The following is a 57,365-nucleotide window of genomic DNA, read 5'->3' as shown; positions in this document are numbered from 1 at the left end:
GCAAGCGTGCAGGCTGCTTGCCAATTCATCGCGCAGGGCTTGCCAATCTAGCCGCTCCATGAGTTGTGCCGATAGCAATTCGTCCAACAAAATCGGGTGTCGCTGCAAATATGCCGCAAGCCACGCGCTTTGCGACATCAAGTCGGCAAGTTGCGCCAATGCCTGCGGATATTGTTGCAAAAACGCCAAATAGGCAGAACGTCTGCTAATCGTTTCCAAAAAATCCAGTAAACGAAACAATGTGTTATCGCTATTTTGCACACGCGCAGCCGCTTCTAGTAGACGCGGTACAATCGCGTCAAAACGCAAAGCAGCCTGCACCGAAAGTTGGCGATATTTGGTGCTTTGACGCAGTTGTGCCAAACGCTGCACCACGCGCTCGGCATCGGCATAACCCAAACGCGCTAATTGGGTGTAGGCTGCTTTTTCACCGTCCGAATCGTTCCATTTCCAGCAATCGTGCAAATCGTGTTGCGCGACTTCAGCTTCATCGGGTGCGTCCAACACATTGCTAAATTGTTGATTGACCAAAGCGCGATGTTCGTTCAAGCAGCCTGCAAATTCCGCCCAAGTGGCAAAACCCATGCTTTGCGCCAGCAAATGTTGTTGCGATTCCGATTCGGGCAAAGTTTGCGTTTGCTGGTCGTCCCAATATTGCAAGCGGTGTTCTACATCGCGCAAAAAGCGGTAGGCAAGCAATAATTTTTGGGCGACTTCGTTGTCCAAAATGCCCAATTCTGCCAGTTTGAGCAGTGTTTCCTGCGTGCCTTTGAGCTGCAAAGCGCGATTTTGTCCGCCACGAATCATCTGAAAAATCTGCGCGATAAATTCCACTTCGCGAATGCCGCCTGCACCCAGCTTCACATTATCGGTCATGCCCCGTTTTTGCACTTCTTGGCGGATTTGGCGATGCAGGTCGCGCATTGCGTCATAAGCGTTGTAATCCAAATACTTACGGAACACAAACGGGCGAATCATGCTGTTGATGTCGTTGGCAAACGGCGTAACCACGCGCCCTTTGCACCACGCATAACGCTCCCATTCGCGCCCTTGCGTAACCAAATATTGCTCCAACGCCGCTTCGCTGCATACCAGCGCGCCACTGTCGCCATCGGGTCGCAAACGCATATCTACGCGGAAAACTTGACCGTCTGCCGTGATTTCGTCTAGCAGCGCAATCAATTTTTGCCCAACTTTGGTAAAAAATTCCTGATTGGTGCGCTCGCGTTTGCCGTTGGTGTCGCCGTTTTCGGGGTAGATAAAAATCAAATCAATGTCGGACGATACATTCAGCTCAAAGCCACCCGCCTTGCCCATTGCCACCACGCTCAACTGTTGCGGCTCTTGTGTGTAATGCCCAATGGGCGTGCCATACATATCGACATAATAGGCATAGGCAAACGATAGCGCGGTGTTGATAGCAAAATCCGCCAGCTCGGTAATCGTGCGCGTTACTTCTGCCAAATCGGATTGGCGACACAAATCGCGCGTCATGATGTGCGCCATCACATTGCGGCGCAGCAAGCGCAGTTGCTTGGCGAGTTCTTCTTCGTTTTCGCTGGATTGAATGTGCTGCCAGTCGGCAAAATCGGCAAAATCGGTTGGCATAATCGGGCGCGATAGCCAATTAGACAAAATGTCCAAATTTAAGCGTTGATTGTCTAGCTGGAGTGTGAGCCATTGAGAGTAGGGCGTGGCGGTGTAGAGAGTGGAAAGGGGCATGGTGTGGGTCTCGTATGGTGGAAAGGGTGCATCTTATCATTAAAATATTGAAAAGCAGCCTGCACTTTACATCAACAAAAAAGTGCAGGCTGCTTTGCTTAATCAAAACCGCTTTTCCACGCTCAAATACACACGTTGGCTTTTGCGTGAATAAAACGCAGGCATATTGCTAACGATTTGATAACGCGAAAAATTCAACTTCGGCATCAAGCCCCAATAATGCCATTTTGGATTCCAAATCGCCACATCGGTTTGAATGATTTTGTCATCTCGGCGAAACGGATAGGGCGTAACCCGCAATTCGGGTGCTTGGTTGTAGCGTTCCTTGCCGTACGACAGCGAAGCCGATGCGCCAAAATAATTAAACTGTTTGCTCACGCCACCAAACACCTGCCAGCTTTTAGACGACAGCGACTCTTTTCGCGCCTGATTCTTGCCCACCGTCACGCCAAAATGCACGCCAAACGTAGGACGCGAATACACCAGCACAGGCGTAAGCGACACATAACGGCTGTCAAAATCACGCAAATCCGCATCGTGATAGCGCGTTTTGCGCCCCGACACGCTCAACTGCACACGCCACGCAGGCAAAAATTGATACGCCGCACTTTGGCTCGCGCCCCAACTTTGCGTATAACGTGCGCCGCCCAACCACGATTGCAGCGCAAAAGGCGTGGTGCGGAACGTCCAGTTTTTGTTTTGGTAGATATAACTGCCTGATATGTAAACATTATGCTGACTGTATTCGTGGTTGTCCCAATAATGTCGCCCGTTTACGCTACCCGAAAACGACAGCGCATGGTTGCCAGCAAGCGGTACAAAACGCGACACCGACACGCCATAGCGCAAACCTTCGGCAGATTTGGGTAACGACTGCTCACTTTTTTGCAGCCGCGCACCATTGATGACGATTTCACGTTCTGCCGATGCGTTGTTTACATTATTGTTGCGGTCATATTCCAACTGTCCGTCAAACTGCCATTGCTGCATATGTGCCAACGATTTTAAGTGCGCGTTGGCAATGGCGCGAAGTGCAGGCTGCTCTGTTTGCTGCGCCAAGTGTTCAAACTGCTGCTCGGCATCGGCAAAGCGTTTGTCTTCCAGTTGCATGGTTGCCAAGTTCATTCGCATATAAGGCAAATCGGGGTGTTGCTCAACCAAATTTTGTTGTAAATCAATAGCTTGACTGAGCTTGCCGTGTAGATAAAGCAAGGCACTTTGCGCGTAGTCTTGCAAGATTAGGTCGCGCTCTGGATGTTTTTGATACAGCGACAACAAATCTTGCAAAAACGCCGCGTCTTTGGTTTTGATGGCTTGACCAATCAGCTCTTCCAACAAAGGACGATTGCGGAGTAAATCTTGTTCGTTGAGCGTGATGTTTTTGACAGGTGCAGAAGTCGGCAAAGCAGCCTGCGCGTCGGGCGATTCGGTTGGCGAAATGAGAGTTGAGCGCGTGATGGGTGCGCTTGTTTCTATGGGGACTGGCGGTGCATCAAATGTGTTGGCAAGCAAATAAGTGGGCGCGAGTAATGTCAAAATAGCCAAGTGGCGCATAAAAAATCCTTGTGGAAATGTAAAACTGCCTGTTTATTGTACGACAAACAGGCAGTTATTGAGACTGAATCACATTGCATTAAGGCTGCTTCGCACCTGCAAAACCGATTTTTTCATTTTCGTAAATTGGGTTGTCGTATTCATCTTCTGAATTCAAAACTTGATATTGACGATTGGTCGTTACTGTACCTGCAATTTCTGTTGCATTAGGACCTTTGCAACATTGAATATTGATTTTTGAAAATAAAAAGCAGCCTGCATTTTTGTGTACGCAAAGTGCAGGCTGCTTTTCAAACCCGATTACGGATTAGGCGCAGATTGTTTTTTGCCAATAAACATCACATTATCTAGATCATGTTTGCTCTTAATCCTGCCTGCGATTTCGCTGGCATCTGTGCCATAAATACCCAATTCGTAGGGCCCTATTTCGTCGCCTGTTTTCTTGCGTACAGCCAGTCCTGCAATACCAAAACTAGGTAATATTCCTGAATTGCCTGTTTTTAAATCAGGATGCTGATGCCCATTAGTAGTATGAATATCGCTCCATCTCAGCTCAATATCGCCCACTTGGTTTAGCCCTGTGATGTCGCCTTCGCCCCTGCCGTTGTTGTTGGCGGTATAGGTAATATTATAATTCAATTTGCCTGTTTCGCCTTTGTTGTAGGCAACACCTGAATAGTGGAACGTGTTGTTTTCAGGCAAAACCTTGGGCGAAATTCCACCATATACAATGCGGTATTTGTCGTTATTGTTTTCCGTTGGGCTTTGAATTTTGGCATGGTTATCGTAGATGCCTGCCACAAACGAAAACGGCTGGTTATACACTTTATAAGTGCTATCGGTTTGGACAGTAGAGCCATCTGCATATTTAAATGTGCTGCTTAAATTGCCTTCGCTCATACCCTGTTTAAAATCGTTGATGTTTAACGGAACATAATACGTTTTGCTGGCATCGTCAGCTTTGCCTTTGTAAACATGATTGCCGATTTTAACTTCGGCGGTTTGAATGGTGTTAGCTACATTGTTTCGTACTACACCAAAACCAGATTTTTCTGCAATGGCTTTTTTGTCAGTCAATTGCTGCTTGGTTAATGGTGGCTGCACTGGGTTATTAGGCTGCACTGGTTTATTAGGCTGCACTGGTTTATTAGGCTGCACTGGTTTATTAGGCTGCACTGGTTTATTAGGCTGCACTGGTTTATTAGGCTGCACTGGTTTATTAGGTTGTGCTGGTTTAGTTGGAACAGTATTGGTGCCATTTGTATTTACATTTGAACCGCCTCCACCGCCACCGCAAGCCGATAAAACCGAAGCACATAAAGTTGCTAAAATCAAGGGTTTAAAAGTAATAGGTTGTTTCATAGTTTATCCTAAATTTAATTAATAATGAACACAATGAATTGTTAGATTCATCGACTGATTTTTGTGAAAGGAGACAAATTATACGACTATATGCAATTTTTTTGAACCCTTTTTACAGTAATGACTCAAAAAAGCAGAGAAAGAAATGGCTAGAATGCGTTTTTTACTATTGATAATCCCCTTGAATTTTCTTAAAAATTCAAGGGGATTGGAAATGTTTTACAGAATTTCAAACTATTTAAATCAATGACGGAAATGGCGCACCCCCGTTACCACCATCGCAATACCATGTTCATCAGCCGCCGCGAACACTTCTTCATCGCGCATAGAACCTGCTGGGTGAATAATCGCCTTAATCCCCTGTTCCGCAATCACATCAACGCCATCGCGGAATGGGAAAAATGCGTCCGAAGCCGCACACGCACCATTCAAATCAAAACCGCCGTCTTGTGCCTTACGCGCCGCAATTAGCGTACTGTCCACGCGGCTCATTTGCCCTGCGCCAATGCCAAACGTCTGACCGTCTTTGCCGAACACAATCGCATTAGATTTCACAAATTTCGCTACATTCCACACAAACAGTAAATCATTCCATTCTTGTTCCGTTGGTTGGCGTTTGGAAACGACTTTCAAATCCGCACGATTTAATTGATGAATATCAGGCGTTTGTACCAACAAGCCGCCGCCCACACGTTTCAATTCAAAACGATTTGCGCCCGCCACCAAAGGCACAGTCAAAACGCGCACATTTTTCTTCGCCGCCAAAATTTCCAACGCTTCTGCCGTAAACGCAGGCGACATAATCACTTCCATAAATTGATTGTCCGTGATTTGTTTTGCCGTTGCGCCATCTACTTCGCGGTTGAACGCGATAATGCCGCCAAACGCGCTGGTCGTATCAGTCGCGTACGCCAAACGGTAAGCGTCCAACGTATTCGTCGCCACCGCCACACCGCATGGATTGGCGTGTTTCACAATCACACAAGCAGGTTGTTCAAGCGATTTCACCGCTTCCCAAGCCGCGTCCGAATCCGCAATATTGTTATAAGACAATTCCTTACCTTGTAATTGCGTGTACGCGCTCAGGCTGCCTGAAGCTGGGTAAATATCACGATAAAACGCCGCTTGTTGATGCGGATTTTCTCCGTAACGTATTTCCTGAACCTTAATCCAACTTTGGTTAAATTGTTGTGGAAACGCAGAAATTTGCGGCTCGCCCGACAATTTTTCATCAGACACGCTGGTCAAATAATTGGAAATCATGCCGTCATATTGCGCCGTGTGGTTGAATGCTTTGCGCGACAAATTAAAGCGCGTTTTGTCGCACAGGCTGCCTGAATTTTGTTGCAATTCATTGATAATATTTTCAAAATCCGAATTATCGGTAACAATCGCCACGTGTTTCCAGTTTTTCGCGGCAGAACGCACCATAGTCGGGCCGCCAATATCAATATTTTCAATTGCGTCTTCCAACGTGCAACTTGGTTTCGCAATCGTGACGGCGAATGGATACAAATTCACGCACACCAAATCAATGTTGCCGATGTCATGTTCTGCCATTTTCGCAACGTGTTCGTCCAAATCGCGGCGACCCAAAATGCCGCCGTGAATTTTCGGGTGCAGCGTTTTTACGCGCCCGTCCAACATTTCAGGAAAACCCGTGTAATCAGCCACTTCAATCACGGGGATTTCTGCGTCCGCCAGTAATTTCGCCGTGCCGCCTGTGGATAAAATTTCCACGCCCAATTCGTGCAAAGCGCGTGCAAATTCTACTGCACCTGTTTTGTCGGATAAGCTGATTAAGGCGCGTTTGATTTGTGCCATGTTTTTGATTCCTTGTTGTAAATAAAAGGGTTAGGGGAAAAGGATATGGTTATTTCTTTAAGGATTGAATGTGTTGCTGGGTTTTCTCTTCTGTGCCAATAAATTCTGGGTTAGACAACAGTTGCACAGCAGCCTGCATTTGTTCTCCATTTAACATTTTAGTATTATATTGTTGAATATAAGGAATAAAATCATTCAATAAACAAACATTGCTAGGCAATTGGGTACGAATTTGACAATTTCTATGTGCAAATACTACAACAGAATGAAAAGCTGTTTCGGGCAAGGTAAGTAAATTTTGCAAGGCTTTAATATGCCCATAATTTTGGTGCAATGGATTGGGGAAAGGATATTTTTGTTGTTTGTGTCTAGATAAAGTATGCGTCCATTGTCTATCTTTGGATTGACCAAAAATCCAGCCTGCAAAATATTTTACTTCTACAACAAAAATACCAAACGGCGACACAATAATATGGTCAATCTGTGTTGTTTTTTGCTGATTCGGCAAAATTAAGTTATGAAAATGACGATAGGTTGATGGATTCAAATTTTCTAAAATTTTAATTTTAATGAGTTGTTCGCCAATATTTCCTTTAATTTGAATATGTTTGCCTGTGTTATTTTTACTTGGTTGTGTAGGCTGCTTGGTTAATGAATGATTAGGTTGGGGCGATGGAATATCTCGCGGTTTATCTTTTGGTTTGCTTTGTTGTTTCATACTCCAAGCAGCCATACCAATCATGCCGACTATGAACCAAAATAAAAATTCCATGAGCATCAATCCTTTTAAAAAAATAAAAATCAAAAAGCAGCCTGCACATTTTGAATATTCCAAATAATGTGCAGGCTGCTTTGTCTTTACGACAGTAAGCCGTGTTGTACTAATTTTTTACGCAAGGTGTTGCGGTTTAAGCCCAGCATATCGGCGGCTTTGCATTGATTGCCACCGCATTCTTGCATCACGCGCTGCAACAGCGGTTTTTCTACTTGAAACAGCACCATGTCGTAAATCCCCGATGGTGTTTCGCCGTCAAGGTCGTGGAAATACTGGTTTAAATTCTGCGTGATGCAATCGGAAATATCAGGAACGTGGTGCATAACAAATCGTGAAAAAATGATTAGGCGCGGATTGTAACGGTTTTTACACTTTTTTGCACAAGTTTAAGCGGATTGCATCGTACGTTGGCGGCGCGTTTCTGCCAACACCATGCCAGCCGATACGGAAATATTCATGCTTTCCACTGTACCAAACATGGGGATAGACACCAGCGCATCGCAATGTTCGCGCGTTAAACGGCGCATGCCGTCGCCTTCGTTGCCCATGACCCACGCCACCGATTGCGGAATGTCGTAATGGAACAAATCGGCATCGCCGCCCATGTCTGTGCCGACTACCCAAATGCCGCATTCTTTGAGTTCGCGCAGAGTTCTCGCCAAATTGGTTACGGTAATATACGGCACAGTTTCGGCTGCGCCACACGCGACTTTGCTCACGGTGGCGTTTAAACCTGCGCTTTTGTCTTTGGGCGCAATCACGGCATGCACGCCCATGGCATCGGCAGTACGCAAACACGCGCCCAAATTGTGTGGGTCGGTAATGCCGTCCAGCACCAGCAAAAAGGCAGGTTCGCGCAAGTTGTCCAACACGTCTTCCAAATGAACGTGGTTTTTAGACGCGTCAATAAAGCCAACCACGCCTTGATGTCGTGCGCCTTTTGCCATTGTATTCAAGCGGTCTTGGTCGGCAAAATGCAGTTTGACGTTTTCTGCTGCGGCTTTTTCCAATACTTCGCGTGTGCGTGCGTCGGCTTTGTTTTCCAATACATACAATTCGGTAATGGATTTGGGGTTTTGCCACAAACGGGCGTTGATGGCGTGAAAGCCGTAAATCAATCTTTGGTTGGACATAAATTCTTTCTATTTGTGTAACAAAAGTGCAGGCTGCTTTTTAAATTTTGCTCAATTCATCACGCATTTGTTGAATCACTTGCGCGTAGTCTGCGGCACCAAAAATTGCCGAACCTGCCACAAACGTATCCGCACCAGCTTGGGCGGCTTGGGCGATGTTGTCGGTTTTGATGCCACCATCTACTTCTAGCGCGATGCGTCGTCCTGTTTGCGCCTGATACGCATCGAGCAGCTGGCGCGTTTGGCGCAATTTGTCCAGCGTGTGCGGAATAAACGCTTGTCCGCCAAAACCAGGGTTCACCGACATCAACAAAACCATGTCTAGCTTATCCAAAACGTGTTCCAAAATGTGAATAGGCGTGGCAGGATTGAGCACCAAACCTGCTTGTTTGCCTGCGTTTTTAATCAGTTGCAGGCTGCGGTCAATGTGTTTGCTGGCTTCTGGGTGGAATGTGATGATGTCTGCGCCTGCGTGTAAAAACGCGTTAATCATGTCATCAACAGGTTCTACCATTAAATGTACGTCAATCGGCATGGTGGCGTGTGGACGCAATGCCGCGCAAATCATCGGGCCAAAGGTTAGGTTGGGGACATAATGGTTGTCCATCACATCAAAATGGATTAAGTCTGCGCCTGCGGCAATAACATTGCGGACTTCTTCGCCCAAACGAGCGAAATCGGCAGAAAGAATGCTGGGAGCGATACGATATTGCATAGTAGCCTTTGATATTTGAAAATAATTCGCATTAAAATGCGGCAACAAAACTATTCAACCAAGGAATCACACACTATGATTTTGTCCACTTTTCGTTTGTGTACAGTGGCTTGCGCCGCGGGAATGTTGGTTGCTCATGTGCCAGCCGAAGCGTTTTCTATTCGCCCAAATTGCGATTTACGAACTTTAAAATTGAGCGTGCCACAGCGTGTGCAGTTGCAATTATTGCGCCAACATTATAAAGCAGAAAGTGACCGCATTGTGCGCGAAATTCGCAATAATCGTGGCGGAATCGAATTGAGCGGTTTGTTCGAAAAAGGCATGTTTGACCCAACGTACGCGCGTCGTGTGGCGTATGAACGCTATGCTGATGAAATGGCGCAAACGGTGGAAGAACTGCGCTTTTATCACGATATGTATCAAATCCTAACGCCAGAACAGCAAAAAATGTGGCTGAATTTGTGTATTAAGCATTAAATTAACCACAAAAGCAGCCTGCACTTTTCTTAAATTGTGCAGGCTGCTTTTTGTTATAGTGAAATGAAATAAAAATGGGACAAGGCGATAACGCTCGCCGTGTGCAAATAGCACATAAGAGCGTTATCAACGCCGTACCATTGCGATTTCATTTTACTATATAATCCGCGCTTTATTTTTGATTGCTGACCACTATGTCTAAAAAAACCAAAAACGAATTAGAAAACAATAAATTAAACAAACGCCTACGTCATGCAGTGGGCGACGCGATTAACGATTTCAACATGATTGAAAATGGCGACAAAATCATGGTTTGCTTGTCGGGTGGCAAGGATAGCTATGCGCTGTTGGATATTTTGCGCCAACTTCAAGCGTCCGCGCCGATTGAATTTGAACTGATTGCCGTCAATCTTGACCAAAAACAACCGGGGTTTCCCGAACACGTTTTGCCCGAATATTTGACCAGCATTGGCGTGCCGTTCAAAATTGTGGAAGAAGACACTTATTCCACCGTTAAACGTGTGTTAGAAGAAGGCAAAACCACTTGTTCGCTGTGTAGCCGTTTGCGCCGTGGGATTTTGTATCGCACCGCCAAAGAATTGGGTTGCACCAAAATCGCGCTCGGACATCACCGCGATGACATTATTGCTACCCTATTTTTGAATATGTTTTATGGCGGTAAACTCAAAGCCATGCCACCTAAATTGGTGTCGGATAATGGCGAACACATCGTTATTCGTCCGCTCGCGTATGTTAAGGAAAAAGATTTGATTAAGTATGCGGAATTAAAGGAATTTCCGATTATTCCGTGCAATTTGTGTGGTTCGCAACCGAATTTGCAACGTCAAGTCATCGGCGATATGTTGAAAGATTGGGATAGGCGTTTCCCTGGTCGTATTGAGAGTATGTTTTCGGCATTGCAAAATGTTGTGCCATCTCATTTGGCGGATACGGAGCTGTTTGATTTTGCGGGATTGCAACGCGGTCAAAATCTCAAACATGGCGGCGATTTGGCGTTTGATAGCGAAACCGTTTCGTTTACGCCTACGCGCGATGATGACGATGACGCGCCAGCCGAAAAGCAGCCTGCACGCAAAGTCATCAATATTTTGGGTAACAAACCAAAAAGTGGTTGTGGGCAATAATTTTAGCGACTAAAAAATGCAGGCTGCTTTTTCTATCACGCCAAACAAAAAAGGCTAAAACATCATGCAAACTTTGCTTTCTTCTTTGCGACATCGTTTCATTCAAGCGCCAATGGCAGGCGCACAAGACGCGCAACTGGCGATTGCGGTTTGTCAAGCAGGTGGGCTGGGTTCGCTACCAGCCGCCATGTATTCGCCCGAACAGCTAGACGCGCAATTAAGCACGTTTCGGCAAGCGGTGGGCAATGCGCCTGTTAATGTCAATTTTTTTGCACACGAAACACCCAATCCATCTGCCGAACAAGTGGTGCGTTGGCAAAGCGCGTTGCAGCCCTATTGCGCGGAATTAGGCGTGGATTTAAGCCAAGTGGCGTTGCAAGACACGCGCCGTCCGTTTGACGAAACCATGTTGCCTGTGTTGGCAAAACATCGTCCAGCGGTGGTCAGTTTTCATTTTGGTTTACCCAGTTCGCCTTTGTTGGACGCGGTTCGGGTGACTGGCGCAAAAATCTTATCCAGCGCGACTACGGTTCGTGAAGCGCGTTATTTGGCAGCGCAAAGCATAGACGGCATTATCGCGCAAGGCTGGGAAGCAGGCGGACATCGTGGTTGGTTCTTGGATAAGGACGATGTTGCCACGCAAAGCGGCACGTTTGCCTTGTTGCCGAATATCGTTCGCGCCGTAGATTTACCTGTGATTGCGGCAGGTGGTATTGCTGATTGCGCTACGGTGCAGGCTGCTTTTGCTTTGGGCGCAGCAGCAGTGCAAAGTGGCACGGCATTTTTGTTGGCGGACGAAGCCTTAACCGCGCCGATTCATCGCGCCTATTTGCAAAGCGAACAAGCAGCCTGCACCGCAGTCAGCAATATTTTTACAGGCGGTGGTGCACGTGGCATTGTAACCCGATGGATGCGCGAACTGGGCTATATGCACCCCAACGCCTTACCTTTTCCGCTCGCTGGCGTGTATTTTGCGGCATTGCGTCAAGCCGCGCAAAATGCAGGCTGCCACGAATTTAACAGCTTTTGGGCAGGACAAAACGCGCCACTTTGCCAAACAGGCAGCGCAGCGCAAATCATACAAAACCTAATGGGAGAAACAGCATGAAACACATTCAAGCAGTCGCATTTGATTTAGACGGCACTTTGGTGGATTCCGTGCCCGATTTAGCGGCATCGGCAAACGCCATGCGCCAAGCCATGCAGTTGCCCGAATTACCACGCGATGTGGTGCAAAGCTATGTGGGCGATGGCATTAGCGTGTTGGTACATCGTGCGCTGACTGCCAATCATCATGGCAAGGCAGATTTAGCGACTTGGGAGCAGGGCTATTCGCTGTTTGTGCGCCATTACGCGCTCAACATTGCCAACGCCACGCGCCCGTATCCCGAAACCGAAGCCGCTTTGGGTTTGCTGCGTTCGTTGGAATTACCGCTTGCCGTTGTCACCAACAAAAGCGAAATGCTAGCCGTTAAGCTGTTGAAAGATTTGCAGCTTAACGATTATTTTAGCATTGTGGTGGGCGGCGACACCTTGCCCGAACGCAAACCCAGCTCCGAGCCATTGTTGTATGTGGCAGATGTATTGGGCGTTGCACCCGAAAATATGCTTATGGTAGGCGATTCGCACAACGATATGCTGGCGGCAAAAAGTGCAGGCTGCCCGAGCGTAGGCGTAGATTTTGGTTATGGCGATATGGCAGAACTGTCGCGCCATGCCGATACCAAGCCCGATTATGTGGTGCAGTCGTTGGTGCAAATTTACGAGCAAATCAAAGCTGCACGTCAAATCGCGTAAACCTGAAAAAGCAGCCTGCATTTTTTTGGTTGATTAAATGCAGGCTGCTTTTGTCCCTATTCAATTTCTTAAAAATTGGCGTAAGGTGGGATTTATCCCACCAAAACTGTTGAGTAAATTGGTGGAATAAATCCCACCTTACGACTGATGAAACACTTGTTTCGCAGAAAATCTAATGGAAGTTTGCAGTTAAAAAAGCAGCCTGCACTTTGTGCTACAATCGCGCCCATTATTTTGCACACAAACCACATCATGACACCCCTAGAATATTGCCACGACAAAGCTCAAAAAAGCGGTTCTAGCTTTTTGGCAGGCTTTAAATTTTTATCAACCGAACGGCGCAACGCCATGACCGTGTTGTACGCCTTTTGCCGCGAATTGGACGACGTGGTGGACGATTGCAGCGATGCCAACGTCGCGCGACAAACCTTGCTTTGGTGGCGACAAGATTTAGCCAAAGCTTATCAAGCCAACGCCACGCCCGAACACCCCGTAAACCAAGCACTCCAAAGCGTTGCACCTGCGTTTGCCTTGCCACAAGACGAACTGGAAGACATCATCAACGGCATGGAAATGGATTTGCACCACGTTCGCTATCAATCGTTTGACGATTTGCAATATTATTGCTATCGCGTGGCAGGCGTAGTTGGGCGATTGATTGCGCGAATTTTGGGTTACGCCAATCCGCAAACCTTGCAATATGCTGAAAAATTGGGGCTTGCCTTGCAGCTTACCAACATTATCCGCGATGTGGGCGAAGACGCACGCATGGGGCGGATTTATTTGCCAATGGACGATTTACAGCAATTTAATTGCCCAGCCAACAGCATTTTGTCCGCCCAAATCACGCCCGAATTTGAACGCTTAATGCAGTTTCAATACGAACGCGCCGTGCAAACTTATCGCCAAGCCGTTGCCCTGTTGCCCAGCGAAGACCAAAAAGCGCAAAAAGCAGGCTTAATCATGGGCAGTATTTATTACGCGCTGCTATTGGAAATTGAACGCGATGGCTTGCAAAACGTGTTGCGCTACAAAATCCGTTTGCCCAATCCGCGCAAAATGCGAATCGCGCTCAAAACGTGGTTGCTGGGGTTTAAACCGTGAAGCGCAAAGTAGCGATTATCGGCGCAGGTTGGGCAGGACTTTCCGCCGTCGCTCATCTTGCGCCCCATTGCCAAGTAACGCTGTTTGAAGCCAGTCGCGTGGCAGGTGGGCGAGCGCGTGGCGTGAATGCCACGCCTTTTTCATTTGCCGACAACGGACAACATTTGCTGATTGGTGCGTATCGTGGCGTGTGGGATTTGTTGCAACAAGTGGGCGTGGATATTGACCAAGCATTTGTGCGCCAACCCTTGCAATGGTATTTGGCAGATGGCGCACAGTTTGCCATGCCGCTTAACTTGCCTATGCGATTGGCATTGTTTTGGACGATCTGGAGCGCGAAATCGTGCAGGCTGCTTGAAAAAGTTGCGTTGCTGCAACCCATGTTGGCATTGCAAAAATGGTACACGCAAGCGCAACCCGACCAATCGGTGCAATCGTGGTTCGCCGCACACAAAGTATCGCCCAAATGGATAGCTGAATTTTGGCAACCGCTGGTGTGGAGCACCATGAACACGCCTTTGGAAACCGCCAGTTTGCGCGTGTTGTGTCATGTGCTGGAAGACAGCGTTTGGTGTCATCAAACGACAGCCTGCGATTATTTAATTCCGCGCGATGATTTGGGCAAAGTGTTTGCCGAACCCGTGTTGCAGTGGGCAATCGGGCAGGGCGCAACATGGCAGCCTGCAACGCGAGTCGGCAAAATCGGTTTGGACAATACGAAAATCGTGGTAGAAAACGAAACATTTGACGCAGCGATTTTGGCGACCGCGCCGTATCACTTGCCAGCCCTGTTGCCTGATGATTTGGGTGATTCAGTCCGCGCGGCGATAGACAAATTACAGTATCACGCGATTACCACCGTGTATTTACAATACGCAAAACCGTGCGCTCTGCCTGCGTTGATGACAGGTTTTGCATACGGCACAGCACATTGGTTGATTGACCGAACGCAAATCAACGGCGCAAACGAAATTGCCGCCGTGATTAGCGTGTCCGACCAAAGCAGCCTGCACCACACAGCAAACGATTGGGCAAGATTGGTACATCAAGACGTGTTGCGTGTTTGCCCGAATGTAGGCGAGCCGATTGCCCAGCAAGTGATTACCGAAAAACGCGCCACCATTGCCAGCAGCGTAAACCGAAGTCTGCCCGATATGCACGATTTGAATGCGCGTGGAATTTGGCTGGCTGGCGATTGGCTGCATTCGCGCTATCCAGCGACTTTGGAAGCGGCGGTGTTGAGTGGACAAGCAGCAGCACAATCTGTGTTAAGATAATGTCATTTTATGTGATTTAGGTAAACAAAATGAGCGAAAAAACATTGCAAAACAAAGTGATTTTGGTAACAGGCGCATCGCAAGGTTTGGGCGAGCAAGTGGCAAAAGCCACCGCTCAAGCAGGCGCAACCGTGATTTTGGTGGCGCGTAGCCAAAAGAAATTGGAAAAAGTGTACGACGATATTGTGAATGCAGGCTGCCCCGAGCCATTTGCCTTGGTGTTTGACATGATGCCCGCCCAAGACAAAGATTTCACCCAGCTTGCCGACACGATTGCCCAAGCCACAGGTGGCAAATTGGACGGCATTGTGCATTGCGCTAGCTATTTTTATGCCTTGTCGCCGTTGGATTTTCAAACGGTGGACGAATGGGTCAATCAATATCGCATCAACACAGTTGCGCCCATGGCATTGAGCCGCGCCTTGTTGCCGATGTTGAAAGCGTCTGACGATGCTTCGGTGATTTTTGTTGGCGAAAGTCATGGCGAAAAACCGCAGGCATATTGGGGCGGATTTGGCGCGTCCAAAGCGGCGTTGAACTATTTGTGTCAAGTGGCTGCCGATGAATGGGAGCGTTTTGAGCATTTACGCGCCAATGTGCTTGTGCCAGGGCGTATCAATTCGCCACAACGCATTAAAACGCACCCAGGCGAAACCGCTGCCGAGCGCAAAAATATGACCGACATCACGCCCGATTTTGTGTGGTGGTTGAGCAAAGAAAGCCGTGGACGGTCTGGCGAGATTGTGTATTTGTAAACGTGAAAATTAAAACAAAGCAGCCTGCACTTTTTGTTTATTGAACAAAATTGCAGGCTGCTTTTTTATAACAAATCGTATCTAGCATAAATTTGCTGATATTTTTTCGGTTTAAAGGTTTTGTAAAACCAGCGGCGCAATGGGTTGGCATAGTGGCTGCGCTTTTTCTCATAGCACGAATAGGCATCGTGAAAAACGTAGTACAAATTAATGCCTTGTTCGCTATAAAATTGACGGTGCTTATTGTATATATAAGCGGTGGCTTCGTTTTCGTATTGCGTGGTGGTATCTGTAACCGAAGTCAAGTCTTCGCGTTGGCGATAGAAAAACAGCACTTCGGGAATGTGGTGGACTTTTGCTCCGTGTTTGATTAGGTTAATCCACAGTTCCCAATCTTCAAAACAGCGCAAATTGGCGTCAAAACCGCCTGCGGCTATAAATTTGTCGCGCCGAAGCAATGCGGTCATTAAAATACAATTAACCCACAACAAGCGTTTTAAATTGAATGACATATGGATAATAGACGTACTTTTTCGCCCAAATAATTGATGATTTGAAGAGACAATATCTGCCTGATGCGTCCGAGCGGCTTGTACAAATTTTTCTAGCGCGTTGGGGCTTAATTTGTCGTCCGAATCCACGCATAGCAAATATTCGCCTGTGGCATGAGCAATCGCGTTTTGTCGTGCGCCAGCTTGTCCTTGATTGCTTTGTGTGTAGATTTTTAAACGTGGCTCATGTTGGGCGTAGGCTTGCAAAATTGCCAACGTGTCATCGCTAGAACCATCGTCCATGGCGATGATTTCAAAATCAGTAAAGGTCTGTGCCGATAGGCTGGACAGGGTTTCGTGAACGTATTTCGTGCTGTTGTAGCATGGAGTAATAATAGAAACTACTGGTGAATGAGTTATCATCGTCTCTTCTCTATTGTTAAGTTGTATGTAAACAAAAAGTGCAGGCTGCTTTTTACTTATCCAAAACCGCCAAAGCAGCCTGCACACCCCAATAAGCCGCTTCTTCAAACACCGAATAGCCACTCATATCGCTGTGTGCAAACAGCAAGCGCGACCGATGTTGGCGCAAGGCGTGATACAAAGGCTGGCTCAAATAGCCCACTTGCGGCACCGCCATCGCATGCGCTCGCGCCGTGATGTGAACGTGTGAAACGTGTTGCCAAAAGCGTTTGCCGCCATACACCGTCAGCAAATCTTGCGCGGCAATGTCCAACAAATCACGCGGTTCGGCAGCGAGTAGGGCGTGGCGCACATTGGCTGGCGTATCGTGGTTGAGCGCGGCATAAGCCGTAAAAATCGTTTGCGTGGGCTTGGCAACGCGAATCGCTTGGTGCGTGGCAACCACATAGCCCAAACCACGCGAATGCTGCACCACATTGTCCCACGCCAACTCGGTTTTGGCAGGCTCGTTTGGAAACTGGTGCAACACAAACTGGCTAACCAACCAAGGTGCGCTTTCGAGCAAGGGATTGTGCGCGGAAAAGCCGTATCGCTCGGCATTTTGCACCACACGCTTGGCAACCATCAACGGCATGGCGCAAATCACTTTTTTGGCGCGAACCAACCGCGTGTCGCCCGATTGCGTGTGGCGCAGCGTTACTTCAACCACATCATCGCGCTCTTGAATACGCAGCGCAACGGCTGGTACACTTGCAGGCTGCTTAAACGCCCATTGCTGCGTATTGGGAAACTGCGGCAATTCTTGTAAACCAATGAATTGGCGGATTTTTTCTGACAGATGATTTAAGCCACTTGCCCAAGTCAAAACCGCCGCATTTTCGTTGCCACGCGCAGCAAAATAATGCAAACCTGCAAACGCTGACACCTGTGCGATGCCTTGTCCATAATCATCACGACAACAATAATCCAAATACCACAATAAGTTAGGCGATTGATATGCCTGCTGTTTGAGCCAATCGGCAAACGTGAGCGTGTCCAATTTGCGCCATTGTTCGTCTTGCGAACTCAACGCCACAGGCATGGCAAACGCCTTGCGCCCGTCTGTGCCAACTGCATGGCTAATCTGCTGAATAAATTGAAAAAAGCGCACCGAATCGGCATCGCGTTGGGGCAGTAAACCATCTTGCCAAGTACCGTTTACCCAAACACGCTCATCGGGCGCGTGTACCAAATCGGTTTCGTGGTAAACAGGGTTGCCAGCAGCGTCGTAGCCCTGAATCATCGCCAAATCCGCCAACATTTCGCGCACAAACGAACTTTCGGCAGAGGGCTGTGGCAAATAATGTGCGCCAGTTGGAGCGTGCAGGCTGCTTGAAAACGCATAGGCAGCGTTGTTGCCGTTGCGATCAAATCCTTCTGCAATCAAAAAGTTAGGCTGGTCATTTTTCGCCAAATACCATGCCGCCGACAACGCCGCCGCACCGCTGCCCAAAATCAATACATCGCAATCGTGTTCATGCGCAGGCGCAAGCGGCAACTGGGCATCGCGCAGCGCGTGTGCCAGCGGCAAGCCCACTTTGTCCAGCGACACAGTGGGCAGGCGATTCAAATAGCGATAGCCCAGCCACGAAGCGGAAGCCACCGTTGTCCAAAGCGCAGATTGAAGCAAAAATTCGCGGCGATTCATGTGCAGGCTGCTTTGGTTTACAAAATAATCAAAGGCTTATCGGTAGCCGTAATCACGCCACCACCCAAGCAAATTTCGCCGTCATACAACACCGCCGATTGCCCATGCGTAACCGCCCATTGCGGTTCATCAAACCACAATTCCGCCGTATGTTCATCAAGATAACGCAATTCACACGCCGCGTCTGCCATGCGGTAGCGCGTTTTGCAAGTGTAACGCTCTGCTTGCGGTTTTTCAGGCAGCGTCCAGCTTAAATCGTGCATTTGCAGCGATTTCGTGTACAACAATTCGTGGTCATGTCCTTGCACCACAATCAATTCATTTCTCGGCAAATTCTTGCCCACCACAAACCAAGGTTCGCCTGCGCCACCAATCCCCAAACCTTTGCGCTGCCCAATCGTGTAAAACGTCAAACCCAAATGTTCGCCCACGATTTTGCCTTCGGGCGTAACCATATTGCCGTTGTGCGTTGGCAAATATTTCTGCAAAAATTCACGGAATGGACGCTCGCCAATAAAGCAAATGCCCGTGCTGTCCTTTTTCGCCGCAGTCGGCAATTTAAATTCAGTCGCCAAACGGCGCACTTCTGGCTTTTCCAAATGTCCCAATGGAAACAAGGCTTTTTCCAACTGAAATGGCTGCAAACGGTATAAAAAATAACTTTGGTCTTTATTATTATCCAATCCGCGCAACAAATAATGCACGCCGTCGCGCACTTGTTTACGCGCATAATGCCCAGTCGCAATCGCTTCTGCGCCTTGCTCAATCGCGTAATCCAAAAAACATTTGAATTTGATTTCCGCATTACACAATACATCGGGATTGGGCGTTCTACCTGCCTGATATTCCTGCAAAAAATAGGCAAAAACCTTGTCTTTGTATTGCGCGGCAAAATTCACAATATCAATATCAATCCCCACAATATCTGCTACTGCCATTGCGTCTAGCGAATCTTGTTTGATGCTGCAATATTCGTCGTTGTTGTCGTCTTCCCAGTTTTGCATGAACACGCCACGCACATTTGCGCCAGCTTGTTTGAGCAGCGCAGCCGTTACCGAACTGTCTACGCCGCCTGATAATCCGACAATAATATTTTGATTTTCATGCATTTTTGTTATCCAAATAAAAGAAAAGTGGGCGTATTTTAACACAAAAGTGCAGGCTGCTTTTTCGGCATAAAAACCGTTAAAAAGCAGCCTGCACTTTGTTTACGCCAAAACCTTATTGTCCATATTTCGCCAAAATTGCTTGATATAAACCTGTTGATTTAATCGCCGCCAAACCAGCGTCCAGTTTTTTCTTCAATAAAACATTGTCTTTTTTGACTGCAAACGCAAAGGCAAGCGTTTCACCACCAGGCTGGGCTAGCAAATACCAGTCGGGATTGGCTTGCTGATAATGTTTTAGCACCACATCGCTATCCAAAATGGCATAGGCATTGTTTTTCTGTACCGCATTTATGCCTAAATACAAGCTGCTGACACGGGCTGGCTGAACATTGCTAAAAGTTTGCGCATAAGTTTCAGCCAATGCGCCATCGGTGACGGCAATGGTTTTGCCTGATAATTGCCCCCAGTTGCTTAATTTGTTTTGTGACAAAACTGCCCATTTCCCCGTCAGATAAGGACGCGTAAACAAATATTGCTGTCTGCGCTCGGGCGTGATGTTGATGCCACCAATCACAATATCGGCACTGCCTGCGTCCAAACTGCGGAGCAAACCGTTTAATTCTTGCGGGCGAATGGTGATTTCGATGCCGCTTTGTTCGGCAATCGCCTGCAACAATTCCACGTCCATGCCAATCATTTCGCCTTGTGCGCCACGCTCGGTAAAAGGCGGATAGGCAGGCCGTGCAACTGCCCAATACAAAGGCTTGTGTACTACTTCTTCTTGCGCCAAAGACACGGGTTCGTTTTCTTTGTGTTTTTCTTGCCATTGTAGCCACGCGTATGTAAGCGTTAAAAGCAGCAATAATAAAAGCAAGGCTCGCACCGTGTTGCGATTATTTTGATTATATTTTGATTTAGAGCGTTGTCTTTTTTGATATCCCATTCAAATAACCTTTTATTTACTTTGCTTTGGATAGGCATTATTCAATTAAGCCGCTATCATCGGATTGTGTAACTGTTTCGTCCATAACCAATTTAATTTCTTGATACAGCGCACGAAAATTTTTGGGCGGTTTGTTTTGTTCCGCTTCCTTACGCGCATTGCGGATTAAAGTTCGCAGGCTGCTGGCATCGGCGTGTGAGTAATCAGCGATAAATTGTGTGAGCGCGTCATCGTTTGCTAACAAGCGCGTTCGGGCTTGTTCCACACGTTGCAAAAACGCATTGTGCGCTTGGTTGTCGCCTTTTAGTTTGGCTAAAAATTCGCGGATTGGTGTCGGGTCAATATCGCGCATTAAGCGTCCAATGTATTGGCGTTGGCGTTTGACTGCGCTGTTGGACGTGATTTTTTTGTATTCGCGCACCGCTTCATATAAATCTTCGGGTAAAGTCAATTTTTTGAGCGTTTCAGACGATAGATTGGTCAATTCCATGCCCAAATCTTGCAGTTCGTCCATTTGCTTTTTCTTTTGGGTTTTGCTTACCCATTCTTCTTGCTGTTCCATGATGTGCTTTAAATTCGTTTGAAAAATGACGTAATAATAACAAACTTTACACAATCCTTTAAGTTTTTCATCTTGCAAACCGCCAAATTGTGATGAAAAAAGGCTACAATGAAGTCACTTTTTTTCTATCACATAAGCGATTTTATGTTTCAACATTCTGCTCACAATTTAAGTCAAACCGCCGAAACGGTGCTGCAACTTGCCAAGCTCAATGGTGCAACCGCCGCCGAAGTGGATTTAAGCGAATCACTCGGACAAAGTGTGCAAGTGCGTTTGCAAGACATCGAACAAATTGAACATCAACAAGATAAATCTTTGGATATTACGGTGTATGTGGGACAACGCAAAGGACGTGCCAGCACCGCCGATTTGTCACCCCAAGCCATTGCCGACACGGTGCAGGCTGCTTGTGCGATTGCGCGATACACCGCCGAAGACGATTGCTCGGGTCTTGCTGATGCCAATTTAATGGCGCAACACATTGGCGATTTAAACAAATACCACGAATGGCAATTAAGCAGCAAACAAGCGGTTGAACTTGCCAAGCAATGCGAGCAGGCTGCTTTGGACTTTGATGCGCGGATTCAAAATTCCGATGGCGCAAATGTCAGCACATCGCACTATCAATTTGTGTATGCCAACACGCACGGCTTTTGTCAGCATCAACGCGGCACATGCCACAGTATTTCGTGCAGTTTGGTTGCCGCCGATGCTGCGGGTATGGAGCGCGATTATTGGTACGACAGCGATTGCGATGCTGCACAAATGGACAGCGTAGAACAAATTGGACGCATTGCCGCTCAACGCACGGTTAGTCGCCTGAATGCGCGAAGCATTGCCACAGGTAGCTACTCTGTTGTGCTGGATACGACTGTGTCAGGCAGTTTAATCGGACATTTGGTTGGCGGATTAAGTGGCTCGGCGTTGTATCGTCAAACCAGTTTTTTGTGCGATAGTTTGGGCAAGACGATTTTACCCACGCACTTGCATTTGCGCGAAGAGCCACACATTCCACGCGCTTTGGGTAGCACCTATTTTGATAGCGAAGGCGTTGCCACCCAGCCGCGTTTTGTGATTGAAAATGGTGTGGTGCAGGGCTATTTCTTGGGCAGCTATTCTGCGCGTAAACTGGGCATGCAAAGCACAGGCAACGCAGGCGGCGCACACAATTTGCATTTGAGCCACACGCACGATTCGCAGGCTGCTTTGTTGCGCGACATGGGAACAGGCTTGTTGATTACCGAACTCATGGGGCAGGGTGTGAATATGCTCACAGGCGATTATTCGCGTGGCGCAGCAGGATTTTGGGTGGAAAATGGCGTGATTGCTTACCCTGTTTCGGGTATCACGATTGCAGGCAGCCTGCATGATATGTTGCGCGGCATTGCAGGCGTTGCCGATGATTCTTTGCGCCGTAGTGGTAGCAAAATCGGCTCAATTTGGTTAGACAAAATGACGGTAGCAGGAGCATAACCATGAAACGCACGATGATTTTGGGATTAAGTTTATCTGGCTTATTGATGCCATTAACCGCGCAAGCCTGTTCGCAAATGCAGCCGACCGCCGCGTTTGTGTTGATTAACGATGCCAACCGAGACGGCTTTTTGGATTTGTACGAATGGCAAAACGCCCGCAGCGACAATTTGCAAACGTCTTTTCAAGTGGGCAATTTAGCGGAATTTGCGCGATTGGACTATAACCAAGACCAAAAATTGCAGGCTGCCGAGCTGGGCTTTGACAGCGTGCGTTATATCCGTGCACCGTGTGCCGATTGGGAAGAACAAATCCGTCGCGAAAGCCGTTTTAAAAGCCGTGTGCAGTAGTTTTTAAAAGTGCAGGCTGCTTTTTTTATTTATTGAACGATTAAGCATCATGACCGAATACACCATCGCCCACAATCATCAAAACACGCCCATCAACTTAATCGCCAAAATGGCAAACCGCCACGGTTTAATCGCAGGCGCAACAGGCACAGGCAAAACCGTAACCCTACGTAAACTCGCCGAAACATTCAGCAGTCAAGGCATTCCCGTGTTTATGGCAGACGTAAAAGGCGATTTATCGGGCATTTGTTGCGCAGGACAAAACAGCGGCAAAGTCGCCGAACGCATGACACAATACGGTTTAACTGCCGACTATTTGCAAGGCTTTCCTGTGCGTTTTTGGGACGTGTATGGCGCAACAGGCATTCCCGTGCGTGTGAGCATTTCTGCCATGGGCGCGATGTTGTTGGCGCGATTGATGAATCTGAACGACACGCAAGGAGGCGTGTTGAACTTGGTTTTTCGCGTGGCAGACGACAAAGGCTGGCATTTGATTGACCTGAAAGACTTGCGCGGCTTGCTGCAATATGTGTCTGAACACGCAAAAGAATACTGCGCTACCTATGGCAACGTATCCGCCGCCAGCATTGGCGCAATCCAACGCCAACTGTTGCAACTGGAAGCCGAAGGCGCAGACCAATTTTTTGGCGAGCCCGAACTCAATTTACAAGACTGGATTCAAAGCGAAAACGGTCAAGGCATTATCAACATCTTAAATGCCGAAAAACTCATGCGCTCGCCGCGTTTGTATAGCGCGTTTATGCTGTGGTTTTTGGCAGAATTATTTGAAACTCTGCCCGAAGTGGGCGACCCCGAAAAACCCAAATTTGTGCTGTTTTTTGACGAAGCGCACTTGATTTTTGACAACGCCAACGCGGTGTTAATCGACCAAGTAGAACAAGCCGTGCGCCTGATTCGCTCCAAAGGCGTGGGCGTGTATTTTGTTACCCAAAATCCGCTGGACTTGCCCGACACCGTGTTGGGGCAACTGGGCAACCGCGTACAACACGCACTTCGCGCATTCACGCTACGCGACCAAAAAGCGGTTAAAGCGGCTGCCGACACATTCCGTAGCAATCCGCAGCTAGACGTTGCCAGCACCATTGCCGAATTGGCGGTGGGCGAAGCACTCGTCTCGTTTTTGGACGACAAAGGTATGCCACAAATCGTGGAACGCGCATGGATTATGCCGCCCCAATCGCAGCTTGCCCCGCTTGCCGATACCGAACGCAACGCCATATTTCAATCCGACAGCTTGTATCCGCGTTACAAAGATTTGGTGGACAATTTTTCTGCCTACGAAGCCTTGCAGCAGTTGGCGCAACAGCCAAGTGAAGTGCAGGCTGCTTCGGGCAAAACTGCAAGCGAAGCTGCTCAACCCAGCGTGGTAGATGGCTTTTTGGGTGGCTTGTTTGGCGGACGCAAAAAATCAGGACAAGGTTTGGGCTACAATCTTGCCGATTCGGTGGGCAACCAAATCAACAAACAAGTAACCAACGCCATTTCGCGCACGATTATGGGCGTGATTAAGAATATGTTGAAGTAATCGTAGGTCGGGGTCTTGACCCCGACAAATCGCTCACTTTTAGCGATACAACAAAAGCAGCCTGCACACAAGGACAACCCCCATGCAAAACTACATCACTCAAATCGCCAAAGAAGCCAAATCCGCCTATTACCAACTCGCGCAAGCCGACAGCGCAGCCAAAAATAACACGCTGATTCGTTTGGCAGATTTAATCGCCACACACGAAACCGAATTACTTGCCGCCAACGCGCAAGACATTGAAAACGGTAAACAAAAAGGTTTAACCGATGCGCTGCTAGACCGCTTGAAAATCACACCAAGCAGCCTGCATACCATGCGCGAAGGTTTGCTGCAAATTGTCGCGCTGCCTGACCCTGTGGGCGAAATGGACGAATTTCGTTTGCGTCCCAATGGTTTACGCATTGGCAAAATGCGCGTACCGCTTGGCGTGATTGGCATGATTTACGAAGCGCGTCCGAATGTTACAATTGACGCGGCGGCGTTGTGTTTGAAGTCGGGCAATGCGTGCGTGTTGCGTGGTGGCAGCGAAGCGTTCAACAGCAATATGGCGTTAGCGAAGCTGATTAAACAGGCGTTGCGCGAAAATGGGCTGCCTGAAAACGTGGTGTGTTTTGTGGAAAATACCGACCGCGAAAGCGTGGGCGCGATGTTGCAAGCCGTTGGTTTGATTGATGTCATTATTCCGCGTGGTGGCAAAAGTTTGGTTGAGCGCGTGAGCGAGCAAGCGCGTGTGCCTGTGATTAAGCATTTGGACGGCATTTGTCATGTGTATATTGACGAGACCGCGGATAAAAATAAGGCGATTACAGTTGCATTCAACGCGAAAACGCAGCGTTACGCGCCCTGCAATGCCATGGAAACTTTATTGATTCACGCCAAACGCGCCGCCGAAATTTTGCCCGAATTAGCCGAAAAATACGCAGAAAAAGGCGTGGAATTGCGCGGTTGCCTGAAAACACGCGAGATTCTGCCAAACGCAATCGCGGCAACCGAAGAAGATTGGACAACGGAATATTTAGCCCCAATTTTGTCAATCAAAGTCGTTGATTCATTTGAAGAAGCCGTTTTGCATATTAATACTTACGGCAGTCATCACACCGACAGCATCATCACGGAAAATTACACGTTGGCGAATTTATTTTTGCGTTTGGTGGACAGTTCTAGCGTTATGGTGAATGCATCTACGCGATTTGCGGACGGTTTTGAATACGGTTTGGGCGCGGAAATTGGCATTTCTACCGACAAAATTCATGTGCGCGGCCCTGTGGGTTTGAATGGTTTGACTTCGCAAAAATGGATTGTGTTGGGCGATGGGCAAATTCGCGTGTAAAAGTGCAGGCTGCTTTAAGGAAACAAGATGAACTGGATTTTGATTTGGTGCTATGCTTTCGTTGTTTGGACAGGGATAGCGGTTGGCAATCCAAAGCCAGACTAGCCAAAATAGCCCCCAAAAACTTTGGCGGTTTTTAAATATTACTTTGCCAAAATACAAAAGCAAAATTCCTATGAGCAAAGAGCAAATAACAGAATTTTTAACAATTTTTGAAATGTGGTTGAAAAAGCATGAGTCGATTGAATCAAACATAGCGGAGTAAATAAAAATGAAACAAACAATTTTATGGGCTGTGGTGGCATTAGGCTTAACCGCGTGTAGCGGCGTTGGCGTGAATGGCAGCGGCATTTCTTTGGGCGTGGGACTGGGTGGCTCTATTGGGCGACACGTTGGCTTGGGAACGAGCATCAACATTCCTTTATCGTTGGATAAAGATGAAGCCGAATCCAAAACGGGCGGTATCAATGTGACCGAGCAAAAAATCATCACTTATTTTGACGCGCAAGGCAAAACATCTGACAGTGCGGTTAAAGGCGGCTTTTTCCGTCAGTTGCTGGTCAAACAAAACGATAACGCCTATTTGGTGCAGGATTTTTACGACAACGGCAACAAACGAAGCGACCCGATGACGCTTGCCAAAGAGCAGTTGTTTGAATTTCGCGCCCAGCCTAAAGACGGCACTTATACCGTGTATGCGATTAACGGCAACATTATGCAACAACACAATTTCAAAAATGGCAAACTGGTTCAGCCATGAGCCAAAGCAGCCTGCACTTTACCGTTTGCACGTCTGACACCGAATTCACATTAGCCGCCGATGACAATTTGCTCGCTGCATTGGAGCGCACAGGACATCAAGTGGAATACCAATGCAGAAGCGGCTATTGCGGTTCGTGTCGGCTGGTGCTGGAATCGGGCGAAGTGTCGTATCCCAACGCACCAATGGCATTTTTGAACGCCAACGAAATTTTGCCTTGCTGTTGCCGTTTAGAAAGCGATGTGAAATTGGTGTGCAGGCTGCTTTGTCAAGCAGACAAATAAAAACAAATCTTGTTTGAGATGATGCTTTACTTTAAAATCGCGCCTTTCTTTTATACATAGTAATAGGAACAATACAACATGGCAGCATTCAACACCCAAACCGTTTTGTCGGTACACCATTGGACGGACGCTTATTTTTCGTTTACTTGCACACGCGATGAAAGTTTGCGTTTTGAAAACGGTCAATTTGTGATGATTGGCTTGATGGTGGACGGCAAACCGCTCATGCGTGCATACAGCGTGGCAAGCGCGAACTGGGAAGAACACTTGGAATTTTTCAGTATTAAAGTGCAAGATGGCCCATTGACCAGCCGTTTGCAACACTTGAAAGTGGGCGATGAAATCTTAATCAGCAAAAAACCAACAGGTACGCTGATTGCCAGCGATTTTAACGAGGGCGCGAAGCACTTGTATTTGCTGTCCACAGGCACAGGGCTTGCCCCATTTTTGAGCGTAACTCGCGACCCTGAAATTTACGAGCAATTTGAAAAAGTGATTTTGGTACACGGCGTGCGCCACAAAGCGGATTTGGCGTATTACGACCACTTTACCCAAGACTTGCCCAACCACGAATTTTTGGGCGAAATGGTACGTGAAAAATTGATTTATTACCCAGTGGTATCGCGTGAACCGTTTGAACATCAAGGTCGCTTAACCGATTTGCTCAAATCGGGCAAAATCTTTGAAGACATCGGCTTGCCGCCCATGAACCCGAAAGATGACCGCGCCATGTTGTGTGGCAGCATGCCAATGAACCGCGACACTGCCGAAATTTTAGATAGCTTTGGTTTGGTGGCATCGCCTAAAACAGGCGTTCGTGGCGATTATTTGATTGAACGCGCGTTTGTGGAACAGTAAACGGTGTGAATAAATATAAAGCAAAGCAGCCTGCACTTTTATTCAAGGTCGTCCGTAAACGCGTTGCGCCAAAAAATGGGGATAAACACGATTAAATACAGCGCAAACACGCCAGCAAGCAACAAAGCAGGTGCATTCATCAGCAGCCATTCGGGTTTGAGCGGCATGAACACGGTACGCAGCAGCGCGGTAAGCCATAGGCAGGCGAAGGCGGTTTTGCACCATTTGGGGTAGTCCAGTTTGGTAAAGCCGCTGTGCCACAAGCCTGCTGTTAGCCATACCATCAACACGCCGCCGAGCAGCGTGGCAATCGCGATGATGTGTAAGGGCGTGCCTATGGGTTGTTGCGACAGGTGGGCGTAGCCTAGCCATGTGTAGCCGATTGCGCCTAGCGTTTGCAAAATGTAATAAGTGCGGACGTAGTGTTGGCGCAGCAGTTCCCAATGGTGCAGTTCGCGCAGTTTGGCAAAGAAAATCATGCCGATGGAAATCGCGAGAAAACCAAGTGCTTCGGCGGGCAAAAACCATTCGGCGGCGGCGTAAATCAGCAAAAAGGTCATACCGATGTTTTTATAGATGACATTGGGGATAAAAATCGGGTCTTTGAGCGTGGTTTGTTTGAGTGCTTCGTTGCCGAGCAGCAGGCTAACGCGAAACGAGACGAACAGCACGGCGGCGATGTGTAAGTGAACTTGGGTTTTGAGCCAGTTTAAATCGCCCGAATAGGCATAAGCGGCTTGGCTGGCGGTAAATAAGGTCAGCAACATCAGCAGGGTGAATTGCTTGGTGTTGCGGTCTAGCCAGATGAGTCGCGTGCAAAAAATCAGCAAGCCGAGCCAATATGCCACGACAATCGCCGCACTAATAGCAGGCGAAAACCATAAGGCAAGCCACGCGCCAAACAGCAAAGCAGCCTGCACTTTTGCGGTGCGTTGCAGGCTGCCTGAAAAGTTTGTCCATTCCAACATCGCCGCCATTAAAAATCCGCCATACGCGGCTGGCAGCATGAGCGTGAGAAACAGTTGCCGATGCAGGATAACGGCGTTGGGCGTAAGCCAAAAACTTAACGCGCTTTGGATTGCCAGCAGCGCGGCGGCGACAAAAAAGCCGCGCATGGGGTGGGAATGAAAGGTTTGCCACGAGCCTGTGGGTTTATTCATAGTAGTGGATTCCTTGAAATTCACGCGACACGATTTGCTCTTCGTATGCCGAATCGCGCGATGACAGCGGCTCGGGCAGACTGATGGTTTTTTGTATGTGCATGCCTTTGGGCGCGAGTAACATGATTTCGTGGCTTAATCGGGCGGCTTCAAAGCGGTCGTGCGTTACCAGCAAACACGCCAAGCCTTCGTTTTGGATTTTTTCGGTGAGCATGGCGGTGAGAATGTCGCGCAAATCGCGGTCTAGCCCAACAAAAGGCTCGTCCAACAAGGCTAAATCGCAAGCGCACAACAGCAAGCGCAAAAACGCCACGCGCTTTGCCATGCCGCCCGATAATTCGGTGGGATATTTGTTTAAGTCGCCCGATGTTAAACCGATTTGCGCGGCAAGTTCATAAGCAGCCTGCACATTGGGTTTGTCCATAAAAATCGTGATGTTTTGCAGCGCGGTTAAATTGTTGAGCAAACGATTTTCTTGAAACAAAAAACCTGTTTTGCGAAAACTGTTGGCAATGCTGCCTGTTTTGGGCGTTTCCAAACCTGCAATCAACCGCAAAATGGTGGTTTTACCGCAACCGCTGGGCCCGAACAGGGTTTTTACTTCGCCTGCGTTCACGGTCATGTCAAACGAGCGCACAATCGTGTCGCGCAAAATATCAAAACGAACTTGATTTAAAACAAGCATTTATCTTCTCCACGGCATAAACACGATTTCCAGCGGTTTGGTAATCAAATATTCAAACAGCGACACTAGCGCGATAACCAGCACCACATATGCCATAACCGTTTCCGTGTCCAACATGGCGCGCGCATCGGCAATTCTCGCGCCTATGCCTTCGCTTGCGCCGAGCAATTCCGCCATGACCACGACTTTCACGCCCATGGCAACGGCGATATTTAAGCTGGAAATGACATAGCCCGTTAAATGCGGCAAATAAAGATAGCGGATTTTTTTCAGCCAGCCGAGTTGGTAGGCATCAAACAATTCTTCGTGTTGCGCATTGACGCTCATCATGCCCATGGCTGCGCTGGCAAAGGTAAGCGGCGACACCAAAATAATAATAGTAAACAACACACTAGCATTGCCAAAGCCAAACCAAAACAACGCCATGACCACCCAAATAATCGGCGGCATGGCAAGCAAAATCGTGATAAACGGTTTGAACAAAGCCATAGCCGTCTTAAAGCAGCCTGCAATCAGCCCCAGCACCACGCCCAACACCAGCGAAATGCCAATGCCAACGGCAGCACGCCATAGCGAAATGTCTAGCTGATTGAGTTTAAATTCGTTGAGCAACTGCCACGACAGGCGCAATACAGTGGTGGGACTGGGCAACATAAATTCGCCAAACACCACGCTGCCCCAAGCCCACAGCGCAATCAGCAGCATGGCAATGCCCAAGCTGGCAAAGCCGCTCCACAGGTAGTCCAAAATATAAAAAACCGCGTGTTGCGGTTTGCGGATTTTGTCGGTTTTAATCATAGGGTTGATTGGGGTTGTGGGTTGATGAAATGTGCAGGCTGCTTTGTAAGCGCACTAAAAAGCAGCCTGCACTTCAATCACGCCAAAAAGAACGCACTATCAGGCAGCTTGCCGCCCAATAATTTCGGATTAAAGCGCATCAATTCTTCATAAAACTGCAACAATTCGGTTTTGACGCTGCTGGCTTTGGTTACCGTCAAATTCGCATACGGCAAACTGTTTACCAAGGCTGGCACAGGCGCAGGCAGGTAGTTTTTACCGATTTGCGCCGCACTTTGCACATTGCCTTTTGCCCAGTTGAGCGCGCTGACTAAATCTTGGTGGAACAGGTCAAATTTGGCTTTGTTCGCTTGATAAAAGTCCACGTTAGCAATCAAACCAGCCTGCGGAATCATCGGTTTGGTGTTAAACGCTTGCCCCCATGTTTGGGTTACGTCAAAACCGCGCACCACGTTCACACCCACTTGTTTGCCGCGCAAAATACACGCGCTTGCCATCGGTTCAGGCAACCATGCCGCGTGAAAATCTTTCGCCAAGAACAAGCCCACTGCTTCGGCTGGTGTAGCGGTATAAGTAATGCTGACTTTGTTGATGTCAATATTCAGTTTTTTCAACATCGCCTGCAACACAATATCGGGCATATCGTTTTTAAACGGCATGATGATTTTTTTGCCGATTAAATCTTGCGGACGCGCCAACTGTTGCTTGCCAACCAATTGCACAATACCGTTGGTGAGAATATTGACCATGCCGACTTTTTGCCCTTGATTACGCAAATTCACGCCCACATTGCTCGGACTCATTATCACTTGATATTGACCGCTTGCCACGCCAGCACGAAGTTGGTCGGGCGAACGCCACACTTTGAGCGACACATTGGCTTGGCTACGCAGTTTGCCCTGCAAAGCCGCAATGCCGATAATCATGCTCGGCAAAGCTGGTGCGCCGTAAACGGTAAAATCGTCTTTGCCAGCCGCCCATACAGACGGTGCAAGCCCTGCTGCTGAAGCGGCGGCAAGCAGTTTTAAGAAATCGCGTCTTTGTAAATCCATGATGTATCCTTTATAAAATAGGTTGCAATTTAATCATCAAAACGCCGCATGCACACTCAACCAAAATGTGCGTCCTGGGGCATTCACAACCGATGTTGGCGACAAGACTAACACATGGTCGCCACTCAAAAATTCAGCATAACGCTTGTTGAACACATTGCTCACGCCCACGCGTACGCCATATTTGTCGTGGAAATTCAATCCAGCATACACATCAGTCGTTACAAAACTTTTTGCCGCAGCGCGTTTGTCTATGCCCAAACCTGTTGCCACATCAAAGTCGCCGCGTGTTTGCTTGCCCACATAACGCGCCGCCACGCCCACGTTGTAGCTGCCTGCGCTGAAATAATTGCGGTAATCGGCGTGCAAACTCAATTCAAATGGGCGCACTTGATACAGCGGACGGTTGTCGCTGTCGTTGTTGCCATAGTTGTAGAACACTTTTGCACCTACCGCCCAGTTGGCATTGAAGTTGTAGTTGGCATAAGCGTTGGCGGTAAACAAAGTCGCATCTACATTGCGTGTGATGATGCCGCCACCGCTAGACGCTACGCCGCTTTGCCCACGCGCACGGTCGTAAATAATCAAATCGCGCACTTTGTCCAGCATAATCGTACCGCCAACATCCCAGCCCAGACCCAGCAGCGAATTCATATAACCTTGATACGTTTCGTTTTTGCTATCTGCCGTGAACTTGATAAAGCGATGTTGTTCGGGTTTGAGTAGTGGATTGCCGACAATTGCAGCCGTTGGTTTTTGATTATTCAATACGCCCATCGGATTTTGCACAATCGCAGCCAACGAATTAAAGCGTTCCATATTGTCGCCAATGCGCTCAATATGCCCAGCCGAAACGCTGTATTTTTGGTATTCATTAGGCGTGAAATCGTATTTCAGCTCGCCCGAAAAGGCGTTTTGGCGCACTTTGCCGTTGAACGTGTAGCCGTAATGCTGTTGCCAAATTTGTTGTGCGCTGGCAAAACGTGCGCCAGCCATCATTGGGTTGGCAAATTGCGCGGTGTTTTTGCGAACATCAGCGCGATTGGTTTCATAGCTCAAACCCAAGCTCAATTTGTGTTGGTCGTTGAATTTATAGGATAAAGTGTCCGCTAAACGCCAGCGGTTAATGCGAACATCGGCAAAACGATAGCCATTTTTGAAATCACGCGCAGGCGTATGTACTGAACGCTCGCCATTGTGCGTATCGTGTTGATACGACAAGCTGGCGGTGTTGTGGAATTGCCCGAAATCGGCATCGTGTTTCAGCGAAAATTGCCAAATTTTGCGGTCTAAATCCACAAACACGCTTTGCGGTGCAGGCTGCCTGAGCGAGAAATTATCCGCACGGCGTTCCAGCGACACCAGCCCCACTTCGGCTTGCACGGTGTTGCTCAAATCAGCATTGCCCCAACGCGCATTCAATTTTGCAACGTTGCGGTCGGTATTAACGGCATCGTTGGCAAAATGCGGCTGTTTGTCATCGTTGATGTCGTCATGCAGATAAGTCAAGCGGTATTCTTGATTGGCAGACGGTACATAACCCAGCACCAACGCCTGATTAAAGCGCGTGTAACCCCAATCCACTTCGCGCCCATCGCCATCTTTATAGCCATTGGCTTTGGTGTGATTGATGTTTGCCATGCCATAAAAATTCGCGCCACGCGCTTGGGCGGACACGGAATTGTAGAAATTTTTGCCATACACGCCACTGTTGATTTTGACTGGGCGCATGGCTTGGTCAATATTTTCGGTAACAAAGTAATATGCGCTGCGGTCGGTGCGGTCAAATTGATTTTCAGGGAAATAGCCCTGCGCCACATTCGGCGCAATCGGTTTGGGTGGCGCAAAGGTTTTGAGCAGCGGCACACTATCGGGATTTGCCAATTTTTCGGCAAAGGAAAATGGCGTAGCAAACAAAGTCATTAAGGCTAATGCGATGGGGCGAGTTTTCATGAGACATTCCTTTTTTTGATAATTATTATTGTTCATTGTAAAGTTATCGAAAGGAAAAGTAAAGAAATCTGCAAAACAAAAAAGCAGCCTGCACTTTATAATCAATAAGTGCAGGCTGAGACCTTTGCAAAACCCCATCTTTGGCGCATTTCTTCGTGATGCGCTTCTCGAACGCTTGAAAATATTTCAATATTATCTGCGCGTTCTGCGATGCTATCACTTTGAACTGCACTCAAATCTGGAGTTTTGCAAAGGTCTCAACTGGCGAAACGCTCGCCCGCGCCGTACATTTGCAAGAATGTTTCAACTTGCTTGATGATTTGGCAGTCTTCCTGCTTGCCTGTGCCGTTAATGGCTAACCAATTATCAAAGCATTGTTTAATGCCTATCATGCTGATACCTTGGGGCAAGCCTGTTACGCTGCCTGAAAGTTCTAACGCTACCGCCACAAGCGCAAAACGCTTTGCTACACGCCGCGCCTGTCCGCTTAATGTGGGTAAGGATTGCATAAAGGCTGCTTGTGCTGCCTGAATGCGCTCGCGTGGCATATCAACAAGTTGTTAATCCATTCGCGCCCTACCGTGCCGTATTGCTCGGCTGTGGCTGCCTGTAAATGTTCTGACAAATCCGCACCATTATCAAAATCATGCAAATTTTCATAAATGTCGTATTGTGTGGCGGCTGGTATGCTCGGCAGTCGTACCGCTTGCCCTGCTTCCCACTTTTCGCCGCTCGCTTTCATGTATGAATTTAAACTGTATTCGCCTGTTGAAAACAGCAAAACGCGCCATTCAAAGCGGTATGATGTGGGGCGGTTCGGGTTTGGTTTTCTCCTGTTTCTGGCGTGCTATGGCTGCCTGTTCGCGTGCTTGGGCTAATGTAACATCAGGGTATGCCCAATAGACAAAGTTTTCTCTTTGCCGTGTATGCGGTATTTTAACCGCCATAATTTGCCCCTGTGGGCGTGATGTACAAATAAAGTCCTTGTCCGTCTGCTAATTTATACGGTTTGTCGGTGGGCTTGGCTTTTTTGATTTGTTGGTTAGTCAATTTCATTTTATTGGGGGTATTTTTCAAAATACCCCCAAAAATACCCCCACAAGTATGTTAATTTGAGTTTATGGAAGTACAGGGCAGTTTATAGCCACTTCTTCAAAAAATAGCGGAAATAAATTTTAGTTGATTGATAAATAAAAGATTTGTTTATGACAGTATAGAACAGTTTACGAAAAAAAGCAGCCATGAAAGGCTGCTTTTTTGTATTCCTGGTACCCAGAAGAAGACTCGAACTTCCACGTCCTTACGGACACTAGTACCTGAAACTAGCGCGTCTACCAATTCCGCCATCTGGGCTTTGCTTTTCTACTGTGTTTGCGTTAAAGTGTCGCAATCAAGAAAGATTGCATTATATAAATACTACAAAAGGATTGTCAAGAATGGCTAAAAAGAAAAATATCAACGAATTGAATTTACGAGAAAAAGACCCGTATTTGGCGCGTGAACGTGCGAAATACGACAATAATCCCTTACCAAGCCGAGAGTGGATTATCCAATTATTAGAAGAACTTGGCGTACCACAAAAAATGGAAGCGCTGTCTGAAAAATTATCCATTGAAGAACACGAGCAGGAATTTTTTGAACGCCGCCTAAAAGCAATGGCGCGAGACGGTCAGATTTTGATTAACCGTCGCGGTTTAGTATGCGTGGCGGAAAAATTGGACATCGTGAAATGTCGCATTGAAGCGCATAAGGACGGCTTTGGTTTTGCTGTGCCGTTGAAACCGACTGGCGACGGCGATTTGGTGTTGTATGAACGCCAAATGCGCGGCGTAATGCACGGCGATATTGTTACGGTGCGTCCATTGGGTTTGGATAGACGCGGTCGCCGCGAGGGTCAGGTTTTGGACATTGTGGAACGGGCGCAAACATCTGTCGTGGGGCGTTTTTATTTGGAACGCGGCGTGGCGGTGCTGGAACCTGAAGATAAGCGTTTGCATCAAAACATTATTTTAGAGCCTGATAGCGTGGCGCAATTTTCGCCGAAATCGGGGCAAGTGGTGGTAGCGGAAATTGAAAGTTATCCTGAAAATCATCGTCCTGCGGTGGCGAAAATCGTTGAAGTATTAGGCGATTACGCAGATAGCGGCATGGAAATTGAGATTGCGGTGCGGAAACATCGTCTGCCGCATGAATTTAGTGCAGGCTGCCTGAAAGTGGCGGCGAAAATCCCCGATAAAGTTCGTGCGGCTGACCGTAAAAATCGGGTGGATTTGCGTGATTTGCCGTTGGTTACGATTGACGGCGAAACGTCTCGCGATTTTGATGACGCGGTTTATGCGGAAAAAGTGGGGCGCAATTATCGTTTAGTCGTGGCGATTGCGGACGTGAGCCATTATGTGCAACCTGATGATTTGATTGATTTTGATGCGCGTGAACGGGCAACAAGTGTGTATTTTCCGCGCCGTGTTATTCCCATGCTGCCTGAAAGTTTATCTAACGGCATTTGTTCGCTGAACCCTGATGTTGAGCGGCTTTGCATGGTGTGCGACATGACGATTACTTACGCGGGCAATGTGAAGGAATATTCGTTTTACCCTGCGGTGATGAAATCGCATGGGCGTTTGACGTATAACCAAGTTTGGCAATGGCTTGAAAATAAAACGGAAAATGAATATTCAGGCAGCCTAAACGTGTTGTACAAATTATTCCAAGTGTTGCAGCAAAAACGCCAAAAACGTGGTGCAATGGAATTTGAAACCGTTGAAACGCAAATGATTTTTGACGATAACGGTAAAATTGAACGCATTGTGCCTGTGATGCGAAATGACGCGCATAAGTTGATTGAAGAATGTATGTTGGCGGCGAATGTGTGCGCGGCGGATTTCTTGTTGAAAAACAAGCACCATGCCTTGTATCGCAATCACTTGGGTCCAACGCCTGAAAAATTGGCAACGTTGCGCGAACAGTTGGCGTTGCTGGGTTTGAGTTTGGGCGGCGGCGATAATCCGACGCCGAAACATTATGGGGAGTTGGCGGCAAAAATCGCTGACCGTCCTGACCGTGAATTGTTGCAAACAATGTTGTTGCGCTCTATGCAGCAGGCGATGTATGAGCCTGAAAATGTGGGACATTTTGGTTTGGCATATGAGCATTACGCGCATTTTACTTCGCCGATTCGCCGTTATCCTGATTTGTTGGTTCATCGGGCGATTAAGGCGGTTTTGGCGAAGAAAACATATGCTGTCAGCAGTTGGCAGGAGTTGGGCGTGCATTGTTCGTATTGCGAACGCCGTGCCGATGACGCGAGCCGCGATGTGGAAAGCTGGCTGAAAACGTATTATATGCGTGATAAGGTTGACGAAATTTTCACGGGCAAAATCACGCACATGGCGAATTTTGGCATTTTCGTTACGCTGGACGATATTCACATTGAGGGCATGGTTCACGTTAGCGAATTGGGTGAGGATTATTTTAATTATCGTGCGGATTTGTTGGCGATGGTGGGCGAGCGTAGCGGCGTGCGTTTTGGCATGGGCGATACGGTAACGGTAAAAGTGGCGCGTGCGGATTTGGAAACCAGTAAGATTGATTTAGTGTTGGTAAGCGGTGGCGTTGTGCCGAACAAACGTGCGAAAAAAGTGCAGGCTGCTTTGACTACTGCACCGAAAACATCGCGCAAAAGCAGTAAAAAGACCAAGCAGCCTGCACCTGAATTGCTGGCAGATGCGTTGAATATGGCAGAAAAAGTATTGGCAAAACAGGCAAAAAACCGTAAAAAGCAGCCTGCAACTTCGTCAGCACAATCCAAAAAATCAGCCAAAAAATCGGTTAGCATTAAAGTCAAATCGGCGGAAAATAAAAAACCGAGCAAAGCCAAAAAATCGGCAAAATAAAAATAAAGCAGCCTGCAAAAAAATGCAGGCTGCTTTTTTATTCTTCCGCTTCGTTTTCGGTTTTTTCGCGTGGCTTAATCATGCGACAAACCAACAATCCCACTTCATACAGCAAAATCATCGGTATTGCCAACATCACTTGGCTCAACACATCGGGGGGCGTAACCACGGCGGCAATCACGAACGCGGCGACAATCAAATACGGACGTGCTGCGGTTAATTGTGCAAACGAAATCACGCCCATGCGATACAGCAAAACCACCGCCACAGGGATTTCAAACGTCATGCCAAACGCGACAAACATGCCCAGTACAAACGACAAATAATTGCCAATATCGGTTGCCATGCTCACGCCCAGCGGTGTTGCCCCTGCAAAAAATTTGAACACGATGGGGAACACAAACCAATAGCAAAACGCCATGCCCAGCGCAAACAAAGTCATGCTAGACAAAATCAACGGCACAATCAGCCGCTTTTCGTTTTGATACAAAGCAGGTGCAACAAACGCCCAAATTTGATACAGCGTGTTGGGCAACGACACCAAAAACGCCACCATCAGCGCGACTTTAAGTGGCACAAAAAACGGCGCAACCACATCGGTCGCAATCATGCTGGTGTTTTGTGGCAACACACTCATCAACGGCTGCGCGACAAAGGCATACAATTCTTGGGCAAACGGCACAGCGGCAATAAAGCACACGCCAATGCCCGAAATCGCCCAAACCAAACGCCGACGCAATTCCAGCAAATGCTCCATCAACGGTTGCGCTGCGCCGCCATCTGGCAATAATTCTTCACTCATCGGCGACTCCTTAATTTAGGGGCAGGGCGGTGGCGTGGGCGCATATCGCGTTTACGCGCCATCGCTTGTTTACGCAGTGTTTTGACCTGTACCGTTCCCATTGCAAAAGACGAAGTGTGCAGGCTGCTTTGTGTCAAAGGTTGCCCCAAATCGTCTACGCCAAAATCGGCAGGCGTTTTTTGTTCGGGCAAACGCTCCCACGCAGGCACAGAATCTTGAATTTTCTTGGCAATTTCGCTGGATTCCTGCTGCACTTGTTGCGATGCTTGCTGCAAATCTTGGCGGATTTCTTGCGCGGTTTGTTCCACTTCCTGCTTGATTTTGGACAGCTCGGCATATTCGGCGTGTGCCGATAATTCGTTTTTCATGCCCGAAGCCATGCGCTGAATTTTGCCAACCCATTCGCCTGCAAAACGCGCCACTTTGGGCAAGCGTTCGGGCCCTAACACAATCAGGGCAACCACGCCTGCCAGCAGCATTTCGGTAAAGCTAAAATCAAACATATCACGACTGTTTATCGTTTTGGTGTTCAATCACATCGTCTTTTTTCTTTGCCGATTCAGGCTCGCTGCCTTTGTCCAAGCCTTCTTTGAAATCGTGAACCGCGCTACCTAAATCTTTGCCCACATTGCGTAATTTTTTCGTACCGAATACCAATACGACAATCACCAACACAATAATCCAGTGCCAAATAGAAGTTAAACCCATGATGTTATCCTTTCAAAAATCAATAAAAAAACTTAAAAAGCAGCCTGCACATTAGGGCGTGCCTAAAATATGAATATGCAAGTGGAACACTTCCTGTCCACCGCCTTTTCCTGTGTTGATTTGCGTTTTAAAACCGTTGGTTAAGCCAGCGTTGGCGGCAATTTGCGGCACGCGCAACATCATTTTGCCCAACAAAGTTTCGTGTTCCACTTGCGCGTGTGCCAGCGAATCAAAATGCACTTTTGGAATCAACAATAAATGCACAGGTGCGGCAGGGTTGATGTCTTTGAAGCACAGCATTTGTTCGTTTTCATAAACCACGCTGGCTGGGATTTGTTTGTCGGCAATTTTGCAGAAAATGCAATCGCTCATGATGCGTTCCTTATAGAGTAGCGTAAAAATGCAGGCTGCATTTTAACCTAATTTAACGTGTTTGGTTTGATTTAGCTTAACTTATTCTTTGGGACGCGCGGCTTTTTCTGCCAAACCCGACAAACCTTGTCGGCGCGCCAATTCTTGCAACACATCGTCTGCGCTCAATTGATGGTGCGCCAACAAAATCATCGTGTGAAACCACAAATCTGCCACTTCATAGACCAAATGCTGGGCATCGCCGTCTTTGCTTGCCATTAAGACTTCGCCTGCTTCTTCAATCACTTTTTTCAGGATTTTGTCTTCGCCTTTGTGCAAGAGCTGGGCGGTGTAAGATTCATCGGGGCTGGCGGATTTGCGTTGTTCAATAATCGCTTGGATTTGGGTTAAAATGGTGGACATAACATTTCCTTTTCATCAATATTTTATTTACTCGTGCGCTTTGCCATAAATGGCGATTTCGTCTTTGATAACCGCGTCTTTAATCGCTCATTCGCCGTTTTCCCACACGCGATAAAAACAGCTTTCGCGCCCTGTGTGGCAGGAAATGCCGCCCACTTGTTCAATCTGCATAATCACGGCGATCGCCATCGCAATCCAAACGCAATTCCAGCACTTTTTGTACATGACCCGATTCTTCGCCTTTTTGCCATTGTTTTTGGCGCGAACGGCTGTAATAGTGGGCGAAACCTGTTTGCGCGGTTTGCTGCAAGGCTTCGGCGTTCATGTAGGCAACCATTAACACGCGCTGGGTTTTCGCGTCTTGGGCAATGGCGCAAACCAAGCCGTCTTTGTCCCATTTGACGGCGTTGAGCAAAGTATTCATGGTGTTTTCCTATTGTTGAGATGTGGTAATGATGCAGCCGCCCACTTGTTGTTGATTGGGTTGCAGGCTGCTTTGTGCGGCAACTGTGCTGTGGCACGAAAACGCACTCAACGAATTTTTGGGCGAGCCTTGAATGATTTTGTCGCTGTACACCATGTAGGCAAAAGCATGGCGTTTGGCATCGTAGTAGCGCATGATTTGCAAGCTCTTGAAAGCGAAGCTGGCACTGCGTTTGAACACTTGACGCGGTTTGCTGACCACTTGTGCGTTAAAGGCAACCACAGGCGCAGTTTGTACACACGATACGCTGGCATCGGACGCATCTTCTTCCATGTTTACCGTTTCGCGCAAGCCGCCTTTTTTGGCATACGACAAGAAGCATGACACGCCTTGTACATCAGGGTCGTCAAAGGCTTCAATTTCAATGCGGTCGTTTTTGCCGAGCAGGTTGAACACGGTGCTTTCTTCGCCGATTTTGTCGGTTTGGTTGTTGCAGGCTGCTAATAAGCCAACCGCGACTATGAGTAAGCATTTTTTCATGAATTTGTCCTTATTTATAAAACGCCAATGACACAGCAACCAAAGTCATCATAAAAATGACCCAGCGCATCGTAGTGGCAGGTACTTTAAGCGCGAGTTTCACGCCCAAGATTGCGCCCAACGAATTGCTGGCGGCCAATGTCAAGCCAACACTCCACCACACTTGTCCTTGCAGCAAAAACACGGTAACGGCGGCGGTGGTAAAACCAAAGGTGCAGACCAATTTGAGTGCGTTGCTGCGAATCATATCGTAGCCCAACATGCCTGCAAACACAGGCAGCATCAGCAGTCCCACACCAGCTTGTACAAAGCCGCCATAAATACCAATCACAAACAGTGTTGCCCATGCTAGGGGCGACATCAGTTTGGGCGCAGCATCGGGTTTTACATTGAACAAATCGGCTTTGAACAGCACCAAACCTGCGACAAACAGCATACTCAACAATAACAAGGGTTTGAGTAACCAGTTGGGCAACACCGATGCCAAAATTGAGCCAACCACACCGCCGAGCAAGGTGGGAATGACGACTTTTTGCCAATCGCTGCGTGGTGGAATTTTGCCTGCTTTGGCAAAACCGCGAATACCTGTAATGGTTTGAATAAACACGCCGATGCGGTTGCTGCCGTTGGCGATGTCGGGCGGTATGCCAAACATCATCAGCACAGGCAAAATCAGGTTGCTGCCGCCGCCTGCCATGATGTTAATCACACCTGCGATGGTGCCAAGGACGGCAATGGCGGCGTAATGCCAGAGTTGTAGTTCCATGTGTGGGCTTTCGGGAAGTGCAGGCTGCTTTTCGCGTTATTTAAAAAGCAGCCTGCACTTTTTGTTATACAAAATAAATGGTTTATTTTTCTTCTGCTTCTGGCGGTGCGTAATCGGTCAAAGACAAGCCGTCCAATACGCCGCCCGAACCAGCTGTTGTGTTTTTCTTGCTGTTTAACTGAATTTGCAGGCGCAAATCGTTTACCGAGTCAGCATTACGCAAGGCATCGTCATACGAAATCAAATCGGCTTCATACAAATCAAACAGCGATTGGTCGAACGTTTGCATACCAATGTCGCGCGATTTTGCCATGATTTCTTTTACCGCATGAATGTCGCCATGCAACACCAATTCGGAAATCAACGGCGAATTGAGCAGGATTTCTACCGCAGCCACACGTCCTTTGCCTTGTTTTTTGGGGACAAGGCGTTGCGAAATAAAGCCTTTTAAGTTGAGCGACAAGTCGTTCAGCAACTGGGTACGGCGTTCTTCGGGGAAGAAGTTAATAATGCGGTCAAGGGCCTGGTTGGAGTTATTCGCGTGCAGTGTTGCCATACACAAGTGCCCTGTTTCGGCAAAGGCAAGTGCGTAGTCCATCGTTTCGCGGTCACGAATCTCACCAATCAAAATCACATCGGGTGCTTGGCGCAGTGTGTTTTTGAGCGCGGCGAACCAGTTTTCGGTGTCCACACCCACTTCGCGTTGCGTGATGATGCAGTTTTTGTGTGGGTGAACAAATTCAATCGGGTCTTCAATCGTGATGATATGACCGTAGCTGTTTTCGTTGCGGTAATCAATCATCGCCGCCAACGATGTGGATTTACCCGAACCTGTACCGCCGACAAAAATCACCAAACCACGTTTTTCCATCACGACTTGTTTTAACACAGGCGGTAAGTTCATGTTGTCGAATTTGGGAATGTCGCTGGTAATCACACGGCAAACCAAAGCTGCTGCACCACGTTGCACCATGGCGTTGATACGAAAGCGCGACACGCCTGGCAAGCTAATCGCAAAATTGCATTCGTTGGTGGTTAAAAATTCTTCGGCTTGCTTGTCGTCCATAATCGAACGCGCAATTTGCATGGCGTGGTCGGCGGTTAAAGGCTTGTCGGTGATTTTGGTTAATTTGCCGTCCAATTTCATCGCAGGTGGATAGCCAGCCGTGATAAATAAATCCGAGCCTTTGTTATTGACCATGTGCGTGAGCAAGCCATGGATAAATTTACGCATTTCTTCGTTGATGGGTGGAATGATAACTTGCATACAATGTTCCTAGTTTGAGTGTGTTTGGATAAGATGCTATTTTAACGATTTATATCGGATTTGTCGCGACTGTAAAGATGCGGTGTTGTTTTGTTGGCTTTGGTGTAGATTATGGTTAAATTAAGATAAGGTATATAATATCATTTAAAATTCAAAAGCAGCCTGCACAAAGGAAAAAACCATGCTACAAAATACGATTGAATTAGACAAAATTGATTTAAAAATCCTGCACGTTTTGCAAGAAAATGGACGATTGAGCAATGTGGAATTATCGGAGCGCGTTGCCTTGTCGCCGTCGCCGTGTTTGCGCCGATTGAAGCATTTGGAAGACATGGGCATTATCCAACGCTACGTCGCTTTGTTGTCACCCAACGCCTTGCACTTGGGGCTGCAAGTGATGATACACGTCAGCACCAATAAATCGCCCGAAGCACGACAAGACTTTGAACAAGCCGTGCAAAGTTGGAACGAAGTGCTGGGTTGCTTTGCCTTGACGGGCGATGCCGATTACTTGCTGCACGCTTTTTTTACCGATATGCAAGCGTTTTCCAATTTTGTGCTTAACGTGTTGTTGTCGCACACTTATGTTCAAGATGCTAAATCTAGCTTTGTGTTAAAAGAAATCAAAAATACGACTGCGTTGCCGTTGGTGCATTTGGAATAGGATAGGGCGGATAATCAACAAAGCAGCCTGCACTTTCAATCAACAAAAAGTGCAGGCTGCTTTTTTGCGCTAAAATCGCGTTTTTGGTTAAACATAAGCAACGCTATGAATCCCCTTTCTTTGGCAGTGGTTGGACACACCAACACAGGCAAAACTTCTTTAATGCGAACTTTGTTGCGCGATAGCCAGTTTGGCGAAGTCAAAAACGCGGCGGCGACCACGCGACACGTTGCCCAAGCGGCGATTGGCGATGGCGAAACCGTGTGGGTGCAGCTATACGATACCCCAGGCTTGGAAGACGCAGGCGGCGTGTTAGATTGGTTGGAAGCGCACACATCGCATCAACAAGACGGCATCGAACGCTTGCACGCTTTTTTACACAGCGATGTAGCGCAAAACGAATTTTCGCAAGAAGCCAAAGTGTTGCGCCAGTTGCTCGGCAGCGATGCGGCTTTGTATGTTGCCGATGCGCGTGAAGCCGTGTTGCCCAAATACAAAGACGAACTGACGATTTTGTCGTGGTGCGCCAAGCCGATGATGCCTGTGTTCAATTTTACGCACGGTCAGGATTTGAGCGATTGGCAAGCGATGTTGGCAAAACGCAGCCTGCACGTTGTGAGCCGTTTTGACACGGTTGCGTTTGATTTTGATGGCGAAATGAAATTGTGGGACAACTTGGCGACCATGTTGCAACAGCCCAAAGTGTTGGCGCAGTTAGCAGATTTTCGCCGCGCTGAATGGCAACGCCTAAACGAACAAGCGCGAGACGAGTGGGCAAAATTTTTGCTGGACGTAGCCGCCTGTGTGCGCCAAGTCAGCGACAAAACGCAAACCACAGTCGTGCTAAACGAAATGCAGGCTGCTATTCGCGCCCACGAAAGCAGCCTGCAACAACAATTATTTGCGCTGTATCGTTTTTATTACAGCGACGTGGAACAACAAAACGAGCAAATGTTGCAAGCCTTTCGTCAAGACCCATTTGACCCAGAATTGCTCAAACAATACGGCATACGCGCCAGCAAAGGGGCAGCAGCAGGCGCATTGTTGGGGCTGGGCATAGACGCTTTGACTTTGGGGACTTCGTTGGGCATGGGCGCGACCATTGGCGGCGTGTTGGGCGGTTTGGCGGGCAACTGGCAAGCGATGTTAGACAAATTCAATGGCATCGAGACTTTGTATGTTGATGAAGCGATGCTGACTGTTTTGGCAGCGCGAAATTTGGATTTACTCAATGCGCTGCAAACACGCGGACACGCAGCCACCGCGCCGATTGCGCTGCATTCATCGTCCGCACCATGGCAAGCCAATGCGCTGCCCGATGTGCTGAAAAAAGCACGGTCGCACCCCAAATGGTCGCGCTTGAATGCCGATGCAGACGATTATTCGCTAGACCGCGATTTGGCAGCACGACAACTGTTGGCGAGCTTGGCTAATGACAAAAAATAGCGCAGTCGTAACACCACACGATAACCGCAAATCTACTCCCTCTCCTGCGGGAGAGGGTTTCGCTGCAATACGCAGATTTTTGCCCTCTCCTTAACCCTCTTCCACAGGAGAGGGAATGCAATGACTGAATATTCAAAATTTTCACAATAAGAAGACATCAACATGATAGATTTACATTGCCATTCCACCGTATCCGATGGCGCATTGCCGCCTGATGAAGTCGTTGCGTTAGCGGCACAAAATGGCTGCACCATGCTGGCTTTGACCGACCACGACCATACAGGCGGTTTAGCCATCGCTCGTGCCACCGCCCAGCAACACGGTATTCGCTTCATCAATGGCGTGGAGATTTCGGTTACTTGGCGCGGACGTGGCGTGCATATTGTTGGCTTGGATTTTGATGAACACGAAAGCAGCCTGCAAACTTTGTTGGCTCGATTGCGCTTGGGACGCATAGACCGCATCGAACAAATCGGTGCAAAACTGGCTAAACACGGCATTGCAGGCGCAGCAGAAGGCGCATTGGCATTGGCAACCAACCGCGAAATGGTGTCGCGCACCCACATGGCAGACTGGCTGGTGCAGCAAGGTTTAGTACGCAACAAGCAAGCCGCGTTCACCAAATATTTGGGCGACGGCAAATGTGGTTTTGTGCGCCATCAATGGGCAGACTTGGCAGAAACGGTACAAGCCATCAATCAAGCAGGCGGTTTGGCAGTCATCGCCCACCCCATGCGCTACGATATGTCGGCAACCGCACGGCGACAATTATTTGAAGAATTCAAGCAACTGGGCGGTGTGGGCATAGAAGTCCACAGCGGTGGTTGTTCGTTGGGCGACCGCTTAAATTACGCGATGTTGGCAGAACGCTACGGCTTGTTATCCAGTGTCGGCAGCGACTTTCATCGCGCCAATGATTACAGTGGTGGCACGTTGGGTGCTTGCCCCGAATTGCCGCCCATTTGTGATGCGATTTGGACGCGATTTCGCAATCATTCAATTATTTAATTCAAAGCAGCCTGCACTTTTTGTTCGCCCTAAACCCCATTTTCTTTTACAATACAGGCTATTGTGCAGGCAGTTTAAGACTGTGTGCTATTGTAACTATTTGCATAGAAAGGAAAATTTTAATGCATCAAAAAGCCAAAGTCGCTTTGTTTTCTTTACTTATCTCGCCAACATGGGTGCAGGCTGCCAGTCTAAATGGCGCAGAACTCAGTTTATTATGGGGCATACCGTTTGCCCTGATTTTGTTGTCCATTGCCACAGGACCGCTGTTTTTTTCGCACATTTGGCATCATCACTTTGGCAAAATCACCGCTGCTTGGACAGCACTCTTTTTAATTCCGTTTACGATTGAGTTTGGCGCGAGCGAAAGCATTCACTTAATCGCACACGCCATGGTCGGCGAATACATACCGTTTATTTTGCTACTGCTGGCGTTGTACACCATATCGGGCGGCATTTTAGTTTGGGGCAATTTGCACGGCTCGGCAAAGCTCAATACAGGCATTTTGGCGATTGGCACGCTGCTCGCATCGATTATGGGAACAACGGGCGCGGCAATGTTGTTGATTCGCCCCTTGCTCAAAGCCAACGACAACCGCAAACACAAAGTACACGTTGTCGTGTTTTTCATCTTTTTGGTTGCCAACATTGGTGGCGGTTTAACACCGTTGGGCGACCCACCGCTATTCTTGGGCTTCTTAAAAGGCGTAGATTTTATGTGGACGGTGGAACATATGTTTATGCCCGTGTTGATTTCATCTGCCGTTTTGCTGTTTGTGTTTTATCTGTTGGACAGCCATTACTATAAACAAGCCGATGAAATCTTGTCGCACGACCCCACGCCCGACACCGCCAATCAAGCATCATTTAGCAGCGACGGTATCAAATTGTTTGGCAAATGGAACTTCTTGCTTCTGGGTGGTGTGATTGGCACAGTGTTGATGTCGGGCATTTGGAAGCCAGCGCACGAAGGCTTCAATATTTTGGGTACGCAATACGCGCTGCAGAATGCGGTACGCGATGTGATTTTGTTGGTATTGGCAGGCGTGTCGCTGTATATCACACCCAAACAAGTTCGCGCAGGCAACGAGTTTAACTGGGACCCAATCGCCGAAGTAGGCAAATTATTCTTGGGTATTTTTATTACCATTTCCCCTGTTTTGACCATTTTGCAAGCAGGCGAAAAAGGCGCGTTTGCAGGCTTGATTGCTTTGGTACACGACAGCGCAGGACAGCCCATTAACACCATGTATTTTTGGATGACAGGTTTGCTTTCTGCCTTTTTGGACAACGCGCCCACTTATTTGGTGTTTTTCAACATGGCAGGCGGCGACCCATACGAATTGATGCGTGGCGACTTGTTCCACACCTTGCTTGCTGTGTCTATGGGTTCGGTGTTCATGGGCGCGTTGAGCTATATTGGTAATGCGCCAAACTTTATGGTTAAAGCCATTGCCGAACAACGCAAAGTGGCAATGCCGAGCTTCTTTGGCTATATGGCTTGGTCGTTTGGCATATTAGTGCCGTTGTTTATTTTGCATACTTTGATTTTCTTTGTGTTTGAGATTTTCTAAACGCGCACAACAAAGTGCAGGCTGCTTTTTATAGTTTAAAAGCAGCCTGCATTTTTATTTAAAAAACATACAAAATCAATTTGTTGTAAAAAATATTTTATTTTTCTGTCAGATTTTCCGCGCCCATACGTCTAATGGGTAAGAAACAGAAAACGTACAGTATAAGTTGCCATGTATGAACGCGATTTGTTTCCGATTGAAAACATTTTTTACATTTAAATTTGAAGGAATTTTACAATGAAAACATCTGCAATTTTGGTTTTGGTAGGCGTATTGTCTTTGGCTGCTTGCGCGAATAAAGGTCAATCAATGGATATGCAATCTGGCGATATGATGAATAAACCCATGATGAATAAATCGATGGATAACAGCATGATGATGGATAAATCCATGATGAATAAATCAATGTAAATGGATTGAGTTATTTAATTATTTATCTGAAAACAAAAACTACATTTGGCGTAAACTAAATGTAGTTTTTGTTTTTTTTCAGGCAGCCTGAAAAATTATTGGGAAAGCCCTTATGAATTTAACCCACATTTCCACCAGTGAATTAGCCACTATTCGCAAAAATTTATTGCGTTTTGCCAGTATTCACTTACCCAACCAAAGCGATTTCGCCGAAGATTTGGTGCAAGAAACGCTGCTTTCTGCCTACAAATCCGCCAATGATTTTCGTGGCGAGGCGCAATTAACCAGTTGGTTGATTAGCATTTTGAAAAATAAATTGATTGACCATTTCAGGCAGCAATCTTCGCAAAATGCCGTTTTTGTCGCGCCAGCAGCAGAAGAACCTATGGACGATTGGTTTGAAAATTTCTTTGCCGAAGATGGACATTGGCAGCGCGAAGACAGCCCAAGCATATGGCAAAACCCCGAACAAAGCCTCAACACAAAAGAATTTTACGACATCTTGCAAATTTGCCTGTATGGGCTGCCTGAACATATTTCGCGCGTGTTTATGATGTCCGAAATTCTCGGCTTGGAAAGCAACGAAATTATCCAGCAATGCCACATCACACGCGCCAATTTTCACACTACCATGCACCGCGCTCGTGAAGGATTGCGCCAATGTTTACAAATCAAATGGTTTAACCACAAGGAATTAGTATGAAAAAATGTCGCAAAGCCACCGCGCTCATTTCCAAACAACACGATAAATTGCCGTTGGAAGCAAAAGAAAAATTGTTCTTGCAAACACATTTGCTGGTGTGTCCGCATTGTCGCGCGTATAAACAACAGATTGATGTGATTGAAAAAGCAATTAAAAAGCTGTTTTGAATTTTCAGGCTGCCTGAAAACCTTATTTCTTGAATACGCCCCTTGTTTTCTCTATAATTTCACGTCCGAAAAATTTTCAATCATTTGTGCAGGCTGCTTTTTTGTCGTTTGGGTTGTAACCCAATAATCCGCACAAAAAGCAGCCTGCACTTTAAATTCCACAAACGAAAGACAAAAAAATGTTAAACATCACCCTACCAGACGGCAGCGTCCGTCAATATGAATCGCCCGTAACCGTTGCCCAAATCGCCGAAAGCATTGGCGCAGGTTTGGCAAAAGCCACCGTAGCAGGCAAAGTAAACGGCGCACTCGTGGACGCTTGCGACCCAATCACTCAAGATTCAACCGTTCAAATCATCACGCCAAAAGACCAAGAAGGCGTGGAAATTATCCGCCACTCATGCGCCCACTTGGTGGGACACGCGGTTAAGCAATTATTCCCGACTGCCAAAATGGTTATCGGTCCTGTGATTGAAGAAGGCTTTTATTACGATATTTTGCCTGAAAAACCGTTCACGCCCGAAGACATGGCAGCGATTGAAGAGCGCATGAAACAGCTTATCAATCAAGATTACGATGTCATCAAAAAAATGACCCCACGCGCCGAAGTCGTAGAAATTTTTAAAAGTCGCGGCGAAGAATACAAATTGCGCCTGATTGACGACATGGACGACAGCATTCAAGCCATGGGCATGTATTTCCACCAAGAATACGTGGATATGTGTCGCGGTCCACACGTTCCAAACACGCGCTTTTTGAAACATTTTAAATTGACCAAAATGTCAGGTGCGTACTGGCGCGGCGACAGCAATAACGAACAATTACAACGCATTTACGGCACAGCTTGGGCAAACAAAGACGAACTGAAAGCCTACATTACTCGCATTGAAGAAGCCGAAAAACGCGACCACCGCAAATTAGGCAAACAATTAGATTTGTTCCACTTGCAAGACGAAGCCCCAGGTATGGTGTTCTGGCACCCACGTGGCTGGGCATTGTGGCAAGTGATTGAGCAACACATGCGCCGCGAATTGACCGAAGCGGGCTACCAAGAAGTGAAAACGCCACAAGTCATGGACAAAACTTTCTGGGAAAAATCAGGGCACTGGGCGAACTACAAAGACAATATGTTCCTGACATCATCAGAAAAACGCGAATACGCCGTGAAACCCATGAACTGCCCTGGACACGTTCAAATTTTCAATCACGGTTTGCGTTCATACCGCGATTTGCCGATGCGTTTGGCGGAATTTGGTTCATGCCACCGCAACGAGCCAAGCGGTGCATTGCACGGTTTAATGCGTGTACGCGGTTTTGTGCAAGATGACGCGCATATTTTCTGTACCGAAGACCAAATCGCCGAAGAAACCAAAGCATTCAATTTGTTAGTGATGAAAATTTACCAACAATTTGGTTTCAAAAATGTCAGCATTAAATTGTCGTTGCGCCCTGAAAAACGCGCTGGCAGCGAAGAAATTTGGGACAAAGCCGAACAAGGTTTGCGTGATGCCTTAACTGCTTGTGGCGTGGAATGGGAAGAATTACCTGGTGAAGGCGCGTTCTACGGACCAAAAGTGGAATACCACATCAAAGACGCATTGGGACGTTCATGGCAATGCGGCACGATTCAGCTGGATTTTGTGCTGCCTGAACGCTTGGAAGCGGAATACGTTGCCGAAGACAACACGAAAAAACGTCCTGTGATGTTGCACCGCGCCATTTTGGGTTCGCTGGAACGCTTTATCGGCATTTTGATTGAAGAACATGCAGGCTCATTCCCATTGTGGCTTGCGCCTGTGCAAATGGTGGTGATGAACATCACCGAAAAACAAGCGGATTACGCGAAAGAAGTGCAAGCGAAATTGCAGGCTGCTGGTTTCCGTGTGGATTTGGATATTCGCAATGAAAAAATCGGCTACAAAATCCGCAGCAACAGCGAAATGCGTTACCCCTATCAATTAACCGTTGGCGATAAGGAAATGGAAAACGGTCAAGTATCTATTCGTAAAAAAGCGGATAATTTGGGTAGTGTGAGCGTTGATGAGTTTATCGCGATGTTGCAAGATGAATTGAAACAAGCGGTTGAAGTTTAATTTTTAAAAATTCAGGCAGCCTGAAAGTTGGTTTTCAGGCTGCCTGAAATCCGTTTGTAATCTCCCTTTCATTAACCAATAAAAAGAAAGCAAACCATGTCCACATACGTTATTTTTATCCGCGACAAAATGTTAGACTAAAACGCCTACAACCAATATTTAGAAGTAGCCGCACCTACATTAGCCCCACACAACGGCGAAATCATCGTATTCAACGGCGAAAACGAAGCATTGGAAGGTGCAGACATTGATGGTTCTGTCGTGTTGCGTTTCCCCGATATGCAATCGGCAAAAGCATGGTACAACAGCCCAGAATACAGCCAAGTGCGCAATATGCGTATCAATGCGACAATGGGACGCGCTGTGTTGGTAAACGGTGCAAATTTCGCTGTGTGATAACTTTGGCTGATTAAATTGAGAATAGGGCAGGGATTGCTATCCTTGTCCTTTTGTATTTGATTCAAAAGCAGCCTGCACTTAATATAGTGAATTAAATTTAGATTAGTACAGCGTTGCCAACTCCCTTATGTACTACTAGATGTACACGGCGGTCGTTGTCGCCTTGTCCTAATCTAAATTGGTGGTGTCCTGAAAAGTGTGCTGTAAAAAATAAGCAATAAAAAAGCAGCGAGAACAGAGTATATTTGGGTGTGTGAAAACAGAAATAACTCTAATTTGTCCTCGCTGCCAAGGACAAAATATAAAGAAAAATGGCTAGGGGCTAATGACATTTTAGCTATAATTTCAACCAAATCAAAGCACAAGCTAATGACACGGTACTTTCATAATTACGTTTTAATTTATCGTACCGTGTTGCCAGCGCACGAAAATGCTTTAATCGTGCAAAAGCATTTTCTACCAAGTGCCTGATTTTATATAAATACCAATCTGTGTCCACATTAAGATGTTCTCTATTTTTCTTATATGGAATATTGGCTTTACTTTGTTTAGAATGAATTAACCGACGAAAAGTATTACTGTCAAAACCCCTATCAGCACACACGGTTTCATTATCACTTAAGTCCAATTGTGCCAATAAATCAGGCGTAACAACAATATCATTTACATTACCAGCTGTAATCATAAATTCGGTGGTGGTGTCCTGAAAAGTGTGCTGTAAAACTAAACAATGCCAAAGTGAATATCAAAGAAAGCTAAATCAAAAACTTTCTTGTGATAAAACATACTTTTAGAAAAGATTGTTGTCGTAATTTTATTGGCGACCATAACCTTACCTATAAGGGTTGTCATTCCAAAGCTGATGAGCAGGTTTGGAGAATGACCGTTAGAGGTTGTGGTATTCGCGATATTGCAGCAATTACGGGTTACAGCAAAGACAAAGTTCAGGCTGCTTTAAAACGCCATGAGTTTGAGCCATTTCCTAAACAAAAACATTACCCTACACTTGAAATAGACGAGTTTTGGACATTTGTCGGTAACAAGTCTAATAAAGTGTGGCTAGTCTATGCCTATCACAGAGAAAGTGGCGAAATTGTCGCTTACGTTTGGGGTAAGCGCGATTTAGCAACAGCGCGAGCACTCAAACGGCGTTTGAAAGAGTTGCGTGTAACCTATGACAGAATTGCGACCGATGACTGGGCTGCATTTTTAAATGTCTTTTCAAATGAAGAATGACATCTAGTTGGTAAGCAACACACAGTTGGCATTGAGGGTAATAATTGTCGTTTACGGCACAAAGTAAGGCGAGCGTTTAGAAAAACGTGTTGCTTTTCTAACAGTATGTTTTATCACAAGAAAGTTTTTTATTTAGCTTTCTTTGATATTCACTTTGGCATTGTTTAGTTTTACAGCACACTTTTCAGGACACCACCAAATAGTTAAATTTTGGAAAATTGGTATTATTGCTTACTGATGTAGCTTGTAAATAAACATTTTCTGTACGCTAAAATGTGTCGGCGAGCCGCCGACGCTCCATTGCAAAACTTGTGTAGATACCTATGGGGTAAACCTTGTCCCTACCAAGCAAAATTTTCTATCATTTATCAAAAATGCAGCCTGAAAAACAAAGGATTTACTCAAATGAACAAAAAATATTTCATCAACTATCTTATCTTGCTCTTACCGTCCATCATCATCGGCGGTTTACTTGCCTATTCAGGTGACGTAACAGACGGTTTAAAAATCGGCTTTCTCTCTTTGCTGGGCAACGCATTCATCGCCCTATTCCACAAAAAACGCAGCAAAATTTATCTCGTGCTGGCAATCTTGTGGTACGCCCTATTCCTGCTTCACAGCATGACTTTGTCCGCTACATGGCTGCTGTATAACAGCAAAATCAACGCCTATTTCATCGTTCAATCCATCGCCAACACATCGCTCAACGAAGCCACAGAATATTTCACGCACAGCTTGCCCTATTTAGGTGTCGCCAGTGCCATATTTGTTGGCTTGGGCATGCTGAGCTATTTCCTGTTCACCAAAATCTACAACCGCGACTGCCCACTTGTCCAAAAAAACCAAAAAAGCACATGGATTTTGCCGATTATCATCGGTTTGCTGTGCGTAACCGCATGGGCAATCAAACCCATTCGCGCCGTGTCGCCCCCCATTTTTTGGCGCAACTACGTCAAATCTATCCAGCAGTTCAAAGCCCAACTGGTTGAACACAAAAACTGGCAGCACAACTGGACGCAATACGCTCAACCAAACATCAGCAAGCTACCAAACTTTCAAGAAAAACAAACTATTATCCTGATTATTTCCGAAAGTTTAACCAGCTACAATTTACATTCTTGCGGCTACCCACGCCACACCAACCCCAATATGTTCGCCGTACAAAACGAACTGACGATTTTCTGCAATGCCTATTCAGGTTATCCGTCCACATTAGGCGCAGTGAAATCCATCTTAACCGATGTGCCAGCCGCGCAACCTGAATACGTACCAACCAAAAGCATTCTCGCAGACGCAAAATCCGCAGGTTTCAAAACCTTTTGGCTAAGCAACCAAGACGACAGCTACATCGCCTCCCTATTTGGCGCGTTTACCGACCAAGCGATTTACAACAACAAACGTTCAGGGCGCAGCAGTTTTGCCAAAGATGAAGAACTGTTCCCCTTGGTGAAAAACGCGTTGGCAGATAACGCACCGAAGAAACTGATTGTGGTGCATTTGATTGGTTCACACCCCAATTATTCCGCGCGATACACCGACAAATTTAAACTATTCCCCACCCAAGACAACGCGCAAGAACAGCCCGTTCAAGCGCAATTGGCGCAAATCAACGCCAGCTCGTGGACAAAAAATCTGCGCGATGAATACGACAACAGCGTCGCTTATCAAGATTGGGTGTTCAACAACATTTTCACGATGCTCAAGCAAGACAAAGCTGAATCACGCGGCTTGATTTTCCTGTCCGACCACGGCAATGAAGTGGGACACGTGAAAGACTTTGCAGGACACAGCCCAACCACGCAAGCAGGTTATCGCATACCTGTAGTGTTGTGGCACAACCAACTTGCGTTACCCAAAGGTGCAAACCAAGATAAAGCCATCGATGCCACTCAGTTAGATGATAATTTGCGCTTTATGATTGGGTTACAAGATAAAACTAACACCGCGTTTGTGCCTTGGTGGGCAGATAATTATCAGTTTCCAAGTAATGCTAAGTTTCCTTATTGGGAAAATCTATAAAAAAACACAGCCTGAAAAACCATTTTCAGGCTGCGTTTTGTTTCAGGCTGCATTTCATATAAAAGCAGCCTGAAAACCATCAAACCACACGTGCTTTTAACAAATCGTGCATATTCAACGCACCCACCAATTTCCCAGCTTCATCACACACCAGCAAACCGCTCACACGTTTATCTTGCATGAATTTCACCGCTTCGCTTGCCAGTTTCTCAGGCGTAATAGAATGCGGCGAAACGTGCATCACATCGTTCACCGTTAAACCAGCAAACGTGTCGCGCTTTTCAAACAAGCGGCGCAAATCCCCGTCCGTCAAAATCCCTTTCAGGCAGCCTGAAGCATCTACAATCGCCAGCATACCCAAACCTTTTTCGCTCATTTTCACAATTGCTGTTTTCAGCAAAGTGTGTTCTTCAACCGCAGGCAACTCGCTGTCAGAGTGCATTAAATTGCCCACCGTCAGCAGCAAACGTCTGCCCAAACTGCCCGCTGGATGGTTCAACGCAAAATCTTCCGATGTGAACTGACGCGCTTTCAACAACACAATCGCCAACGCGTCGCCCAACGCCAAAACCGCCGTGGTGCTAGAAGTTGGCGCCAGACCAAGCGGACACGCCTCTTGCGAAACCGCAGCCTGAATGTGAATATCCGCGTGCTTTGCCATGCTTGACTGCGGTTTAGACGTGATACAAATCAGCGTGGTATTTTTGCGTTTCAGCTGATGCCACGCGCGAAATTCTCCCCACATTTTGCAAGATAAACCCACTTACTATTTATTTCCTACCGTGCAACAAAGTTTCAAATCCTGCTTATTACAAGCAGGATTTTTTACAACTGTGCAAATTGAGCAATCTCATCGCTGGCTATTACCTATAAAACCGCTGCAACTTTGATACCATAAACGTTTGGATTTGAATTTATAGCATCAAACATAACAACAGCGACGTTTCAGTCGCTTTTGTTGTTGCAGGCTGCTTGAAATCAGTAGTTACAAATAACCAACTCACCACGCTGTATGCGGCTTTCTGCTTTGCGCCCCACAGAATAAGCTAGCTGCAATTCTGTAATATTAAACTCGGCAAACAATGCGCGAATATCGGGGTGGTCATTAATACTCAACATCATCTTACCTTGCATGGTTCGCATCGTTTGAGCAAGCTGTTCGTATTCCGTCCAATCAAATACACGCTCGTAACCTGTGACTTGCCAGTACGGTGGGTCGGCATAAAAGAATGTATGCGGTCGGTCGTAGCGTTTGACACAACGTTGCCACGGTTCGTTTTCAATGAATACCCCACCTAGCCGTTGTCGTGCAGCCTGCAATTTTTCGGCGATTTGCGTTGCATTCCATGCTTTTTCTGTCGTCGCTGTACCAAATGTTTGACCCGTTGTTTTGCCACCAAAGGTATTGCACTGCAAATATAAAAGAACCGTGCTGCACGTTGAATATCAGTCAGTAATTCGGGCGGCGTAGCGTGCAGGCGTGTAAACACTTCACGGCTTGTCAAAGTGTAATCAAATTGACGGACAAATTCATCAAAATGATGTTGCACCACGCGGTAGAGATTGACCAGTTGCCCGTTGATGTCATTCAACACTTCGGTTTTGGCGGCTTGCTCACGCATAAAGAACAACGCTGCACCGCCTGCAAACAGCTCCACATAACAAGAATGCTCGGGAAACAAGGGTAACAAACGTTTGGCAAGACGGCGTTTGCCACCCATCCACGGGATAATCGGTAGCGATTTTTGAGTCATACGAATCCTTATTTATGATGAATTAGGTACTCGTGGTACTCAAAATACGATGTTATCGTCGTGTTTGGAATTGGCTAATTTGCTTACAGCGCGGACATTTGATTTGCACATTGCCATAGCCGATTGCCAATAATTTATTACAACTTTGATTTTTGCAACGTAATTTCATTTTTTGCAGTTCCTTGTGTCAGAGTGATAAAATTCTGACCACTCTCGCGAGAGTACGGTCAAAAAGGCTGACGCAGGCTTCGTCTGCTGATGCTGGCGTGGGAACGGTGCTCGCTACACCGCCACGCAGCCGTTTTTGTTTTGTCTACCTTGTCTGTGTTTCAGACAGGGTTTTTGCTATTTCAGGCTGCCTGAAAGCTGTTTCGCCAAACCATTCGGACTAAACCGCGCAGGCTGCTTTAAATCTAACACCGCTGCACACCATTTGCTGTAAAACCATTTTTTCACGTTTTGGCGCAAGGCAGGTAAGGCAATCCCCAAACAGCCAGCCCAATCGTACTTCGCACCTTTGGTTTGAGCGTAAAACTCATGTACGCGCTGCTCAGGCAAATCCACGCGGATTAAATCCCACTTGTCAGGCGGCAAGGGCATGACTTTGAAGCGCACACCGCCGTCTCGGATTGAACTGGAATAGCAGCTATATACGCCATTTTCTTTGGCAATGGCGATTTCGCAATGGCTGTATTTTCCGTGTGTTACTTGGCGGATTAGCCAGTCGGACAATCGCGCCAAAGCAACGCGCGGTGCGTACCAATGTCCGTTGCGGTGTCCTTTGTATAAAGCTAGGTAAATCATACGCTCTCCTTGTATAGTGAATTCACTTCAACCTAGTACAGCGTTACCAACGCCCTTATGTACCACGCGTACACGACGGGCGTTGTCGCCTTGTCCTGTTGAATTGAATCCACTATAAATTTCCTGCCAGCCGCCCGAAAAGTCGTAATCCAGCGGATTATCGCTTGCTAGCATGGCGGCTCGGTGTTGTTCGGCATTGGCAAAATCGGCGGTTTCGTGCAGCATCATTGCGCCGAGAATTTCGCTCAACAAGGCTTTGTTCATGGGGACAAAATGGTTGTCCATGGTTTTCCATTGCAGGCTGCTTGGCATTTGTGGCATGGTTTGCAGGGCGACGTATTGAATACGGCTGGCATCGTCGGTATGAAACCATTTGCCCACGGACGGCACAAATACGCCTGAATGGGTGTTGTGGTAGCGCATTTGTTTGATGTTGTCCCACGCGGTGGCTTGGTTTTGTGCGTGCTGCTCGGCTTGGCGTTGGGCGTTGATTTGCCATGTTTCTGTGTCGGGCTGCCAAATATGATTGGCGGACGGTTTTTCATAAATGGTTAAATCGCGTCCAACTTTTGCGCCACGATTAATGGCGGACAGTAAATGTTGATGCTGCTCTGTTGTGATAAGCACCGCACCGTCAGGAATGGTGCTGTGAATGGTGTCGTCAAAAAATGTTTGTACACCGTAATCAAAATAAATACTCATCGATTATCTCCTTTAAAAACCGATTGCAAACCAGCGCACTCCGCCAGCCTCTGCACCTGTGTACATTTCTCGTACATAGGCTGTGAAATTGTGATTACGCAAAG

The 57,365-nt window shown here is 47.2% G+C and carries 55 protein-coding genes, 1 tRNA gene and 6 pseudogenes (1 of these 62 running past the window's edge); 26 read left to right on the top strand and 36 right to left on the bottom strand.

Annotation, left to right across the window (positions count from 1 at the left end; translation table 11 throughout):
- From glnE to rpe, 8 genes are all read right to left on the bottom strand, one after another.
- Positions 1-1,722, bottom strand: the 5' portion of a protein-coding gene (gene glnE, locus BQ5809_RS08405; RefSeq protein WP_003786098.1) for a bifunctional [glutamate--ammonia ligase]-adenylyl-L-tyrosine phosphorylase/[glutamate--ammonia-ligase] adenylyltransferase. It extends 972 nt beyond the left edge of the window; 1,722 of the gene's 2,694 nt are visible here — the first part of the coding sequence; its start codon is at positions 1,720-1,722; its stop codon lies off the left edge, out of view.
- 102 nt (positions 1,723-1,824) lie between these two features.
- Positions 1,825-3,276 carry a surface lipoprotein assembly modifier gene (locus BQ5809_RS08400; RefSeq protein WP_003786100.1) on the bottom strand — a complete coding sequence of 484 codons (1,452 nt, stop codon included), beginning with the start codon at positions 3,274-3,276 and terminating at the stop codon, positions 1,825-1,827.
- A gap of 300 nt (positions 3,277-3,576) precedes the next feature.
- Positions 3,577-4,638, bottom strand: coding sequence for a factor H binding protein domain-containing protein (locus BQ5809_RS08395; RefSeq protein WP_003786102.1), 1,062 nt, complete (start codon positions 4,636-4,638; stop codon positions 3,577-3,579).
- 243 nt (positions 4,639-4,881) lie between these two features.
- The gene (gene purH / locus BQ5809_RS08390) at positions 4,882-6,462 is read right to left on the bottom strand and encodes a bifunctional phosphoribosylaminoimidazolecarboxamide formyltransferase/IMP cyclohydrolase (protein WP_003786103.1); all 1,581 of its coding nucleotides are present in this window, start codon (positions 6,460-6,462) and stop codon (positions 4,882-4,884) included.
- Between the two features lie 49 nt (positions 6,463-6,511).
- Positions 6,512-7,234, bottom strand: a complete 723-nt coding sequence (locus BQ5809_RS08385; protein ID WP_230478918.1) for a nuclease-related domain-containing protein — start codon at positions 7,232-7,234, stop codon at positions 6,512-6,514.
- Positions 7,235-7,320: 86 nt separating this feature from the next.
- Entirely contained in the window at positions 7,321-7,560 is a 240-nt protein-coding gene (locus tag BQ5809_RS08380; RefSeq protein ID WP_003786106.1) for a Fis family transcriptional regulator, read from the bottom strand.
- Between the two features lie 63 nt (positions 7,561-7,623).
- Complete coding sequence (rlmB, locus tag BQ5809_RS08375) at positions 7,624-8,370, bottom strand: 23S rRNA (guanosine(2251)-2'-O)-methyltransferase RlmB (protein WP_003786107.1); 747 nt, start codon at positions 8,368-8,370, stop codon at positions 7,624-7,626.
- Between the two features lie 40 nt (positions 8,371-8,410).
- A complete protein-coding gene (gene rpe, locus BQ5809_RS08370; protein ID WP_003786108.1) occupies positions 8,411-9,085 on the bottom strand; it encodes a ribulose-phosphate 3-epimerase in 675 nt (224 codons plus the stop codon).
- A 75-nt stretch (positions 9,086-9,160) separates the two neighbouring features.
- Here rpe and BQ5809_RS08365 point away from each other — a divergent pair, with 75 nt between their 5' ends.
- From BQ5809_RS08365 to BQ5809_RS08335, 7 genes are all read left to right on the top strand, one after another.
- Positions 9,161-9,562 (top strand): Spy/CpxP family protein refolding chaperone, encoded by a 402-nt coding sequence (locus tag BQ5809_RS08365; protein ID WP_032827640.1) that lies wholly within the window; start codon positions 9,161-9,163, stop codon positions 9,560-9,562.
- A 194-nt stretch (positions 9,563-9,756) separates the two neighbouring features.
- Entirely contained in the window at positions 9,757-10,707 is a 951-nt protein-coding gene (ttcA, locus tag BQ5809_RS08360; RefSeq protein ID WP_003786110.1) for a tRNA 2-thiocytidine(32) synthetase TtcA, read from the top strand.
- 64 nt (positions 10,708-10,771) lie between these two features.
- Positions 10,772-11,815 (top strand): NAD(P)H-dependent flavin oxidoreductase, encoded by a 1,044-nt coding sequence (locus BQ5809_RS08355; RefSeq protein WP_003786111.1) that lies wholly within the window; start codon positions 10,772-10,774, stop codon positions 11,813-11,815.
- Positions 11,812-12,504 carry a phosphoglycolate phosphatase gene (locus tag BQ5809_RS08350; RefSeq protein ID WP_003786112.1) on the top strand — a complete coding sequence of 231 codons (693 nt, stop codon included), beginning with the start codon at positions 11,812-11,814 and terminating at the stop codon, positions 12,502-12,504. Before BQ5809_RS08355 ends, BQ5809_RS08350 begins: the two co-directional genes overlap by 4 nt.
- A 252-nt stretch (positions 12,505-12,756) precedes the next feature.
- Entirely contained in the window at positions 12,757-13,608 is an 852-nt protein-coding gene (gene hpnD, locus BQ5809_RS08345; protein WP_032827641.1) for a presqualene diphosphate synthase HpnD, read from the top strand.
- Positions 13,605-14,885: a hydroxysqualene dehydroxylase HpnE gene (gene hpnE / locus BQ5809_RS08340; RefSeq protein WP_003786116.1), complete on the top strand. Its 1,281-nt coding sequence runs from the start codon at positions 13,605-13,607 to the stop codon at positions 14,883-14,885. The genes hpnD and hpnE overlap by 4 nt, the downstream gene beginning before the upstream one ends.
- A 29-nt stretch (positions 14,886-14,914) precedes the next feature.
- Positions 14,915-15,640 (top strand): SDR family oxidoreductase, encoded by a 726-nt coding sequence (locus BQ5809_RS08335; protein WP_003786118.1) that lies wholly within the window; start codon positions 14,915-14,917, stop codon positions 15,638-15,640.
- 65 nt (positions 15,641-15,705) lie between these two features.
- Here the strand turns inward: BQ5809_RS08335 and BQ5809_RS08330 are convergent, their stop codons facing one another.
- The 5 genes from BQ5809_RS08330 to yjgA all read right to left on the bottom strand — a co-directional run bounded on the left by BQ5809_RS08330 (position 15,706) and on the right by yjgA (position 20,855).
- Entirely contained in the window at positions 15,706-16,554 is an 849-nt protein-coding gene (locus tag BQ5809_RS08330) for a glycosyltransferase family 2 protein (protein ID WP_003786119.1), read from the bottom strand.
- A gap of 52 nt (positions 16,555-16,606) precedes the next feature.
- Positions 16,607-18,241: an NAD(P)-binding protein gene (locus tag BQ5809_RS08325; protein WP_003786120.1), complete on the bottom strand. Its 1,635-nt coding sequence runs from the start codon at positions 18,239-18,241 to the stop codon at positions 16,607-16,609.
- A 17-nt stretch (positions 18,242-18,258) separates the two neighbouring features.
- Entirely contained in the window at positions 18,259-19,350 is a 1,092-nt protein-coding gene (gene mnmA / locus BQ5809_RS08320; RefSeq protein ID WP_003786122.1) for a tRNA 2-thiouridine(34) synthase MnmA, read from the bottom strand.
- 112 nt (positions 19,351-19,462) lie between these two features.
- Positions 19,463-20,293, bottom strand: coding sequence for a substrate-binding periplasmic protein (locus tag BQ5809_RS08315; RefSeq protein WP_003786124.1), 831 nt, complete (start codon positions 20,291-20,293; stop codon positions 19,463-19,465).
- A 37-nt stretch (positions 20,294-20,330) separates the two neighbouring features.
- A complete protein-coding gene (gene yjgA / locus BQ5809_RS08310) occupies positions 20,331-20,855 on the bottom strand; it encodes a ribosome biogenesis factor YjgA (protein ID WP_003786126.1) in 525 nt (174 codons plus the stop codon).
- 144 nt (positions 20,856-20,999) lie between these two features.
- On the opposite strand from yjgA, the gene pmbA reads away from it, so the two are divergent.
- From pmbA to BQ5809_RS08275, 7 genes are all read left to right on the top strand, one after another.
- Complete coding sequence (gene pmbA / locus BQ5809_RS08305) at positions 21,000-22,328, top strand: metalloprotease PmbA (RefSeq protein ID WP_032827642.1); 1,329 nt, start codon at positions 21,000-21,002, stop codon at positions 22,326-22,328.
- Positions 22,329-22,330: 2 nt separating this feature from the next.
- Positions 22,331-22,678 carry a hypothetical protein gene (locus tag BQ5809_RS08300; RefSeq protein ID WP_003786130.1) on the top strand — a complete coding sequence of 116 codons (348 nt, stop codon included), beginning with the start codon at positions 22,331-22,333 and terminating at the stop codon, positions 22,676-22,678.
- Positions 22,679-22,727: 49 nt separating this feature from the next.
- Positions 22,728-24,224 (top strand): helicase HerA-like domain-containing protein, encoded by a 1,497-nt coding sequence (locus tag BQ5809_RS08295; protein ID WP_003786132.1) that lies wholly within the window; start codon positions 22,728-22,730, stop codon positions 24,222-24,224.
- A gap of 82 nt (positions 24,225-24,306) precedes the next feature.
- A complete protein-coding gene (locus BQ5809_RS08290) occupies positions 24,307-25,557 on the top strand; it encodes a glutamate-5-semialdehyde dehydrogenase (protein WP_003786133.1) in 1,251 nt (416 codons plus the stop codon).
- A 271-nt stretch (positions 25,558-25,828) separates the two neighbouring features.
- Positions 25,829-26,317 (top strand): hypothetical protein, encoded by a 489-nt coding sequence (locus BQ5809_RS08285; protein ID WP_003786136.1) that lies wholly within the window; start codon positions 25,829-25,831, stop codon positions 26,315-26,317.
- Positions 26,314-26,601, top strand: coding sequence for a class I ribonucleotide reductase maintenance protein YfaE (yfaE, locus tag BQ5809_RS08280; RefSeq protein WP_003786137.1), 288 nt, complete (start codon positions 26,314-26,316; stop codon positions 26,599-26,601). The genes BQ5809_RS08285 and yfaE overlap by 4 nt, the downstream gene beginning before the upstream one ends.
- 78 nt (positions 26,602-26,679) lie before the next feature.
- The gene (locus tag BQ5809_RS08275) at positions 26,680-27,459 is read left to right on the top strand and encodes a ferredoxin--NADP reductase (protein WP_003786138.1); all 780 of its coding nucleotides are present in this window, start codon (positions 26,680-26,682) and stop codon (positions 27,457-27,459) included.
- A 38-nt stretch (positions 27,460-27,497) separates the two neighbouring features.
- Here BQ5809_RS08275 and BQ5809_RS08270 read toward each other — a convergent pair whose 3' ends face one another.
- The 9 genes from BQ5809_RS08270 to BQ5809_RS08230 all read right to left on the bottom strand — a co-directional run bounded on the left by BQ5809_RS08270 (position 27,498) and on the right by BQ5809_RS08230 (position 34,460).
- Complete coding sequence (locus BQ5809_RS08270) at positions 27,498-28,619, bottom strand: NnrS family protein (protein ID WP_003786139.1); 1,122 nt, start codon at positions 28,617-28,619, stop codon at positions 27,498-27,500.
- The gene (locus tag BQ5809_RS08265; RefSeq protein ID WP_003786140.1) at positions 28,612-29,304 is read right to left on the bottom strand and encodes an ATP-binding cassette domain-containing protein; all 693 of its coding nucleotides are present in this window, start codon (positions 29,302-29,304) and stop codon (positions 28,612-28,614) included. The genes BQ5809_RS08270 and BQ5809_RS08265 overlap by 8 nt, the downstream gene beginning before the upstream one ends.
- On the bottom strand, positions 29,305-30,102 hold the full coding sequence (locus BQ5809_RS08260) for an ABC transporter permease (protein WP_003786142.1): 798 nt from the start codon (positions 30,100-30,102) through the stop codon (positions 29,305-29,307).
- Between the two features lie 77 nt (positions 30,103-30,179).
- Positions 30,180-31,154: an ABC transporter substrate-binding protein gene (locus BQ5809_RS08255; protein ID WP_003786145.1), complete on the bottom strand. Its 975-nt coding sequence runs from the start codon at positions 31,152-31,154 to the stop codon at positions 30,180-30,182.
- Positions 31,155-31,190: 36 nt separating this feature from the next.
- The gene (locus BQ5809_RS11025; RefSeq protein WP_032827643.1) at positions 31,191-33,107 is read right to left on the bottom strand and encodes a TonB-copper family protein; all 1,917 of its coding nucleotides are present in this window, start codon (positions 33,105-33,107) and stop codon (positions 31,191-31,193) included.
- 257 nt (positions 33,108-33,364) lie between these two features.
- Positions 33,365-33,616, bottom strand: a complete 252-nt coding sequence (locus BQ5809_RS08245) for a helicase (RefSeq protein ID WP_111694438.1) — start codon at positions 33,614-33,616, stop codon at positions 33,365-33,367.
- A complete protein-coding gene (locus BQ5809_RS08240) occupies positions 33,595-33,888 on the bottom strand; it encodes a hypothetical protein (protein ID WP_003786152.1) in 294 nt (97 codons plus the stop codon). The genes BQ5809_RS08245 and BQ5809_RS08240 overlap by 22 nt, the downstream gene beginning before the upstream one ends.
- Before the next feature lie 155 nt (positions 33,889-34,043).
- On the bottom strand, positions 34,044-34,163 hold the full coding sequence (locus BQ5809_RS08235; RefSeq protein WP_003786155.1) for an Arm DNA-binding domain-containing protein: 120 nt from the start codon (positions 34,161-34,163) through the stop codon (positions 34,044-34,046).
- Between the two features lie 210 nt (positions 34,164-34,373).
- Positions 34,374-34,460: transfer RNA gene (locus tag BQ5809_RS08230), tRNA-Leu, on the bottom strand.
- An 83-nt stretch (positions 34,461-34,543) separates the two neighbouring features.
- Between BQ5809_RS08230 and rnr the strand changes: the two genes are divergently transcribed.
- Positions 34,544-37,000 carry a ribonuclease R gene (gene rnr / locus BQ5809_RS08225; protein ID WP_003786157.1) on the top strand — a complete coding sequence of 819 codons (2,457 nt, stop codon included), beginning with the start codon at positions 34,544-34,546 and terminating at the stop codon, positions 36,998-37,000.
- 37 nt (positions 37,001-37,037) lie between these two features.
- On the opposite strand, the gene tatC is transcribed toward rnr, so the two are convergent.
- The 9 genes and pseudogenes from tatC to BQ5809_RS08180 all read right to left on the bottom strand — a co-directional run bounded on the left by tatC (position 37,038) and on the right by BQ5809_RS08180 (position 42,281).
- A complete protein-coding gene (gene tatC, locus BQ5809_RS08220; protein ID WP_003786159.1) occupies positions 37,038-37,802 on the bottom strand; it encodes a twin-arginine translocase subunit TatC in 765 nt (254 codons plus the stop codon).
- Entirely contained in the window at positions 37,799-38,305 is a 507-nt protein-coding gene (gene tatB / locus BQ5809_RS08215) for a Sec-independent protein translocase protein TatB (RefSeq protein WP_003786160.1), read from the bottom strand. Before tatB ends, tatC begins: the two co-directional genes overlap by 4 nt.
- Before the next feature lies 1 nt (position 38,306).
- Positions 38,307-38,510 carry a Sec-independent protein translocase subunit TatA gene (tatA, locus tag BQ5809_RS08210; protein WP_003786162.1) on the bottom strand — a complete coding sequence of 68 codons (204 nt, stop codon included), beginning with the start codon at positions 38,508-38,510 and terminating at the stop codon, positions 38,307-38,309.
- Positions 38,511-38,561: 51 nt separating this feature from the next.
- Complete coding sequence (locus tag BQ5809_RS08205; RefSeq protein WP_003786163.1) at positions 38,562-38,882, bottom strand: histidine triad nucleotide-binding protein; 321 nt, start codon at positions 38,880-38,882, stop codon at positions 38,562-38,564.
- Positions 38,883-38,963: 81 nt separating this feature from the next.
- Positions 38,964-39,284: a phosphoribosyl-ATP diphosphatase gene (locus BQ5809_RS08200; protein ID WP_003786164.1), complete on the bottom strand. Its 321-nt coding sequence runs from the start codon at positions 39,282-39,284 to the stop codon at positions 38,964-38,966.
- A gap of 87 nt (positions 39,285-39,371) precedes the next feature.
- Positions 39,372-39,708, bottom strand: a pseudogene (hisI, locus tag BQ5809_RS08195) (phosphoribosyl-AMP cyclohydrolase).
- A 9-nt stretch (positions 39,709-39,717) separates the two neighbouring features.
- Complete coding sequence (locus tag BQ5809_RS08190) at positions 39,718-40,248, bottom strand: CreA family protein (RefSeq protein ID WP_003786166.1); 531 nt, start codon at positions 40,246-40,248, stop codon at positions 39,718-39,720.
- Positions 40,249-40,258: 10 nt separating this feature from the next.
- Entirely contained in the window at positions 40,259-41,014 is a 756-nt protein-coding gene (locus BQ5809_RS08185) for a sulfite exporter TauE/SafE family protein (RefSeq protein ID WP_003786167.1), read from the bottom strand.
- Positions 41,015-41,096: 82 nt separating this feature from the next.
- The gene (locus BQ5809_RS08180) at positions 41,097-42,281 is read right to left on the bottom strand and encodes a PilT/PilU family type 4a pilus ATPase (RefSeq protein WP_003786168.1); all 1,185 of its coding nucleotides are present in this window, start codon (positions 42,279-42,281) and stop codon (positions 41,097-41,099) included.
- A 181-nt stretch (positions 42,282-42,462) separates the two neighbouring features.
- On the opposite strand from BQ5809_RS08180, the gene BQ5809_RS08175 reads away from it, so the two are divergent.
- The 9 genes and pseudogenes from BQ5809_RS08175 to BQ5809_RS10515 all read left to right on the top strand — a co-directional run.
- A complete protein-coding gene (locus BQ5809_RS08175) occupies positions 42,463-42,945 on the top strand; it encodes an Lrp/AsnC family transcriptional regulator (protein ID WP_003786169.1) in 483 nt (160 codons plus the stop codon).
- A gap of 105 nt (positions 42,946-43,050) precedes the next feature.
- Positions 43,051-44,391: a DUF3482 domain-containing protein gene (locus BQ5809_RS08170; RefSeq protein ID WP_003786170.1), complete on the top strand. Its 1,341-nt coding sequence runs from the start codon at positions 43,051-43,053 to the stop codon at positions 44,389-44,391.
- A 162-nt stretch (positions 44,392-44,553) separates the two neighbouring features.
- On the top strand, positions 44,554-45,399 hold the full coding sequence (locus BQ5809_RS08165) for a PHP domain-containing protein (RefSeq protein ID WP_003786171.1): 846 nt from the start codon (positions 44,554-44,556) through the stop codon (positions 45,397-45,399).
- A gap of 122 nt (positions 45,400-45,521) precedes the next feature.
- Complete coding sequence (locus BQ5809_RS08160; protein WP_032827644.1) at positions 45,522-46,973, top strand: sodium:proton antiporter; 1,452 nt, start codon at positions 45,522-45,524, stop codon at positions 46,971-46,973.
- 237 nt (positions 46,974-47,210) lie between these two features.
- The gene (locus BQ5809_RS11155; protein ID WP_003786173.1) at positions 47,211-47,384 is read left to right on the top strand and encodes a hypothetical protein; all 174 of its coding nucleotides are present in this window, start codon (positions 47,211-47,213) and stop codon (positions 47,382-47,384) included.
- A gap of 112 nt (positions 47,385-47,496) precedes the next feature.
- Entirely contained in the window at positions 47,497-48,087 is a 591-nt protein-coding gene (locus BQ5809_RS08155; RefSeq protein WP_003786174.1) for a sigma-70 family RNA polymerase sigma factor, read from the top strand.
- The gene (locus BQ5809_RS10520) at positions 48,084-48,254 is read left to right on the top strand and encodes an anti-sigma factor family protein (protein ID WP_003786175.1); all 171 of its coding nucleotides are present in this window, start codon (positions 48,084-48,086) and stop codon (positions 48,252-48,254) included. Before BQ5809_RS08155 ends, BQ5809_RS10520 begins: the two co-directional genes overlap by 4 nt.
- A gap of 179 nt (positions 48,255-48,433) precedes the next feature.
- Entirely contained in the window at positions 48,434-50,347 is a 1,914-nt protein-coding gene (gene thrS, locus BQ5809_RS08150; protein WP_003786176.1) for a threonine--tRNA ligase, read from the top strand.
- A gap of 156 nt (positions 50,348-50,503) precedes the next feature.
- Positions 50,504-50,743 (top strand): annotated as a pseudogene (locus BQ5809_RS10515) (DUF1330 domain-containing protein); the annotation flags it as partial.
- Between the two features lie 340 nt (positions 50,744-51,083).
- Here the strand turns inward: BQ5809_RS10515 and BQ5809_RS08145 are convergent.
- Positions 51,084-51,437 (bottom strand): annotated as a pseudogene (locus BQ5809_RS08145) (transposase); the annotation flags it as partial.
- Between the two features lie 83 nt (positions 51,438-51,520).
- Here BQ5809_RS08145 and BQ5809_RS08140 point away from each other — a divergent pair.
- Positions 51,521-52,150, top strand: a pseudogene (locus tag BQ5809_RS08140) (IS1 family transposase).
- Positions 52,151-52,387: 237 nt separating this feature from the next.
- Positions 52,388-54,001 carry a phosphoethanolamine transferase gene (locus tag BQ5809_RS08135; protein ID WP_032827646.1) on the top strand — a complete coding sequence of 538 codons (1,614 nt, stop codon included), beginning with the start codon at positions 52,388-52,390 and terminating at the stop codon, positions 53,999-54,001.
- A 79-nt stretch (positions 54,002-54,080) separates the two neighbouring features.
- On the opposite strand, the pseudogene BQ5809_RS08130 reads toward BQ5809_RS08135, so the two are convergent.
- The 4 genes and pseudogenes from BQ5809_RS08130 to BQ5809_RS08115 form a co-directional block, all read right to left on the bottom strand.
- Positions 54,081-54,716, bottom strand: a pseudogene (locus BQ5809_RS08130) (KpsF/GutQ family sugar-phosphate isomerase); the annotation flags it as partial.
- A gap of 263 nt (positions 54,717-54,979) precedes the next feature.
- Positions 54,980-55,755 (bottom strand): annotated as a pseudogene (locus BQ5809_RS11310) (DNA adenine methylase).
- Positions 55,756-56,100: 345 nt separating this feature from the next.
- The gene (locus BQ5809_RS08120) at positions 56,101-56,559 is read right to left on the bottom strand and encodes a hypothetical protein (RefSeq protein ID WP_003786184.1); all 459 of its coding nucleotides are present in this window, start codon (positions 56,557-56,559) and stop codon (positions 56,101-56,103) included.
- A gap of 27 nt (positions 56,560-56,586) precedes the next feature.
- Positions 56,587-57,261 (bottom strand): DUF4376 domain-containing protein, encoded by a 675-nt coding sequence (locus tag BQ5809_RS08115; protein WP_081353484.1) that lies wholly within the window; start codon positions 57,259-57,261, stop codon positions 56,587-56,589.
- Between the last annotated feature and the right edge of the window lie 104 nt (positions 57,262-57,365).

It is taken from the genome of Kingella kingae ATCC 23330, from assembly GCF_900111845.1.
Lineage (GTDB): Bacteria > Pseudomonadota > Gammaproteobacteria > Burkholderiales > Neisseriaceae > Kingella > Kingella kingae.
The sequence above is the reverse complement of the archived record's forward strand: the minus strand, read 5'-3'. Positions and strand labels throughout refer to the sequence as shown.

Excerpts from the sequence above, each read along its gene's own strand:
- BQ5809_RS11155 (WP_003786173.1), top strand. The coding sequence starts at position 47,211 with ATGAAAACATCTGCAATTTTGGTTTTGGTAGGCGTATTGTCTTTGGCT.
- BQ5809_RS08115 (WP_081353484.1), bottom strand. The coding sequence starts at position 57,261 with ATGAGTATTTATTTTGATTACGGTGTACAAACATTTTTTGACGACACC.
- BQ5809_RS08190 (WP_003786166.1), bottom strand. The coding sequence starts at position 40,248 with ATGAAAAAATGCTTACTCATAGTCGCGGTTGGCTTATTAGCAGCCTGC.
- BQ5809_RS11025 (WP_032827643.1), bottom strand. The coding sequence starts at position 33,107 with ATGAAAACTCGCCCCATCGCATTAGCCTTAATGACTTTGTTTGCTACG.
- rpe (WP_003786108.1), bottom strand. The coding sequence starts at position 9,085 with ATGCAATATCGTATCGCTCCCAGCATTCTTTCTGCCGATTTCGCTCGT.
- BQ5809_RS08160 (WP_032827644.1), top strand. The coding sequence starts at position 45,522 with ATGCATCAAAAAGCCAAAGTCGCTTTGTTTTCTTTACTTATCTCGCCA.
- BQ5809_RS08165 (WP_003786171.1), top strand. The coding sequence starts at position 44,554 with ATGATAGATTTACATTGCCATTCCACCGTATCCGATGGCGCATTGCCG.
- BQ5809_RS08185 (WP_003786167.1), bottom strand. The coding sequence starts at position 41,014 with ATGGAACTACAACTCTGGCATTACGCCGCCATTGCCGTCCTTGGCACC.
- rlmB (WP_003786107.1), bottom strand. The coding sequence starts at position 8,370 with ATGTCCAACCAAAGATTGATTTACGGCTTTCACGCCATCAACGCCCGT.
- BQ5809_RS08400 (WP_003786100.1), bottom strand. The coding sequence starts at position 3,276 with ATGCGCCACTTGGCTATTTTGACATTACTCGCGCCCACTTATTTGCTT.
- BQ5809_RS08295 (WP_003786132.1), top strand. The coding sequence starts at position 22,728 with ATGACCGAATACACCATCGCCCACAATCATCAAAACACGCCCATCAAC.
- BQ5809_RS08135 (WP_032827646.1), top strand. The coding sequence starts at position 52,388 with ATGAACAAAAAATATTTCATCAACTATCTTATCTTGCTCTTACCGTCC.
- BQ5809_RS08395 (WP_003786102.1), bottom strand. The coding sequence starts at position 4,638 with ATGAAACAACCTATTACTTTTAAACCCTTGATTTTAGCAACTTTATGT.
- BQ5809_RS08120 (WP_003786184.1), bottom strand. The coding sequence starts at position 56,559 with ATGATTTACCTAGCTTTATACAAAGGACACCGCAACGGACATTGGTAC.
- mnmA (WP_003786122.1), bottom strand. The coding sequence starts at position 19,350 with ATGCATGAAAATCAAAATATTATTGTCGGATTATCAGGCGGCGTAGAC.
- BQ5809_RS08270 (WP_003786139.1), bottom strand. The coding sequence starts at position 28,619 with ATGAATAAACCCACAGGCTCGTGGCAAACCTTTCATTCCCACCCCATG.
- BQ5809_RS08355 (WP_003786111.1), top strand. The coding sequence starts at position 10,772 with ATGCAAACTTTGCTTTCTTCTTTGCGACATCGTTTCATTCAAGCGCCA.
- BQ5809_RS08255 (WP_003786145.1), bottom strand. The coding sequence starts at position 31,154 with ATGGATTTACAAAGACGCGATTTCTTAAAACTGCTTGCCGCCGCTTCA.
- BQ5809_RS08265 (WP_003786140.1), bottom strand. The coding sequence starts at position 29,304 with ATGCTTGTTTTAAATCAAGTTCGTTTTGATATTTTGCGCGACACGATT.
- BQ5809_RS08325 (WP_003786120.1), bottom strand. The coding sequence starts at position 18,241 with ATGAATCGCCGCGAATTTTTGCTTCAATCTGCGCTTTGGACAACGGTG.
- tatA (WP_003786162.1), bottom strand. The coding sequence starts at position 38,510 with ATGGGTTTAACTTCTATTTGGCACTGGATTATTGTGTTGGTGATTGTC.
- tatB (WP_003786160.1), bottom strand. The coding sequence starts at position 38,305 with ATGTTTGATTTTAGCTTTACCGAAATGCTGCTGGCAGGCGTGGTTGCC.
- BQ5809_RS08285 (WP_003786136.1), top strand. The coding sequence starts at position 25,829 with ATGAAACAAACAATTTTATGGGCTGTGGTGGCATTAGGCTTAACCGCG.
- BQ5809_RS08290 (WP_003786133.1), top strand. The coding sequence starts at position 24,307 with ATGCAAAACTACATCACTCAAATCGCCAAAGAAGCCAAATCCGCCTAT.
- BQ5809_RS08385 (WP_230478918.1), bottom strand. The coding sequence starts at position 7,234 with ATGGAATTTTTATTTTGGTTCATAGTCGGCATGATTGGTATGGCTGCT.
- BQ5809_RS08315 (WP_003786124.1), bottom strand. The coding sequence starts at position 20,293 with ATGGGATATCAAAAAAGACAACGCTCTAAATCAAAATATAATCAAAAT.
- BQ5809_RS08180 (WP_003786168.1), bottom strand. The coding sequence starts at position 42,281 with ATGCAAGTTATCATTCCACCCATCAACGAAGAAATGCGTAAATTTATC.
- purH (WP_003786103.1), bottom strand. The coding sequence starts at position 6,462 with ATGGCACAAATCAAACGCGCCTTAATCAGCTTATCCGACAAAACAGGT.
- BQ5809_RS08260 (WP_003786142.1), bottom strand. The coding sequence starts at position 30,102 with ATGATTAAAACCGACAAAATCCGCAAACCGCAACACGCGGTTTTTTAT.
- BQ5809_RS08170 (WP_003786170.1), top strand. The coding sequence starts at position 43,051 with ATGAATCCCCTTTCTTTGGCAGTGGTTGGACACACCAACACAGGCAAA.
- BQ5809_RS08330 (WP_003786119.1), bottom strand. The coding sequence starts at position 16,554 with ATGATAACTCATTCACCAGTAGTTTCTATTATTACTCCATGCTACAAC.
- yjgA (WP_003786126.1), bottom strand. The coding sequence starts at position 20,855 with ATGGAACAGCAAGAAGAATGGGTAAGCAAAACCCAAAAGAAAAAGCAA.
- BQ5809_RS08235 (WP_003786155.1), bottom strand. The coding sequence starts at position 34,163 with ATGAAATTGACTAACCAACAAATCAAAAAAGCCAAGCCCACCGACAAA.
- BQ5809_RS08335 (WP_003786118.1), top strand. The coding sequence starts at position 14,915 with ATGAGCGAAAAAACATTGCAAAACAAAGTGATTTTGGTAACAGGCGCA.
- BQ5809_RS08175 (WP_003786169.1), top strand. The coding sequence starts at position 42,463 with ATGCTACAAAATACGATTGAATTAGACAAAATTGATTTAAAAATCCTG.
- tatC (WP_003786159.1), bottom strand. The coding sequence starts at position 37,802 with ATGAGTGAAGAATTATTGCCAGATGGCGGCGCAGCGCAACCGTTGATG.
- BQ5809_RS08380 (WP_003786106.1), bottom strand. The coding sequence starts at position 7,560 with ATGCACCACGTTCCTGATATTTCCGATTGCATCACGCAGAATTTAAAC.
- ttcA (WP_003786110.1), top strand. The coding sequence starts at position 9,757 with ATGTCTAAAAAAACCAAAAACGAATTAGAAAACAATAAATTAAACAAA.
- yfaE (WP_003786137.1), top strand. The coding sequence starts at position 26,314 with ATGAGCCAAAGCAGCCTGCACTTTACCGTTTGCACGTCTGACACCGAA.
- BQ5809_RS08245 (WP_111694438.1), bottom strand. The coding sequence starts at position 33,616 with ATGCAATCCTTACCCACATTAAGCGGACAGGCGCGGCGTGTAGCAAAG.
- BQ5809_RS08350 (WP_003786112.1), top strand. The coding sequence starts at position 11,812 with ATGAAACACATTCAAGCAGTCGCATTTGATTTAGACGGCACTTTGGTG.
- BQ5809_RS08275 (WP_003786138.1), top strand. The coding sequence starts at position 26,680 with ATGGCAGCATTCAACACCCAAACCGTTTTGTCGGTACACCATTGGACG.
- hpnD (WP_032827641.1), top strand. The coding sequence starts at position 12,757 with ATGACACCCCTAGAATATTGCCACGACAAAGCTCAAAAAAGCGGTTCT.
- BQ5809_RS10520 (WP_003786175.1), top strand. The coding sequence starts at position 48,084 with ATGAAAAAATGTCGCAAAGCCACCGCGCTCATTTCCAAACAACACGAT.
- thrS (WP_003786176.1), top strand. The coding sequence starts at position 48,434 with ATGTTAAACATCACCCTACCAGACGGCAGCGTCCGTCAATATGAATCG.
- BQ5809_RS08155 (WP_003786174.1), top strand. The coding sequence starts at position 47,497 with ATGAATTTAACCCACATTTCCACCAGTGAATTAGCCACTATTCGCAAA.
- BQ5809_RS08300 (WP_003786130.1), top strand. The coding sequence starts at position 22,331 with ATGAAACGCACGATGATTTTGGGATTAAGTTTATCTGGCTTATTGATG.
- BQ5809_RS08200 (WP_003786164.1), bottom strand. The coding sequence starts at position 39,284 with ATGTCCACCATTTTAACCCAAATCCAAGCGATTATTGAACAACGCAAA.
- rnr (WP_003786157.1), top strand. The coding sequence starts at position 34,544 with ATGGCTAAAAAGAAAAATATCAACGAATTGAATTTACGAGAAAAAGAC.
- pmbA (WP_032827642.1), top strand. The coding sequence starts at position 21,000 with ATGTTTCAACATTCTGCTCACAATTTAAGTCAAACCGCCGAAACGGTG.
- BQ5809_RS08365 (WP_032827640.1), top strand. The coding sequence starts at position 9,161 with ATGATTTTGTCCACTTTTCGTTTGTGTACAGTGGCTTGCGCCGCGGGA.
- BQ5809_RS08205 (WP_003786163.1), bottom strand. The coding sequence starts at position 38,882 with ATGAGCGATTGCATTTTCTGCAAAATTGCCGACAAACAAATCCCAGCC.